The organism is Pseudomonas sp. (assembly GCF_036404235.1).
In the GTDB taxonomy this organism is placed as follows: domain Bacteria; phylum Pseudomonadota; class Gammaproteobacteria; order Pseudomonadales; family Pseudomonadaceae; genus Aquipseudomonas.
In genome coordinates this window covers 1-42661 of the sequence record NZ_DASWOT010000015.1, presented here as the reverse complement: position 1 = coordinate 42661, position 42661 = coordinate 1, and the positions used below count along the sequence as shown (strand labels likewise).

Below are 42661 nucleotides of genomic sequence, written 5' to 3'. Positions count from 1 at the left end.
GCTCGCCTTTTTCGACTTGGTCGACGACCGACAATTTAAAAGTCAGCGTGTAGTCTCGCTGACTACGCCTTTTTGCTGATTCCATTACGCCCTCCTGAAAATAGATCAGAAGGTGTAAACCTTATTCAGGACGGGACAAGCGCAAAAAATAAATCAGTCCCCTAACCTCTAAATCAGTCCCCTGACCTCTAGCCCCTAACCTCTCATCTGGGGCAAGCGCGCATCTGCGTTGGATCAGTTACTGATCGCCAAGATACTCGCCTGATACGCGCCGACGAAGGTGTCAAAATCGACCACTTCCTCGGTTCTCTCAAGCTCCGCCTGTTCTGCCAATGAGGTGCGGGCCAGGGTTTCGAAGTTCGATTGTTCTTCGATACTCAATGGCTGGCTGCGGAAATACGCCGCATGGGCCTGGCTTTGACGGAACGAGAACGCCGTGAAGCCTTCCTTGTGTTCGGTCATGCTTGCCAGCACCTGCGCCGACGGTGTCAGTGAAGCATCAGCCACCTTCGCCCGCTGCGCCGCCAGCGACTTTGCATGCTCATCGATACCGTGACTTTCGTCCAACAACTTGATGATCGGCTCGATTTTGTCCAGCAACTCGTTGGCCCAGACTTTCAAGTCGATGGTGATGTCATTGCGGCTCAATTTCAGGCCCGGACGACGCCCCTCCTTGACCACCGCCAGGAAGTTCGACGAGGCATTACTGCACTCGTTGTCTGCTAACTGTGGGCTTTCATGCAAGGCGCAGAACAGGATGAATGCGTCGATAAAGCGTGCCTGCTGTAAATCAATGCCGGTCGGCAGGAACGGGTTTATGTCCAGGCAGCGGACCTCAACGTACTGCACACCACGAGCCACCAGCGCTTGAATCGGACGTTCGCCTGAATACGTCACGCGCTTGGGGCGAATGGTCGAGTAATACTCGTTTTCGATCTGCAGCACGTTGGTGTTGAGCTGAACCCACTCGCCATCCTTGTGCGTGCCGATCTCGACATACGGCGGGTAAGCCGTTGCAACGGCCTTGCGCAGGCTGTCGGTATAGGCCAGCAGATCGTTGTAGCAAGGCGTCAGGTCAGCCTGTGCATTGCTTTGATAGCCCAGATCGCTCATACGCAGGCTAGTGGCATAGGGCAGGTACAGCGTGTCGGCATCGAATTGTTCAAGCTGATGCGAACGTCCCCGCAGAAAGCTTGCGTCCAAGGCAGGCGATGCGCCGAACAAGTACATCAGCAACCAGCTGTAGCGACGGAAGTTACGAATCAGCCCGATATAGCTGTGGGATTGATAGTCACGGTCGCTGCCTTCGAAATCTTCGGTCTGCTTGAGTACCGGCCAAACCGCTTCCGGCAGCGAGAAATTGTAGTGAATACCGGCAATGCATTGCATTGTCTTGCCATATCGCAAGGCTAAACCCTTGCGATAGACGTACTTGAGCTGGCCGATATTCGACGTGCCGTAATAGGCAATCGGGATGTCTGCTTCTGCTGGCAGCGGACAAGGCATCGACGGGCTCCAGAGGAACTCGGTACCCAGTTTGCTGTAGGCAAAGCGATGGATTTTGTCGAGGCTGGTCAACGTGTCGACCGGATTTTTCAGCGCTGGTGTGATGAACTCCAGCAGTGATTCAGAATAATCGGTGGTGATTAGTTCATTGGTCAGCGCAGCGCCCAGGGCTTCCGGGTGCGGCGTCTGTGCCAGACGGGCATCACCCGTCACACGCAAGCATTCACGCTCGATACCGTGCAAGCACTGCTCCAATAAGGAGAGGTTAGCGCGCTCGCTAAGCAGAGCCAGGCGGCGGTTGAGAATTTCGCTCAAGTTGAATTCCTTCACGCATCAGTCGGCCCTATATGGGGATCGTAATGACGGTCTACAAGGGTGAGGAAAAAAACTGGCGTTGACGCCTCGTTTCGGCCTGAACGCCGGGTTTCCGATAACCAAAGATCCAGCATTGATTTCAGAGTATTTCGACACTGTTACACGGTGCCGAAATTACCTCATAAACATGTCTGACGGCTAGACGATAGCGAACGTGCCTTGCGCTTTCGCGACCAACTTGTCGTCCTGACGTACTTCAGCTTCCACTACCAGGGTTCGTCTGCCAGCGTGCAGGACAGTGCCGATACAGGTCACTTCACCTTCGGCCACGCTGCGCACATAGTTGATTTTGCATTCAACGGTAACGCTGCGCTTGTCGAAACCATGAGAACTGGAACATGCCAGGCCCATGGCGATATCGACCAGACTGAAGATCGCCCCGCCATGCATCACGTTGCCGCGATTGCGCAGATGCGGCTCAAGCGCCAGGGCAACTTCGGCCACGCCCTCGTCCAGGCGCACCACACGGCAGCCGAGTGTTTTGAAATACGCGCTTTGCGTCAGATCATCTGGAATATCCATCAACGTTTCTTCAGTTGTTTGGCATTGGCGAACAGTGAGGCCATGGCGTTGTTGGCGGGCGCTGCGCTCACGGGCTCCTTGCGTGGAGCGCTCTGCTGCTGACGAGGAGCCGAACCTGGACGAGCGCCGCGTGCGCCGTCGATTTTCTCGCCCGGAGTGTCGCCCATGCGCATCGACAAACCGACGCGTTTGCGCGGGATATCAACTTCCATGACTTTCACTTTCACCACGTCGCCCGCTTTAACGGCTTCACGCGGGTCCTTGATGAATTTTTCCGACAGCGCGGAGATATGCACCAGACCATCCTGATGCACGCCGATGTCGACGAACGCACCAAAGTTGGTGACGTTGGTCACGACGCCTTCGAGGATCATGCCCAGTTGCAAATCCTTGAGGTCTTCGACGCCATCCTGGAACTCGGCGGTCTTGAATCCGGGACGCGGGTCGCGGCCAGGCTTTTCCAGTTCCTGCAAAATGTCAGTCACGGTGGGCAGACCGAACGTCTCGTCTGTGAACTTCTTCGGATCAAGTCGCTTGAGGAAGCTGGCGTCGCCGATCAACGAGCGAATATCACGGTCAGTCTCTGCGGCGATGCGCTGTACCAGCGGGTAGGCCTCAGGGTGAACGGCCGAGGAGTCCAGCGGGTTGTCGCCGTTCATTACGCGCAAGAAACCTGCGGCCTGTTCGAAGGTTTTTTCACCCAGGCGAGCGACTTTTTTCAGCGAAGCGCGGGTCTTGAAGGCGCCATGCTCATCGCGGTGGGCAACGATGTTCTGCGCCAGCGTGGTGTTGAGGCCGGAAATACGCGCCAGCAATGCCACCGATGCAGTGTTCACGTCCACGCCCACGGCGTTTACGCAGTCCTCGACCACAGCATCCAGGCCGCGTGCCAGCTTGAGCTGCGATACATCGTGCTGGTACTGGCCAACACCGATGGATTTCGGGTCGATTTTCACCAGTTCTGCCAGCGGATCCTGCAAACGGCGAGCGATGGAAACGGCGCCACGGATCGAAACGTCCAGGTCCGGGAACTCCTTGGCCGCCAGTTCCGATGCCGAATACACTGATGCGCCGGCTTCAGACACCATCACTTTGGTCATTTTCAGACCTGGATATTTTTTGATCAGCTCGGCGGCCAGCTTGTCAGTCTCGCGGCTGGCAGTGCCGTTACCGATGGCGATCAAGTCGACCGCGTGCTTGGCGCACAACGCCGCCAGCACGGCGATGGTCTGATCCCATTGGTTTTTGGGTACGTGTGGGTAAACCGTCGCGTAATCGAGCAGCTTGCCTGTGGCATCGACCACCGCGACCTTGCAGCCAGTGCGCAGACCAGGGTCCAGGCCCAATGTGGCGCGTGGGCCGGCCGGTGCGGCGAGCAACAGGTCGTGCAAGTTGTGAGCGAAAACGTTGATCGCTTCGGTCTCGGCGCCATCGCGCAGCTCGCCCAGCAGATCGGTTTCAAGGTGCGAATACAGTTTGACCTTCCAGGTCCAGCGCACGACTTCGGCCAACCATTTGTCCGCCGCACGATTTTGATTCTGCAAGCCGAAACGCTCGCTGATCATCATTTCGCACGGGTGCATGGTGCCCGGCAGTTCTTCGCCGACTTTCAGGGCTGAGCTGAGAATGCCCTCGTTGCGACCACGGAAAATCGCCAGTGCGCGGTGCGACGGCATGCTTTTCAGGGGTTCGTCATGTTCAAAATAGTCACGAAACTTGGCGCCCTCTTCTTCCTTGCCGGCGACAACACGGGCGCTGAGCACCGCTTCGTGTTTGAGGAAGCTGCGCAGTTTTTCCAGCAGGGTCGCGTCTTCGGCAAAGCGCTCCATGAGGATATATTTGGCGCCTTCCAGAGCGGCTTTGACGTCGGCTACGCCTTTCTCGGCGTCGACGAAACGCGCCGCTTCGGTTTCCGGCGTCAGGGTCGGGTCGTTGAACAGACCGTCCGCCAGTTCGCCCAAACCGGCTTCCAGTGCGATCTGGCCTTTGGTGCGGCGTTTTTGCTTGTAGGGAAGGTACAAGTCTTCAAGGCGGGTTTTGGTCTCGGCGAGCTTGATGTCACGGGCCAGTTCAGGGGTCAGCTTGCCTTGTTCTTCGATGCTGGCAAGGATACTGATGCGACGCTCGTCAAGCTCGCGCAGGTAACGCAGGCGCTCTTCCAGATGACGCAGTTGCGTGTCATCGAGGCTGCCAGTCACTTCTTTACGGTAGCGAGCGATGAACGGCACGGTAGAGCCTTCATCCAGTAGCGCGACGGCCGCTTCGACCTGTTGCGGGCGGACACCGAGTTCTTCGGCGATGCGGCTGTTGATACTGTCCATAAAACCACCTGGCAAATGTGAGGGTGTACAAAAATCCAGCTGCTGGCGAACCGCCTGAAGTGAGCGTTGCCTGACCTTGAGGGCGGCGCATTATACCCAGCCAACCCAGATTAGGGGACCCGCCGATGACCTGTCGCCAAAGGGATCGGCGATTGTCGGATGATCCTGCGCAAACCCGCGGAAAAGAGCGTCAGTGGCGGCTCAGGAAAAATCTGCTAACAATGCACACGGTGCGCATCACAGCAGCTACGCCATAATGCGCGCCGAGATCAAAGGAGCATCCTATGAGCAGCACTGCACAAACGGCTGAAGGCGAGAAAATCCTCATCGTCGATGATGACCCTGGCTTGAGCAGCCTGTTAGAGCGCTTTTTCACCAGCAAAGGCTATCGTGCCCGCGCGGTGGCCAACGTGGAGCAAATGGATCGCTTGTTGGCTCGCGAGGTATTTCACCTTGTTGTGCTGGACCTAATGCTACCCGGCGAAGATGGCCTGTCCGCCTGCCGTCGTCTGCGCGCGGCGAACAATAAGGTACCGATCATCATGCTGACCGCCAAGGGCGATGAGCTGAGCCGAATCAAGGGCCTTGAACTTGGCGCCGACGATTACCTGGCCAAACCTTTCAACCCTGATGAACTGATGGCCCGCGTCAAAGCGGTCCTGCGTCGTCAGTCGGTTCCGGTTCCTGGCGCGCCGGGTACCGAAGACGAATCGGTCACTTTTGGTGAGTACGAACTGTCGCTGGCCACCCGAGAGCTCAAGCGCGGCGACGAAGTCCACATGCTGACCACCGGTGAATTCGCGGTGCTCAAGGCACTGGTTATGCACGCGCGTGAACCACTGACCCGCGACAAACTGATGAACCTGGCCCGTGGTCGGGAATGGGATGCGCTGGAACGCTCCATCGACGTGCAGATTTCCCGTCTGCGTCGCCTGATCGAGCCGGATGCTGCCAAACCTCGTTACATCCAGACCGTTTGGGGTGTGGGTTATGTATTCGTACCCGATGGCATCAGTGATACCAACACCGATAAGTAACCTCTGACCGATTGCTTGTGGGCCGAATTTCAACGCCCCGACAAACTCTCCAGTTACACCGATTCCCCTGATAAGGAAGGGTTTTCGGTGTGGCTGGTTTCGGCGTCTCTCTCGATCCGCCTATCCTGCAAAGTGTGTAGCTGCTGTTATGAAGACACCGCTGTGGTTCCCGCAAAGCTTTTTTTCTCGCACCCTCTGGCTGGTGCTTATCGTCGTTCTGTTTTCCAAAGCATTGACGCTGGTTTATCTATTGATGAACGAAGATGTGCTGGTCGACAGGCAGTACAGCCATGGCGTGGCGCTGACGCTGCGCGCCTATTGGGCAGCGGACGAGAGTGATCGCGAAACCATTGCCGATGCCGCAGGCTTGATCCGCGTTGTGGGCGGCGGGGTGCCCGAGGGCGAGCAGCACTGGCCGTATTCCGAGATCTACCAGCGTCAGATGCAGGCTGAGCTTGGCGCCTACACCGAGGTGCGCTTACGGGTACACGCGCCACCTGCGTTGTGGGTGCGCGCGCCAAGCCTGGGTGACGGCTGGTTGAAAGTCCCGCTGTATCCGCACCCACTGCGGGGGCAGAAAATCTGGAGCGTGCTGGGTTGGTTCCTCGCGATTGGCTTGTTGTCTACCGCGTCTGCATGGATCTTCGTCAGCCAGCTTAACCAGCCATTGAAGCGGCTTGTATTTGCTGCGCGTCAACTGGGCCAGGGGCGCAGTGTGCGCTTGCCGGTCAGCGATACACCCAGCGAGATGACCGAGGTCTATCGCGCCTTTAACCAAATGGCCGAAGACGTTGAGCAGGCTGGGCGCGAGCGAGAGTTGATGCTCGCAGGGGTGTCCCACGATTTGCGCACGCCATTGACCCGCCTGCGCTTGTCTCTTGAGCTGATGCCAGGTGATAACGATCTGACTGCGGGTATGGTCCGCGATATTGAGGACATGGACGCAATCCTCGATCAGTTCCTGGCGTTCATTCGCGACGGGCGTGACGAGGAAGTAGAAGAAGTCGATCTGGGCGATCTGGTCCGCGAAGTCGTCGCGCCTTACAACAGCCCTGAAGAGCAGATTCGCCTGTGCCTGGAACCGATTCCACCGTTCCCGCTTCGGCGGGTCTCTCTAAAACGCTTACTGGCCAACTTGATCGGCAACGCCATGCATCACGCAGGAAATGGCGTCGAAGTAGCTGCCTACGTGTCCGGGGACAGCGGTGCGCCGTATGTTGTGTTGAGCGTGCTGGACCGTGGTGCCGGAATCGATGAATCGGAACTTGAGGGCATCTTCAATCCATTCATTCGCGGCGACCGAGCACGCAGCGGCAAAGGCACGGGCCTTGGGCTGGCAATCGTCAAACGAATCGCGGCGATGCACGGTGGCAATGTTGAATTGCGCAACCGATCAGGCGGTGGGTTAGAAGCGAGGGTCAGGTTACCGCTGGGTCTGATGCTGCCACGGGATGCTGATTGAAGTGGCGTGATCTGTTCAGACTGTGTTGGAGCGAGGGAGGCTTGCCCGCGAATCAATGCCACAAGCTGCATAAGTCCGCGAACCTGAAACATCCCTTCGCGGGCAAGCCTCGCTCCAACAAGGTATTGCAACAGCCGGCAGGCGTATTAGCCTTTGCCTTTGGTCCGCGTCATGTGCGGCCCGCCGTTCTTCTCGATGTACTGAATAATCATCCCGGCCACATCCTTGCTGGTGGTCGTTTCAATGCCTTCAAGGCCTGGCGAGGAGTTAACCTCCATCACCAGCGGGCCGTGATTGGAGCGCAAGATGTCTACCCCGGCAACGCTCAAACCCATGACTTTCGCGGCGCGAATGGCGGTCATGCGCTCTTCCGGGGTGATTTTGATCAGGCTTGCAGTCCCACCCCGGTGCAGGTTTGAGCGGAACTCACCCGCTTTGGCCTGACGCATCATCGACGCGATCACCTTGTCGCCGACCACAAAGCAACGGATATCCGCGCCCCCGGCTTCCTTGATGTATTCCTGCACCATAATGTCTTGCTTGAGGCCCATGAATGCCTCGATCACCGATTCGGCGGCGGTCGCCGTTTCACACAGCACCACGCCAATGCCTTGCGTGCCTTCCAGCACTTTGATCACCAGCGGCGCGCCATTGACCATCTGTATCAAGTCAGGAATATCGTCCGGCGAGTGAGCAAAGCCCGTTACAGGCAGACCGATGCCACGGCGCGACAACAACTGCAATGAACGCAGCTTGTCTCGCGAGCGAGCGATAGCTACAGATTCATTGAGCGGGAATACGCCCATCATTTCAAATTGACGCAATACGGCGCAGCCATAGAACGTGACGGAAGCACCAATGCGCGGAATAACCGCATCGAAGCCCTCCAGCGGCTTGCCTCGATAGTGGATCTGCGGCTTATGACTGGCGATGTTCATATAGGCACGCAGGGTATCGATCACCACCATTTCATGACCACGCTCAATGCCAGCTTCTACCAAACGGCGGGTTGAATACAGACGCGGGTTTCGCGAAAGCACAGCGATCTTCATGCAGCACCTGTGGCAGAGGAATTAGAAGCCGTGAACACCGGCTTGTCCTGAACGTAAGTAATGCCTGGATTGACCACCAGTTGGCCGTCAATCAAGGCGTTGGAACCGAGTAGCAGCCGATAACGCATGGCTTTACGGCAGGCCAGAGTGAATTCGACCGGCCAGACTCGATCACCTAGCGCAAGCGGGGTGCGAATCACATAGCGCACCTGCGCGTGGCCGTTGGAGCTTTTTATGGTCTTCATGGCCACCAATTGAGCTTCGCAGCGGCGATGACGCAGCTGTACGACCGTGCCCAAGTGCGCGTTAAAGCGCACCCATTTCTCACCATCGCGCTCGAAGGGTTCGATTTCCGTGGCGTGCAGACTTGAAGTGCTGGCGCCGGTATCGATTTTCGCCCGTAGGCCCGCGACCCCCAAGTCTGGAAGCGCCACCCATTCGCGAAGGCCAATGACTGTTAAATGATCGAATGTTTTCAATGCGATTCCGTACGTTTCACGCTTTCTGCCAGACATCAGGATCGATCTTGGCCAAGGCTTTGAATGCGGGCTTGGCAAACCAATATCCCTGCATCAGATAAATGCCACAGTCGGCGAGAAAGTCTCGTTCTTCGGCATGCTCGATGCCTTCGGCGATGACTGTAACGCCCAACTCGGTACACATTGTGACAACCCCACGAACAATAGCCTGACGAACACGATCGCGATGAATATCACGTATCAGCGCCATGTCCAATTTGATCAGATCTGGCTGAAAGTCCGCCAGCAAGGTCAAGCCTGAATAACCTGCGCCGAAATCGTCGATGGCGGTCTTGAAGCCGAACTCACGGTACTCCTGCAGGATATGGGTGAGATGGTTGTTGTTATCGAGTCGCTCGCTCTCGATAGTCTCGAAGATCAACCTGTCGAGGGGGAAATTGTGCAACCGTGCAGCCTCCAGAGTGCTGCGAATGCACAACTCTGGACGGTACACGGCATTGGGTAAAAAATTGATAGAAAGATACTCGGTCATACCCAATTGTGCGGCCGTAGCAATCGCTCGGGTTCGGCACAACTGATCGAATCGGTATCGGTTCTGGTCAGTGATTTGGTTAAGCACCGACAATGCACCTTCGCCATTGATACCGCGCACCAGCGCTTCGTGGGCAAAGATCGAGCGATCACGCAAATCCACAATCGGCTGATACGCAAAGGTAAAATCGAAATCCAGTTCGGTGCTGGTTTTGCACCCCACACAGCTGCCGGGTGACGTTAACGAAGTCGGAAAATCTGTCACGTCGTACTCCACAAATGAGGCGCCACTGATCTTGGCGTGCATTTTAATCAAGGGTTGGGATTACTGGGTGATTGGCGTGACGTAGTAAAGTTTCTGACTATGTACTCGATTGGGGAATTCAGATGGCACAAAAGTCAGATGAGGACGAAAAAGTTCGTTTGGACAAATGGCTCTGGGCTGCGCGCTTCTTCAAGACGCGAGCCATGGCAAAAGCGGCGATCGAAAGCGGAAAGGTGCATTGTCGGGGCGAACGTTGCAAGCCTGGCAAGGAGCCACACGTCGGAGATGAGTTTCAGATTCGCGCAGGGTTCGATGAGCGGACCGTGGTGGTACAAGCGCTGTCCATCGTACGGCGTGGAGCGCCACAAGCACAGTTGCTATACACCGAAACCCCCGAAAGCGTATCCAAGCGTGAAAACGCCGCCGCTCAGCGCAAGGCCGGTAGCCTGGGTGTCACCACCGACGGCAAACCGACCAAAAAACAACGCAGACAGCTATTTCACTTTCATTCGGCGGATGACTGACTGAGTTTCTGAGCTGCGCACAACGCTTAAGTATTTAACCAGTGGCACCTTCGCCAGCAGCTTGAAAAGCGGTGCCGTCACCCTTAACAAGAAGCCCGTGCTTCTGGCGACGAACGGTGTGTAACAGCTCCAGCCCAATGCCAGCAGCGCTATCATGACGCCACCGATGTAATCGTCCTGGCCCCAATGGGCGCCAGCGACGAGGCGCGGCATCATGAACAGGAAAGCGAGAACCCAAATAATGACGCGTTGACCAGCGGTGCGACTGAAAACCGTCATGAACATCGCCCAGATCAACAGCACCGACGCATGGTCACCCGGGAAACTTTGACTGGAGCGGTCTTTCAATTGCCACTTGTCCTCCAGTGACGGGAAAATTTCGCTCAGTTTTATCGCGTCAGGGATCATCATAGATGCGCTGTCATGTTGCAGCGAAGTGTGATCGAGTACCTTGGAAAAGACCGTTCGGATGACCAACAGTAGGATCAGCGTCACCACGAAACCAATCAGCGCCGCCCGCGTTTGAGCCGCCTTGAACACCCAGTCGCCTTTGATCAGCAGGATCAGAAGGATGACGCCAACCACCGCGTCGAAGGGACGCATACTGGCGACAGTCCAGATGTATAGCCACACTGTGTTCTGCGCCAGCGGGCGATTGAGCAGATGGAAAAGCCATTCGTCGAACTGAGTGAACAATGCATGGCCTGTCGGCCAGATCCAGACAAGCAGCAGCGCCAGCGCCACAAGATTACATAGAACAAAACGCCTGACATTCCACCTGGGTTGGAACAACGCGGGATAGTCCATAAAATGCCCCTCATCGGCATGGCAGAGCACCACTGGGTGCCAAACCGCGCTTTATAAGCGCTTGTCATCACTTTGTCATTACTTCAGATAATTTCTCCTATGCATGATTTTCCGGATATCGATTACACCCAACGCTTCATTTTCGATGAAAGCGACATTCGCGGCGAAACCGTTGCATTGGAGCGCAGCTACGCCGAAGTATTGGCCAAACACACCTACCCCGAGCCTGTTGCACAACTGCTCGGCGAGATGCTCGCCGCTGCAGCGTTGCTCGTTGGCACCCTGAAATTCGATGGCCTGCTGGTGCTTCAGGCTCGCTCCCTCGGGCCAGTGTCGCTGCTAATGGTCGAATGCTCCAGCGAGCGCGAGATTCGCGGCATCGCCCGTTACGACGAAACCTTGATCAGGGGCGGCGCTACGTTGCAGGAGCTGATGCCAGAAGGCGACCTGACAATGACCGTAGACCCGCGTCAGGGCAAACGCTATCAAGGGATCGTCGGCCTGGAGGGCGTCGACCTCTCGGAGTGCCTGTCCACCTACTTCGTCATGTCCGAACAGTTACCTACGCGCTTCTGGCTCAATGCCGACGGCAAGCGCGCCCGCGGCTTGCTGCTCCAACAATTACCCGCCGCGCGCCTGACCGATCCGCAAGAGCGCGAGGCCAGCTGGCAACACGTGATCACTCTCGCCAGCACGCTGACTGCCGAAGAATTGTTGAGCCTGAATAACGAAACCGTGTTGCATCGCTTGTTTCACGAAGACCCGCTGCGCATGTTCGATGTTCAACCCCTGACCTTCCGTTGCAGTTGCTCGCGTGAACGCTCTGCCAATGCGCTGGTCAGCCTCGGTCTGGAAGATGCCCAACAGTTGGTGATTGAGCACAACGGAGTGGTCGAAATCGACTGCCAGTTTTGCAATCAGCGCTATTTGTTCGATTCCACGGATGTAGCGCAACTGTTCGCAGGTGGTGGGGTGGATTCGCCCTCTGATACTCGCCATTAAGGTAGTGCCAGGGGCATGCTGAATGGTTTGCGCCCGGCTGGGCGGGGCTTTCTTTATGTAGTTCTGACAGGAGGACCCTACCTTTTAGGGGCTTTTCTGGCATAATCCGGCCCACTTTTCGCTGTAGTAGTTGTTGTTTTTTTACTACAAAAACGTTTGGAGGACTCGGCCACCGAGCCGACGGGGACACTCATGACGCAAGCCAATAGCACCGTGTATACCGATCTCAGCATTGACGATCTGGTAAAAGAAGCCCTGAATCGCGGTGAAGGCGAACTGGCCGATACTGGCGCACTCGTTGTGCAAACAGGTCATCGCACTGGTCGCTCGCCGATCGACCGTTACATCGTTGAAGAGCCAACCACCCAGGACGCTATCGCCTGGGGCCCGATCAACCGCAAGTTTGCAGCCGACAAGTTCGACGCCTTGTGGGATCGCGTTACTGCGTACCTGAGCGAGCGCGATCACTTCGTGTCCCACGTACACGTAGGTTCGGACCCGGCTTACTACCTGCCGGTCAAAATGACCACCGAAACGGCATGGCACAACATGTTTGGTCGTTGCCTGTTCATCAATCCTGAACATTACAACGACGGCGCCAAACAAGAGTGGCAAGTGGTGAACGCGCCTTGGTTCGTCTGCGAACCTGAGCGCGACGGCACCCACTCCGACGGCACCGTGATCATCAACTTCGCCGCCAAAAAAGTACTAATCGCTGGCATGCTTTACGCCGGTGAGATGAAAAAAGCTATGTTCTCGGTGCAGAACTTCCTGCTCCCGGCCTACGACGTATTGCCAATGCACTGCGCGGCCAACATGGGCGAAGAAGGCGACGTAACCCTGTTCTTCGGTTTGTCGGGTACCGGCAAAACCACGCTGTCTGCAGACGAGAGTCGCTACCTGATCGGTGACGACGAGCACGGCTGGGGCGAAGGCGTTGTCTTCAACATCGAAGGCGGCTGCTATGCCAAGTGCATCGACCTCTCCGAGAAGAACGAGCCTGTCATCTGGAAAGCCATCCAGCACGGCGCCGTTCTGGAAAACGTCGTACTCGACCCCGTCACCAAGAAAGCCGATTACGCCGACGACAGCCTGACCCAGAACAGCCGCGCAGCTTATCCGCGTGAACTGATCGAAAAACGCGCGCCGAAAAACCTCGGCGGCGAGCCAAACGCTGTGATCTTCCTGACCTGCGACCTGACCGGCGTCCTGCCGCCGGTTTCGATCCTCAGCGAAGAACAAGCGGCCTACCACTTCCTGTCGGGCTATACCGCACTGGTCGGCTCCACCGAAATGGGCTCTGGTCCCGGCATCAAGTCCACCTTCTCCACTTGCTTCGGCGCGCCATTCTTCCCACGTCCGGCCGGTGAATACGCTGAACTGCTGATCAAACGTATCCGTGGCTTCAACTCCAAGGTCTACCTGGTTAACACCGGCTGGACCGGGGGCGGCTACGGTGTCGGCAAGCGCTTCAACATCCCGACCACCCGTGGCGTGATCGCAGCCATCCAAAGCGGTGCGTTGATCGGCGCAGAAACCGAGCATCTGGACACCATCAACCTCGACGTCCCTAAAGTGGTGCCAGGCGTAGATACTGCATTGCTCAAGCCACGCAACACCTGGGCAGACAAAGCAGCCTACGACGAAGCAGCCAAAGCACTGGCCACCTTGTTCACCGAGAACTTCAAGAAGTTCGATGTGAGTGATGCAATCAAGGCAGCGGGTCCGACGTTGTAATCGGATAGCGCTGTAAAAAAACCGCCCTTCAGGGCGGTTTTTTATTGTGTGGGATTTTAGATTATAGGAATTATCTTTTTCTACTGTATGACACTTCCCGAAAGCAAGTACCCCTCTTGCTGATATTGATTTTCAGATTTAGCTTGCTCGGCGTCGTTGCACGCTTGGCGGCCGATGATAAAAGGTCATTCCAGTAGCAGGTCTATCCAACATGTATAAAACCGACGACTTTCGCGTAACGCTTAGCTTTGCTCAAATGGCTGCCATTTTATCTTACGAGTCATTATCGGAAGGAGAAATAAGGTCAAATCGTATATTCGGTAGCTTGCGCCTTGTTGGAGGCATCGTTGAACTTGCCGGTGCGGGCATACTTTGTGCTATTCCTGAACCGACAATGATAAGCAAGGCCGGGTGTGTCGCCATGGACGTGCATGCCAGTGACCAACTCTCGGCTGCATCGACGCAAGTCCTTACCGGCAAGCAGACAGATTCATTCGCTTTTAAAGCCGGGGCGTCTGTCGCTGAATCACTCGGAGCCTCCAGTCAGGCAGGGCAAGTTATCGGTCTGGCGACCGAGTTTGCTGTACCCCTTTCTACGGCTTCGTTGTACAACGCATTCAGAGTGTCCTCGGTAAGGGCTGGGCGCATGACCGTGGTGACGAGTGAAATACCGTTGCATGCACCTAAAAAAATGGGTGGCGGCCATACTATTGCTAAGCATGTAGACAAGGACTTGGCTTTTCTGCAAAAGCGGTTCAGCAAAATAAACTAAAAATTCTAATGTACTCAAAGGTTAAATTCCTCCTCAAGCGGCCGCAGGTTGAATTTGATACTCACCTGGGTAGAGTAATCGGTTGGGGCATCACCAAGCAGCTTCCGAACGACTTTGTTAATATGTTAAAAATCCGAGCGATCATAAAGTTTACCGACTTCAATAATATGCCTTACTTTATTATTACTGCTTTTCCAATTAAGTGAGGGGCCGGCAATGATCTACGGAATTCTAATGGGATTTATGTACGAAGTTGGAACGGGTGTTGGCGAGTTTATATCCGATGAGGAAAGGGATAACTATGTTCAGATGTCGTTACCTGAAATAGTCAGTGAATACTTCGATACCCACGGTATCGTCAGCGCCTTCTTTCTAAAAAGGCAGATAAAAAGCTATATCAAAAGAAATATGACTGCAGACGGATTGGAGTACGCCGAGCCATTTAATCAAGAGCTGCGCTTCCCAGAAGACTACTTTGAAGGCGATCTTTTGGTATTCCTGACAAATGTTTTGTCATTGCTAGACGCAGAGGTGAAATCTCGAATCAAAGGGTATTTCTCTCGCAAGTGAGTGGGCGAGCCTGTCCGCAGTTGATACAAGACGGCTCTGGTCGTCCATCAGAAGACCCATCACCGCTTTCCTTGCCGGGAAATCACCGTTTTTTGGTCAAACCTTGCCCACTGCCGAGTGGTATTTGTTACTACCCCATCGGACTAAACCCGTTGGCCGCGCTGCAATAACGTCGCTCACGGTTGATACGCCCGCGCAGCCTCACAATACTGCTCCTGAGCAAGTTTGCTTTTATCGTCCCGATCCTTGGCAAAGCGTTTGGTCCAGTCGCTGCAGGTGTCTTTGAAAAAAGGCACTGCCGCTCTGCGACATTCACGGTATTCCACCGAGTCGCTGGCGAAGTTCATGCACACACTGCTGGTTTCGATGTGGTTGTTGTAGATGCGATAGCGGGCTTCGTAACGGTTGCGGTCGTCGATGCCGCGAATGAACACGCCCGCGACCTGATATTGCTTGCCGCGTGGTTCGGTCTTAGTTTTGTCAGCGGCGGACTTATAGTCGGCCATGTAGCGGTCTGAAACCATACCCTGAGGGCGACTCGACGTAGAGTCCGTGCGCGGGGCTTCACCAAAACGGCAATTGACGACGTCCTGATCAATAACGTTGCCGTCTTTAAGGCAGTGATCAAGCGATTTGGCCGTGGGCGCCGCCACCTCAAGCTTCGGTGCGATATAGACCACTTGTTCGGTGGTGCGAATCACTTCAGGGGCAGGCGCAGTGGGCGTCGTGTCGTCGGTGGCCGGCATAATCGAAGATTCAAGTGTGGTGGGTTTCGCAACTGATCTTGGCGAGTGAAATAGCTGAGCGAGGAGATACCCGCCAACCCCGAGCAAAATCAGAAAAATAACGACGCGGGTGAGCGACCAACCGCTCTTGCTGTGTACGGCTGCTCGCTTGCCCGGGTGAGAGCCGAGTACCACGTCAATTTGATCAGGCTTCAAGCGCTGCATGACGATGAGTCCGTCGTCCTCGGGCTGTTGACTGGATTGCATTGCCTCTCCCTGGCGACACGTCTGGCGTTACGTGCGGCGATTTATGACACAGCCATGAATGCGGCAAAGATTAAACCGCCGCGATGTTGTTTTGCTAGTACTGCGGACCATCAATGCGATGCATGTATCCTGCCTTCCATTTCTGTAACGGTTTTGGCCTGTGTTGCCTGGACCCACCGCGCTAAGGTTCAAATCCTTTGAAGCGGTCAATGGAGTGGCAGCTAATGCATCAAACCCTTGAACAGGTTTTCGGTTATCGGCAGTTTCGGGCAGGACAGGAGGCTGCGATCAGCGCTGTGTTGGCGGGGCGCTCCGCTGCGGCGATCTTCCCGACAGGTTCTGGCAAGTCGCTTTGTTATCAACTGCCGGCCTTGTTATTGCCGCACCTGACATTGGTGGTGTCACCCCTGTTGGCGCTGATTCAGGATCAACTGGCCTTTCTTAAGCGCCACGGTATTGCAGCGGCGAGCATTGATTCTGCGCAGAATCGCGACGATGTCGCTGACGTCATGGCGCGAGCCCGCAGCGGCGAGCTGAAGATCCTGATGATCTCCGTGGAGCGCCTGAAAAACGAACGCTTTCGGCACTTCATCACGCAGATCCCGATTTCGCTGTTGGTAGTGGATGAAGCGCATTGCATTTCTGAATGGGGGCATAACTTCCGTCCGGATTATCTGAAGCTGCCGGACTACCAGCGCGAGTTCAATATCCCACAAGCGTTGTTGCTGACGGCCACGGCTACACCAGGCGTGATCGCGGATATGCAGAGCAAATTCGCCATCGCACCTGACGACGTAATAGCTACCGGCTTTTACCGCCCCAACCTCAAGTTGCTGGTCGAACCGGTGCCTGGTCGCGATAAGCGTCGCCGGTTGGTGCAGTGGCTCGGTGAGCGGGCGAATCAGCCCACCATTGTTTACGTGACGCTACAGAAGACCGCCGAGTTCGTCGCCGCGCATCTTTCGGAAAATGGCATTGCCGCTTATGCCTATCACGCCGGTTTGGCTCACGATAAACGCGAGTCTATTCAGCGCCAGTTCATGAGCGGCAAACTCAACTGTATCGTCGCCACCATCGCTTTCGGCATGGGTATCGATAAGAGCGACATCCGCAACGTCGTGCATTTCGATCTGCCGAAATCCATCGAGAATTACAGCCAGGAAATCGGCCGGGCCGGGCGGGACGGTGCGCAGTCGCAATGCCTGGTATTGGCCAACCGAGACAGCCTCAACGTGCTGGAAAACTTTGTGTACGGCGACACACCGGAACGCGAAGGCATTCGTCGGGTGCTCGATGATGTGCTCAATGCGCGGGGCGACGGGCAGTGGGAGTTATTGCTGATGCCGCTGTCCGAGATGAGCAACATCCGTCAACTGCCGCTGAAAACCCTGCTGGTCCAACTTGAGCTTCGCGGGATCATTGCCCCGCGCTATTCCTATTTCGCGGAATATCGCTTCAAGTTTTTGCTGGCGCCGGAGCAGATCGTTCAACGTTTCGAGGGCGAGCGGCGGCAGTTTGTGCAAGCGCTGATAGAGACGTCCAGCCGCGCTAGAACCTGGGCCACGGTGAATTTCGACGCGATGTATCAGCAGTATCAAGCAGAGCGTGGACGCGTGGTCAAGGCGCTGGATTTCTTTCAGGAGAAGGGCTGGATCGAGCTGGAGAGCAAGCAGATGACCGAGGTGTACAGCTTGCTCAGAAGCGATTTTGACCCTGAGGCGTTGAGCGCCCAATTGCATGAGCACTTCGTGCATCACGAAACCACGGAGGTGGCGCGGATACACGCAATGCTGGCTCTGTTTAGCAGCCAGGAATGCCTTAGCTACCGGCTGGCGCAGTATTTCGGTGATGAGAAGGCACCGGCGCACTGCGGCCATTGTTCAGTGTGCGAAGGCCGCGTGGCGAGGTTGCCAGCGCCACCCGCACTCACGCCGTTTGAGGATCAGGATTTCCGGGGGCTTTGCGCTGAGTTCATCGCCAGGCATTCGGCCGCCAAGGGGATTACGCCCAGCGCCGAGTGCTTGACCCGGTTTTTGTGTGGTATCAGCGTGCCGCTGTTCACCAAGCTCAAGGCGCGCAGTATTCCCGGCTTTGCGGCGCTGGAAGATTATCCGTATGCAGCGGTGCGCGATTGGGCTGCTCGCCAGTCGGTAAACGCCTGAACCAACTGTGTGAAAACGTGGCGAGCGAAGGCAAGGCAAAAACAACACTGGCCGCTATAGGGCGGCCAGTGTGGCAATGCTAACGACAAACGTCGCAGATTAACGGTGACGCCAATTACGGTTATTTTTGCGATGACCATAGGCGTGACCACGCGGGCCATGACCCTGACGATAATCCCGGCGATCACCGCGATAACTGCGGTTGTCATCGTGACGGCTTTCGTTACCCATGTAGTTGCCCAACGCACCACCCGCGCCACCACCGGCTGCGGCGCCGATCAGGCTGCCGGTGTTGCCGCCGACGCTACGGCCAATCACGTTACCGCCAGCGGCACCCAGGCCGCCACCAATGGCAGCTTCAGTGCGGTTGCGACGATCCGCGCCGACAGCGCCACCTGCCGCACCACCCAGGCCAGCACCAATCGCCGACCCTGTGCTGCCGCCAATTTGCTGACCGACAACAGAACCGAGTACCCCACCTAATGCTCCGCCCACACCTGCTTCGGTGTTCCCGCCCGCTGATGCGAAACCACTGGCAAGCGTGAGTGACAACAACAGAATCGAGGAATACTTCATGTATGGACTCTCGTAGGGATGACGGCGCGATCCTGCAATGCTGTAGGAAATGTCACAATCAAAATCCGACGAGTAACACGACTTGTATACAAAACTCTAAGTTATTGTTTTCTATTAGGAACTTAAGTTGATTTCGACAGTCCTAGACTACTTCACACAGGCCCAAATCAGACGATTCGGGCCTTTTTATTGTGTAGGGTTTATTGCGTGGATTAGGCCGCGAAAAGCGCGCTTTACCCCAAAATCCCGCGCACGATGAAGTACAGCAACGACGGCCCCAGCAGACAACCCAACCCAGTGTGGAAGGTTGCCGTCAACGCGCCATACGGTACCAGCCGCCTATCGGTAGCGGCCAGCCCAGCCGTCACGCCGCTCACCGTCCCGGCGAGACCGCCAAACACCATCGCCGAACGCGGGTTGTCCAGGCCCATCCAGCGTGCAGCCATCGGCGTGCCGACCATCACCAGAATCGCCTTGATCAACCCGGTAGCGATGGATAGCGCCATCACATCCGAGGTCGCGCCCAAGGCTGCACCCGTTACCGGCCCAACGATGTAAGTCACCGCACCCGCGCCAATGGTGGTAATGCTCACCGCGTCGCGGTAGCCAAACGCATACGCCACGCACGACCCGACAATAAAGGGCAGCACGGTGCCCAGAAACAAAGATATTGCGCCAACCAAACCGGCCTTCTTCGCTTCCGTCGCCTGCACCTCAAACGCGGTGGCAACAATGGCGAAGTCACGCAGCATCGCCCCGCCCATCAGGCCAATGCCGGAAAACAGTGCAAGGTCGGCCAGGCCCTTTTGCCCGCCAGTCATCACACCGCCCACCCACGCCAGCACCAAGCCGATGACGATGGCAATAGCCGAGCCATGAATGCGCCCAAACGTCAGGCGCTTGGAGAGCACCACGGAAATCCACATCACCACGCCAACTACCGCAAAGGCAGTCACCAGCCCTTGGCTGATCAAGTCTTTTTGAATGAGATCCCACATATCAGCGGCCTCCCACTGGCGTTACACCGGGGATGATGTCGAGTTCTTCCTTGGGCAGCGGTTCGCCTTTGTTGGTCCGGCTGATCAATGCGATGGTACAGCCGCAGATCACCACGGAGCCAATCGCCGCGATAACCGCAATCGGGCCACCTTTGAGGGCGGTAACGACGTTTTGTTGAGCGGCCATCGCGACCACCACCGGAATGTACATCGCGCCCCAAAAGCCGACGCCCATTTCGCAGCCTTCGCTCATGCCACCGCGTTTTTGCATATAGAGACGCGCGCAGATCAGCAGGATCATCGCGATCCCGACACCGCCCACATTGGATTTGACGCCCAGCAGCACGCCGAGCAGATCACCGAGAATCACCCCCGCGAGGGTGCAAATAGCGAGTAACGCGACACCATAAATAACCATTATCTTTATCCTCAAAGCGCATCGTCGAAGTTGTTGTTGTGTTTGTTCCTTCGAAAGCAGCAGTCGGTTTATGGGTTGCGGTGTTCCTCCTCTCGCGACAGTGCGCTCAGCGTATCCAGCCGAGCGCCCTGGAAGGCGACTGCGGATCCTTGTTCGAAAACCCTGCGCGCCAGGCCCGTCAGAACGGTGCCCGGCGGCAACTCGATTTGCAGCCGCACGCCGCGCTCATAGGCGGTTTGCACGGTACTGCGCCAATCGATGACCCGGCACATATTGAAAGCCAGGTCATCACGCAATTTGTCGGCGCTGGGCACCAGCCTTGCGCTGCTGCCGCTCAGGTAGCGGATACCCGGCGTCTGCACGGTCACTTGACTGAACGCTTCGGCCAGCGCCTTTGCCGGCGCTTCCAGTAGCGCGCAATGGGACGGCACGCTCACCGCCAGGCGCTTGGCCGCAGCAGCACCTTGAGCCTTGGCCAGCGCCGCTACTTGTGCCATCGCGGCATTGCTGCCCGCAATAACGAACTGGTTATCGGCGTTGATGTTGGCCAGATACACCGGCGCTTCGGCACCGTGAACCTCGGCGATCAACTGCTCTACGTGCGCCTGATCCAGACCGATCAACGCGGTCATGCCGTAGCCTTCGGGGTACGCGTCCTGCATCAGCTCGCCACGCAATGCGACTAACCGCACCGCGTCGGCAAACCCCAGCGCGCCTGATATAACGGCGGCCGGATACGCGCCAATCGACAGGCCGCCCACGTAATCCGGGTGGCTGCCTTGCGCCATCAACAGACGCGAACAGGCAACACCCGCAATCAACAAACACAGCTGAACGGCACGCGTGGATTGCAGCGCTTCGGGCGCGTCCAGCAGCAGCACGTCTTCATTGAGCGCATCGCTCGCTTCACGCAAGCACTCGTCGACCAATACCTCGCTCGGCAGGCAATGCAGCATGTTCGGCTGCTGCGCGCCCTGCCCTGGATACACCCAGAAACTGCTCATGCCACGGACTCGAAAGCAGGCCACGGGTTATCCACCAACCGTGCCCCGTCGTCGGCTTTGAGCAATACCTGACGCGACGACCCCGCCCACTCGCGCAACGCCACCGCGCCCATTGGGGTTTGCAATTGCAGGTCTACACGGCAGACCGCATCATCCAGCGCGCCCAGCAAATGTGCGGCAGCTTGGCGATCAAAAAACTGCGGCGTACGCAGGATCAGGTCCAAATCACTGTCCTGATGGAGCGCCGCAATACCACTGGCCAATTCGAAGCCAGCACTTCCAGATACCCCCCACGGCAATTCCAGCACCTCCATCAGCGGACGAACCTGGCGCAAGGCGCGCAACGCCGGCCAGTTGTTGGCGTTGTGTTTGACCGGCCCGACCAGTTGTTCAGGCCGGACCCGACGCCGAATATCAGCCAGTGCCATGACCGTCGCATAACGCTGATCACGCGACCGCCCACGCACGCCCACAGCAACCAGACCAGCAGCGACCCGCTGCCGACGCACCACCACTGGATGGCCGAGGCTGATGGCTTCGATACACCAGTCAGGTGCGTCCTCGGTCAGCGCGAACACCGGCATCCCCCACAACAAATCATGGGGCTGCACAGCCAGGGCGGTGCTCACTTACCACTGCTCCCGCATCAGTTCGCGCACCTTCGAGGAGGCCGCGCGGTTGCGGGCGCCGAGGCGGCTGCTGAGGTCACTGGGCCCGGTCCGTGTGTCCTTGATCGCCGCAACCAGGCAATCGCGAACCCGTGTCAGATCATCCTCAGACGGCTGCTCGATCTGACTCACCGACAATGTTTCCCACAGCAAGCCAAGGCTGGCGTAGCTGTCGATGTCATAGGCCATCGGCGGCACGCTCGCAGCAAGCTTCTCTAGCTCTTCAACGCTTCGCAACGTCACCCGCGCCGCAGAGGCTTTGCCCATTGCGTGAACCATGACGCCTGGATCACGCAGCGCGATCAAGCGATTGGCCTGATAACCGTGAGCCAAAAACGCCCCGGACATCGCCTTGCCCACCAATAAGCCGATCACCGGATGCCCCGCCAAACGTGCGCGAGCATAGCTGTCCACCGCGCCCGCCAATGCCTGGTGAATACCGAGTGCTTCTTCGCGGCGACCGTAGGCCTGACTCGGCACATCGACAATGGCGATCAACGCGCGCTTGTGTTCGCTTTGACGGTCACGCTCAATGGCGGCGTCCACAGCTTTCGCCAGAGCCCAGCCTTCGAGCAGGCCGACTTCGCCGTTTTGCGCGCGAGGGAAACGGTTTTCAGGGTCAGCGACCACGGCCAGAAAACGCACCGTTTGTTCGCCCAGTTGGCCATCTGCCGCTTTCACCGAAGCCGGTAAGCCCACCACTTGCGCTGCGCCAGCACTGAGCGCCTTGAACCAGTTCAGCCCACGGGTTGAATAAGTGCTCATGGTTGCTCTCCCTGATACAGGTTGCGAACGGTGGCGGGATCAATCTGCGGCCCCGTGTCCAGACGCGCCAAGCGTTGCAGAAACCACTCGTACTGACCGCTGCGTTGGGTTTTTGGTATGCCCTGGAGCAGCAGCGTTTGGACCTGTTGCTCAATCGCTTGAATGTCATCGGCGACGAACGCGTCCACCAAACCGCTGGCAAAGCGTTGCTCGCCACCGATCAGGCTCCAGATGAAGGGCCTATCGCGTGAGTCGTACTCCTCGATGCCCGCCTCCTGCTCGATCACTTGCGGGCCGTTCAAACCTAAACGTGCTTCCTGGGTGACCACCAAATAACTGCACAAGCCAGCCGCGATGGACATGCCACCAAAGCACCCGACGCTGCCCGCCACCACGCCGATCACCGGCTGATAACGACGCAGATCGACGATGGCGGCATGAATGTCGGCAATCGCCGCCAGGCCCAGGTTGGCCTCCTGCAAACGTACGCCACCGGTTTCCAGCAGCAGCACCGCTGCGGTCGGGATGCCTTTGCGGTTGTCTTGGGCAGCCAGCTCTAACGCACTGGCCATTTTTGCGCCGCCGACTTCGCCCATGCTGCCGCCCTGAAAACCGCCTTCGATGGCGCAAATAACCACCGGCCTTCCGACAATGGAGCCTTTGGCGATGATCACGCCGTCGTCTGCCTGAGGCACGACGCCTTGCTGCGCCAACCAGGGCGACATCATGCGGGCGAACGGGTCGAGCAGTTCGCGGAAACTACCGTCATCCAACAACGCTTGCGCGCGCTGCCGAGCACCGAGTTCGACGAAGCTGTGCTGCCGCAACAATCGGGCGCTGTCAGTCATGGCCGATCTCCTCGAAACCTTGCTCCAGGCGCAAACGGACGACGCCTGGCGTAGCGCCGAAGTCGTGAATGTCGATACTCATGGCCGGTGGATTTTGGCCATCGAACAGGCGCTCAAACAAATGTTGCCAGCGCGCCGAACTGCCGTTGACCGACGTCACCACCTGGATCGACAGCTTGCCGGGCTGGCCGGGTTCAAGCAGCACTTCCAGATCGCCAGACCCGACGCAGCCCACCAGCGCACGGCCCATAGGGGGCTTGCCAGCGGGAAATTCAAAGGACAAGGTTTGCATGATTAGAAAATCCTCGATTGATCGCCGAGCGCAGGCTCAAGGCAATCGATGAACAGGCAAGCGGCCAGCAAGTCGGCGGCGCCACCGGGCGATGCGTTGAGGCCGAGCAGTTGTTGATCCAGTTCGTGCAGGCAGCGGCGACCGCTGAGGCTGGCACTGCCGCCGACATCCAACACGCGTTGCGCGCCGCTCTGCATCGCCGCCAACCCCTCTGGACCGGCGCGATACAGCACGCAGGTGTCCGAGAGCGTGGTCATGATCGCCAACAGGGCGTCGAGCCGGGCGCTCTGCTCGCCATTGCCAGCAGCGCGGCTGCGATGCAGTTGCGGCAGGCCCCATTGCACGACCGCCGGAAACCCCATTTGCGCCTGCTCCCGAGCGCCCAGTGCGCCATATTTGCGAGCGACCTCGGCGCCATGGCTGCGACTGGGCGCGACCAGGTTGCAGTCGTCGATCAACGCCAGTTTCGCCGCACGCGCGCTCAGACCGTCGGCACTGGGATCATCGGGATTGAGCGCTGCGGCACAGACCAACAAACCCAACGCCCAAATCGCCCCACGATGAGTGTTCACGCCTTGGGTGGTGCGCATCATCGCGGCTTCACCTTCGCGACCGATGCAGCCAACGGCTTCGCGCAATGGCCGACCGATTTCACCCAATTCAATGGCGATTTCTGCCATTGCCTTGTACGCAGGCCACAGCGACAGCGCCGATGCGTGCATCAGGCCCACGTGCAAATCCTGATGCGCGCCGTTGCTACGCCGGTCGACCAGCGCGGGCTTGGGCGACAGATCCGCCTCGTCGATCAGCGCCTCCACCGCCAGATCAGCCAGTTGCTCAGCCAGCGACAGAGTGTGTGGCCTGAGGGGCCGGTGAACGTCGAATACTACGTTGAGGGCGCGCATCACCAGCTCCTGAATTTCGCAGGCGGGTTGTACAAACCACCGGACCACTCCACCAGTTCGGCGATGCTTTTGGCGGCGAGCAATTCGCGGCTGGCGTCGGTGCGACGAATACCCAAATCCTCCGGCAACGCGATCAACCCTTCGCGACGCATGCGCGCCGTGTCTTTGGGGTTATGACGCAGGCCAATTGAGGTGACGCCCGCGACGGCGGCGATCATCTGCTGACGCTCTTCCAGGCTGCGGGCCTTGTACAGATATGCGATGCCTTCTTCGGTGAGCAAGTGAGTGACGTCATCGCCGTAGATCATGATCGGCGCCAACGCCATGCCACTCTTCTTCGCCACGTCCACCGCGTCGAGGGTTTCAACGAAGGTGGGTTTGCCGCCCTCCTGGAACGTCTCGACCATCTGCACGACCAATTTCTTGCCACGCTCAAGGTAAGCGTCGGGGCCATCACCGGTCTGCTGGCGCATGTCGAGCCAGGCGGGCGTGGCGTGGCGACGACCGTGAGGATCGTGGCCCATGTTCGGCGCGCCACCGAAACCGGCGAGCCGACCGCGAGTGACGGTGGATGAATGCCCATCACCATCGACCTGTAACGTCGCGCCGATGAACAGATCCACCGCGTATTGGCCAGCCAGTTGACACATCATTCGGTTGGAGCGCATCGATCCGTCGCGCCCGGTAAAGAACACATCAGGCCGCGCCGCGATGTAGTTCTCCATACCCAATTCAGTGCCGAAGCAATGCACGCTCTGCACCCAGCCGCTTTCGATGGCGGGGATCAATGTGGGGTGCGGGTTGAGCGTCCAGTTGCGGCAGATCTTGCCCTTCAGACCGAGGGACTCGCCGTAGGTCGGTAAAATCAGCTCGATGGCGGCGGTGTTGAAACCGATGCCGTGATTGAGCGACTGCACGTTGTGTTTCTGGTAGATCCCGCGGATCGCCATCATCGCCATCAGCACATGGACCGGCTTGATGTGGCGCGGGTCGCGGGTGAACAACGGCTCGATGTAGAACGGCTTATCGGCCACCACCACGAAATCCACCCATGACGCCGGAATGTCTACCCGAGGCAGGTCGCTGACATCATCCACCAACTCGTTCACTTGCACGATGACGATGCCGTCGCTAAAGGCCGCTGGCTCAATCAGTGCGGGCGTGTCTTCGGTGCTGGCGCCGGTATAGATGTTGCCCGCGCGATCAGCCATGAAACCCGCCGACAGCACGACGTTGGGAATCAAATCCACCAGCAGGCGGGAATAGAGCTCGATGTAGGTATGAATCGCGCCGACTTCCAGCAGGCCATCTTCAAGCAACTGGCTGATGCGCAGACTTTGCGTACCGGCAAACGAGAAATCCAGCTTGCGGGCGATGCCGCGTTCGAACAGGTCCAGGTGCTCGGCGCGACCGACGCTGGGCATGATCATGTGCAGGTCGTGCAGCTTGGCGGGATCAGCCTTGACCAGAGATCGCGAAAGGAAATCCGCCTGCTTCTGGTTGTTGCCCTCCAGCACCACGCGATCACCGGGCGCGACCAACGCCTCCAACGCCGCAACGATCTTATCGGTCGGCAAAACCACGCCATCGGCAAGGGAACGCACCTGTTCGAGCCGCCGCTGCTTTTCGCTGCGACGACGCGACCAGCGCGGGTCGAGTTTCGTTGTTGTTGTCATGCTGACTCCACGAGTTCGCTGTGGAGGTCACCTTAGGAGCGATAGATGGAACGCATCAATCAAGTAAAACGCACAATCGTTACGCCTGGAGTAACGATCAGGTTGGCCAGTTGATTTGATAACGCGTACTGCGACCGCCGCCAGGCAGTTTTTGCAGATAACCCTTCTCCAGTAAATCGGCAAGATGTCGGGTGGCGGTGGCCTTGCTGACCTTAGCGACGGATTGATATTGCGCGGCGCTGATACCGCCCTCGAAACCGGCATCGGGCTTTTCTGAAAGCAGGTCGCCGTCGAGTAACCGATTGAGAACTTTGAGCTGCTCGGTGGACAGTGAATGGTCGCGATGCTGCTGCCAATATCGAGTCTTGGCCAACACCCGATCTATGCGCTGGGTGGCTTTCCCAAAGGTATGCAACAGGGTGTGCAGAAACCAATCCAGCCAGGCCGTGATGTTCAGCCCGCCTTTCTGGGAGCGTTCGAGAATCTGGTAATAGCCCTGGCGGGTAGCAAGAATGCTGGCTGACATGGCGTAGAACCGTATGGACTGGTTTTCGGCCTGCGCCAATGCAAGATCGGTGATGGCTCGGGTCAAGCGACCATTGCCGTCATCGAACGGGTGCAGGGTCACGAACCAGAAGTGCGCGATGCCTGCGCGCAACAGAGGGTCGAGCGTGGCGTCCAATCGGCTATTGTCGAACCAGTAGAAAAAGTCCGACAGCTGCTGCTCAAGCCCTTCACGCGGCGGCGCCTGGAAATGCACCACGGGGCGGTCAAGCCGTCCCGACACCACTTGCATCGGTTCATGCCCGCGTAACTCGCCGACACGCAGGTTTTGACCCAACATCGTTTGCGCAACCGGAAAAAGCAGGCGATGCCAGTGAAGCAGTCGCTCCAGCGTCAGAGGATGTTGATGCTGCTGCGTGGCGTCCAGCATCAACTCGGCCAGACCTTCACTACGGGGGCTGACCCGCTGATCAGCCGCCAGCCCAAGACGCTTTGCCAGCGACGACCTCACCGAGCCCACATTGAGTTGCTCACCTTCAATGGCCGATGAGGTAATGACGTTTTGCAGCAGCGCATCCAATTGCGATTGCGCGCTGGCACCCGCAGCCCCAAGCATGCCCAGCAGACGGCCTTGAGCCTGGGAACAAGCGCGCAGCAATGCGGCCAACTGATCGGCATCCCAGGTAAATGCGGGCCAATTGGGCCGTTGCCATATCCAGTCGTTGGGTGTGTCCACTGAGAGCCTCGGAGCAGCTGAGAGCCGAATAAATGAGCTATTCGGCTCACACAATGAGCCGAATATGGAATTTATTCGGCTCATTGTCCAGAGAACGTGCCCCGCGCATTAATCAGGCGGGAGCGGAAAAACTCAAATCCCCGGCCCTGCCACCTGCACTAACCCCGCATCCACCAGCAACTGCTCCAGCGCCACCAGATTGGGGATCTTCGCCACGGTTTCGCCAACCTGCACAGCGGCCAACTCCAATTCGCCCAATGGAACATCGACATAACTGAGCTGACTGTCGAGCTTGCACGAACGCGGGATGCCTTGGGTCAGCAGCGCGATGAACTTCAGATCCGGGCGACCGCCCAGTGCGTTGAGGATAACGATGCGTGCACGCCCCCCGACAAGTGCGCGGTTGCCGCAGGCGGCTTCGAAACTGAGCAACGGCAAGGTCCGGTGACGCCAGTTGATCGGCCCCATGTACCACTGCGGTGCATCGGGATCGGCAACGCTGTCCTGGTAATCGATCAACTCGGCCACCGCGACGTTGGGCAGCAACAAATCCCGGTCGCTCAACGGCAGCAATAAGCCCGTGAGGGTAGTGAAGCGAGCGGTCTGGCTGGAAGTGTCAGACATGCACATGCCCCCAATACGCGATGCTCTCCAGCAACGCTGCTTCCTGATACGGCTTGCTCATGTAGTCATTCACTCCGACCGCCATCGCGCGGTCGCGGTGTTTCTGGCCGGAGCGCGAAGTGATCATGATGATCGGCAAGTGCTTGAGCGCTTCGTCTGCGCGGATTTTGCTGGCGACTTCGAAGCCGTCCATGCGCGGCATTTCGATATCCAGCAGCATGATGTCCGGCGTGTGCTCTTGTAGCAGCGCCATGGCATCGACGCCGTCTTTGGCGGTCAGCACGTTCATGCCGTTGCGCTCCAGTAAACGGCTGGTGACTTTGCGCACGGTCACCGAATCGTCCACCACCATCACCAGCAGCGGTTTCGCGTGCTCAATCTCCGTGTAGCCAGTCGGTATTTGGCCGCTGGCTTGCAGCGCCAACTGCCGTGCATGAAACCTGCGAATGTGGGCGAACAAATCGAGGATCAACACCACGCGGCCATCGCCGAGAATCGTCGCCCCGGAAATCCCCTGCACACCAGCGAACGGCGCACCCAGGTTTTTCACCACGATCTCGCGCGATCCCGCCAGGGCATCCACTTGCACCGCCAGCCATTGGTCATGTACATGCACCAACAACACGGGCAGCGGTTGAGTCTGACCAATCAGTTTTGGCGGCTGGCTATTGCTGAGCAATTCACCCAGATAACGTAATTCATAGGTGCGATCGCCATAGTGGTAACGCGGCGGACTGATCTGATAATAGGCCTCCAGCTCACCGGGCAGCACGCGCACGATGCCTTCGATACTGTTCAGCGGTATGGCGTACTGTTCTTCGCCGCACTGCACCATCAGCGCCTGATTGACCGACACCGAGAACGGCAGACGAATCTGGAAGCGCGCACCCTCCCCTGATTTCGAATCGATCACCATTGAGCCACCCAGCTCCTGGACCTCTGCGTGGACCACGTCCATGCCGACGCCTCGTCCGGAAATCTGGGTAATGGTTTCAGCCGTGGAGAACCCGGCCTGCAGGATGAATTGCAGCGTGTCGTAGTCGCTCAGCTCGGCATTCGGACCGATCATTCCGCGTTTGACCGCCTTGCGCCGCACCGCGTCAAAGTCGACACCGGCGCCGTCGTCGCTCATGTCGATGACGATATCGCCACCCTCATGGGTCAGGCTCAGCGTTATGTGCCCGGTCTCCGGCTTACCGGCTTCGAGCCGTTTTTCAGTGCTTTCAAGCCCATGATCGATGGCGTTGCGCAGCATGTGCTCCAGCGGCGCGACCATGCGCTCAAGCACGTTGCGGTCCATCTCACCTTCAGCATTGATGACGTCGAACTGCACCTTCTTATTCAGTTCGGCGGACACCTGCCGCACGATGCGACGCAGGCGCGGCAACATACGCTCCAAGGGCACCATGCGCGTACGCATCAGGCTTTCCTGCAGTTCGGTATTGACCCGCGCCTGCTGCTGCAACAGGGTTTGAGCGTCAAGAGCACGCGTGTCGAGGGTTTGTTTCAGGTCCATCAAATCTGACGCGGACTCAAACAGCGCGCGTGACAGTTGCTGCAACTGAGAATGACGGTCCATTTCCAGCGGGTCGAACTCTTCGTAGTCCAGACGCTCCACCTGCGTTTGATCGTGACTGAGGATTCGCCCCTGGGTTTCGATGTCCAGACGCCGCAATTGATCGCGCATCCGTTCGATAGTGGTTTCCATCTCCGCCAGCGTCACCTGCGCATCGCTGACCTGTTGTTCGATACGCCCACGGAAGATCGAAGTTTCGCCCGCCAGATTAACCAGGCCCTCCAACTGCTCGGCCGGGACCTTGACCGTTTCCGGGCCGGATCGCTCGGCATCTGCTTCCGCTGTCAGAGGTTGCGCCGCAAGATCGGTGGGTAACGGCACGACAGTCTGCGCTTGGACCGGCTTATTCACCGCATCATGCACACCCTCGCCAGCCACGTACTGGCGAATGCTCTCGATCAGCAATGCCGGATTGGGCAGCGTCTCATGACTGCGAACAGCATCGAGCATGTCGGCCAGCATGTCGTGACCACTTTGCAGCAGGCCATAGAGCACTGCGCTGTTTTCTTTGAGGCCACCAGCGGCAAGACTTTCGTAAAGCGATTCCAACTCATGAGCCAAGTCGCCAATCGGGGCGACTTCTACCATCCGCGCACCACCTTTGAGGGTGTGCAGGTCACGCAGCAGGTTTTCCACTTCCAGGGTGCTGTGCGGATCGGCCTGCCAGCGCACCAGCGCGGCCCCAGAGCTTTCGATGATGTCGTAGCCTTCTTCGAGAAAGATCTCCAACAACTCGGGATCGCGCTCGTCGAGACGCTGGATCATCGACTCGACATTACGTGCAGGTGGCGCTTGTGCCTCGCTCACCTGCACGTAGCAATTGTTCTGACGAAAACCACGAATGGCTTCGATCAATGACTCAGACGCGGTCAATGGCTTATGGTTTTGCAGTTGCTCAAGCATCAACGCCAGATGAGCGTGACTGCTCAACAGCAGTTCTCCCAGTTGAGGGTTATAGCTGCAACGCCGGTCGATCAGGCATTCATAGAGCAACTCCAGCTCATGACCAAGATCCGCGACGGGCTCGATTTCAGCCATCCGAGCACCGCCCTTGAGCGTGTGCAAGTCACGCTGCAACGAAGACAGCGGCATGGGGTTATCCGGGTCGCACAGCCAACGCTGCAAGGCCTGGCCTGCGCTATCAAGAATGTCCACGGCCTCTTCGAGAAAGATCTCGGCGATTTCCTGGTCCGCGTCGTCTCGCGAATCATGTGCTATCTGCTTTTCTGGCTCAGACTCTACAGCCGCCAGATCAGTGATACTCAGCGTGCCATCGCCCGTAGTTTTGATTACACCCATCGCACCAGGATCAAGCGCCTCATCGAGCAACTCACGCAGGGCGCGAATACGCTCGGGGCAAGGCTCGACTTGCTGATTGGCCGCCACCTGGTCAAGCATATTGATGAGCGCTTCATGAGCGTTTTCTGCCTCGTGAAAGAAGCGCTCGCTAACCCCCAGGCTGCTTTCTTCCACTGCGCCGTACAGGTCCAGCAGGGCCTCGCACAGCTCATCCACTTGCGGCAGGTCAGCCATGTGCGCGCCATGCCCGAGCATGGTCAGTTCATCCAGCAATGCGGTCAGTTCCTGGCGCTCGCCGGGGTGCTGTCGCCAGCGTTTGAGCAGGCTTTCGGCGTCGAGCAGGATGTCCATCCCTTCAGCCAAAAACGTCTCGATCAACTTTGGATCGCGGCGCGCGCGCAAACCGTTGTCGGCGGCGCTCATGGCTGCCGCCATGCGCTCGTCCAGCAATGCGCGCGCGGACTCAATCAACTGCGCGGCACCGGCGATGGGCATCAACGGATCGTCATCCAACTGCGCCAGCCCGGCGCGCAAAAGCGGTTCGCTGGCACGCAGCAGTTCAATTTCGGACTCGGCCACGTCAATCTGATTGGTCTTGAACTCACGCACCAGTTGGTCTAACGGACTGGCCAACTCAGCAATCGGCAACACGCCAGCCATGTAAGCGCTACCTTTGAGCGTGTGCAGGGCGCGCAGCAGTTCATCGCTAAACCTCAGTGAATCGACCTCGTGCGTTGAGTCAAGAAAGCGCCTGAGTGTTTCAAGATGGGTCTGGGCTTCCTGACGAAAAATCTCCAGCAGTTGCGGATCGAAACCTTCTTCTGCCACGTCGCTCGGCGCAGCCTCAATAACGGACTCGTGATCAGCCATCGCGTCCTCGTCCGGCGCCTGCTCGCCCCTGGACAGCGCATGAGCCCGCGCCGCCAATACGTCTACATCGTCACGCTGGCGTTGCACATCTTCGGCGAAATCGCGGATCACGTCCGGCAGCAACACCTGCACGTCGGCCAGTAGCTGCCGCACGCCTGGCCCAGGTTCGACACTGCCTTCCAGCACGCGATTGAGCAGGTTCTCCACCGACCACGCCAGCTCACCAAGAATTAACGCCCGGACCATCCGGCCGCTGCCTTTGAGTGTGTGGAAAGCCCGGCGAATCTCGGTCAGCGCCGGAAGGTCGTCGGTATCGGCGAACCAGCGCGGCAGATACCGGTGCAGCTCGGCGAGCATTTCATCGGTTTCTTCAAGGAATACGTCGCGCAGTTCGTCATCCACCGCCTCCTCGCCTTTGGGTGGCGGCAGCAGGCTGGTCGGAATGTGGCGTGCAGGCGGATTGACTGCCGATACTGGGCGGGCCAGCACTTGGGCGATCGTCTGGGTGGGGCTGACCAAGGCTTGACGCGAGCGCAGCTCAAGCATTTCCTGATCGCTGATGACCTCTTCCAGGACCGGAAGATCGACGGCGCCCGTGGTCGGCAAATAGCCCAGATTCGCCAGGCTTTCCTGAGCCATGTCCAAAGCGCGTTCGCCTGGCGCTTCGGGGTCCTCAGCCATACGTTCGAGGTAATACTCGACGCCAGTGATGGCTTGCGCGAGGCTGTCGAGCTGTTCTTGAGCCGGACGACCTTCTTCGACCAACAGATGCTCAAGAATGTAGTCGTTGCACGCCGAGAGCAAACCGGACGCACGCGCCAGCGGAATCATCGCCAACGCGCCACGCACTTGCAGCAGCAACGCCGACAAGGGCTCCAGCCGCTCACGATCCCATTGGCCGTCGATGTAATCGACGATCACATCCTTGGCTTGCTGCAGCACGACGCGGGCTTCCTTGATCACCAGTTGATGGATCTGGCTCAGGTCTGTGGTCGGCAAGCGGCTTTCTTCGCGGCGGCTCTGGTTGACCGTTCCGGCCATGCCCGCCAGCGTCGCTTCAACGTAAAGTAAGGCACCCGCGACATCCATCAAAGCAGAGTCGCTCGGTTCACGCTGGCCTTGCGCTAACCCTTGCACCACGGCCAGTTGATCGATGATTACTTTGCGCGGCTGACCGAAACCCAACACCGCAAGCGTGTCAGCGATCTGTCGTAACGGCGGTAACAGCGCACTGAGTTCGCTGAGGTGTTGACGGTCGCCGCGCACAAAGACATCCAGCCGCTCTTTGGTTTTTACCAGCTCCTCACACAGCGCAACAATTACCGAACGCATCGCATCGCGATCAGGACCGTCCATTCGCGCGTTCTCTTCATCGACCAACGCGCTGTGCGGCAGGGCTTCGTCGAGCCCGTATTGATCCCTCAGATCAATCATTTTCTGAGCCTGACTGTCGGACTTGGCGATGTAGAACAACAGGCTTTTTAGCAATTCGTCCGGCGCCGGTTGGTTAATGCCGGCAATACCTTGATCAAGCAAGCGCTTGAGCTCTTTGTCAGCGTCCTTGAACAGGCTGCGCAATGCCGGGCTGTTGGCAAAGTTGCCGCTGGCCATGGTTTCCACCAGCGCCGAGGTAATGCGCCACAGCGGCCCAAGAGGGGCGTCTTTGCACAGCAACTCAAGCCGGGCGAACACTTTGGTCATGTAACCCAATTGCTTTTGCAGGTCCTGCTCGCGCAACAGACCGACCAGTGCGGTCTGCAAGGTCTGACGCAACTTGCGCAGTAATCCTGGCAACTCAGGCGTGTCGCGCTGGGCCAATGTATCGGCGTCAAGCTGCGGGACGGTCTGCAATTGCGGGGCAAACAGGCTGGTTTCCGACAGCAGACTTTCGCCCCGGGCGCTGCGCAGGTCATTGAGCAACGGCAGCACCGCCAATGGCAGATCGCGACGCGCAGAATGAATGCGGTCCAGATACACCGGCAGTTGAGTCAACGCCAGGGTCAGCAGTTGGACGGCTTCGGCGTGCTGGCTGACGCGATCCTGTTGCAGTGCCAACGCCAGTTGTTCGATTTCTTCGGCTAACAGCGCTGCGCCGTAGAACTCGATCATTTGCAGGCTGCCATGGACCTGATGAATGGCGTCCAGGCAGTGCTCCATGGCCGTCGAGTCATCCGGGCTTGCGACAAAGGTTTCCAGTGCCTGCCTGGCCTGCATTAGGGTTTCGGCTATCTCGCCCTTGACCCACTCCAGGGCCACATAGTCGTGCCGATCAGCCATGATGATTCCACCCATTACCCAAGGCTTGAATGTTCGGTTCGCACATTGCTGGAGCGATCAATGCTGATCTCGAATCGGCAAGGTGAAACCGGACACCGAGCGACGCATCTCGCTGGCCATCTTCGCCAAATTGCCCATGCTCTGTGCCGTGGCCGCCGTGCCTGACGTGGTTTGCGTGGTGGTTTGCTGGATCACCGTCATGGTTTCGGAGATCTGCTGACCCAATGCGGCCTGCTGTTGTGCAGCGTTGGTGATGCTTTCGATCAAGGCCGCCAGGACCTTGGACACCCCTTCGATTTCTTCCAGGGCAACGCCAGCATCCTGCGCCAATCGGGCGCCGCGCACCACTTCAGTGGTCGTTTGCTCCATGGAAATAACCGCTTCATTGGTGTCGTTCTGAATCGCCCGCACCAAGGTTTCGATCTGTTTGGTCGCCGACGATGAGCGCTCGGCCAACCGCTGTACTTCGTCGGCCACAACAGCAAAACCGCGACCGGCATCGCCGGCCATCGTGGCCTGAATCGCCGCGTTCAGGGCGAGAATGTTGGTTTGGTCGGCAATGTCGTCGATCAGGCTGACAATATCGCCGATTTCTTGAGAAGACTCGCCAAGCCGCTTGATGCGCTTTGAGGTGTCTTGAATCTGCTCGCGAATGTTGTCCATGCCGTTGATGGTGTTATGCACCACCTGATTGCCCTTGTTGGCGATGGCAACGGAGCGCTCGGCCACCGAGGAAGACTCCGACGCATTGACCGACACCTGATCGATGGACGCCGACATATCGTGGATGGCGTTCGACGCGGCGGCGATCTGCAACGCCTGGTGTTCCGATGCGGCGGCCAACTGGGTCGCCGTGGTCTGCGTATCCTTGACTGCGCCGAACACCTGCTCGGCGGTGAGGTTGATGGTCGCCACCAACTCGCGCAACTGGTCGATGGAGTAGTTGATGGAGTCGGCAATCGCGCCGGTGAAGTCTTCGGTCACCGAGGCGGCAACCGTCAGGTCGCCGTCGGCCAGGTCCTCGATTTCATCCAGCAATCGCATGATTGCGGTTTGGTTACGCTCGTTCTTTTCAGCCGTTTCGCGCAGTTCGCGGTTGGTTTCGCGGACCATCACCAGACCAATCAAAATGATCGATGCCAGCGCCAACAGGCCGAGTACGTAGCCGCCGTAACTGTACAGCACGCGCCCGCCGGCCATGTGTTCGAAACTGTTGGCGAGTTCGGATGCTTCGTCGAGCAAGGTTTGCGACAGGTTGAAAATGTTGCTGGCCGCCTCGCGAACCTCAAGCAGTTCCGGCGAGGTCTCCAGAATTTCATCGACCGATCCCGACACGAACTGGAAAAGCTCGGCAATTTCGGCCAGACGTGCTCGTGCTTCGCGGTCCTCGACCTGAGCGATTTTGCCGCTGGCGTTGCCCTCAAGCATGCCGCTCAGCACGCGGCCAAACTGGTTGGCGTCACGGCCAAACGCGTCGGCGGCCTGAACCGCGGTTTCGTCACCGGAAAGCACGGTGTTCACAGCGCCGAGAATGCGCTCGGCAAGCAACGACTGGCGCTGGGCCAGCGCAACCTGACTGGCGGGCGCGCGATTTTGCAGCAGGATATCGACGACCTTCTCGGACTCAATCTGCAACTGCGGAATGGTTTCGGCCAAGGTCGCGGCCACTTGGTGCAGCGACAATACGGTCTGCTCGCGGGACAGGATCACGTCGGTGCTTTTGCGCAGGTTTTCCCAATCGGCCTGTACCGCCTTGAGTTCGCCCCCGATGTTGTCGGGTGCTGCTGGCAGGCCAGTACTCTTGTCGCCTTTCTTCAAATGTTGCCAGCGCAGGTCGAAATCGTTGCGCGCGTCGGCCAGCAATTTGAATGCCTCAGCCTTCCCAGCGGCGGCTTCGCTGGCGTTTTTGGCGATGCGCTGCGACAGCACCCGCAACTCGCCCGCATGGCCGATGTACTGCTTGTCGTAGTTCGACTGCGTACTCAGGTAGGCGAAGTTGACGAACAACAACATGATGAAAATGATCAACGCCACGAACAGCGCAAGGATCTGTGATCGGCTGCGCGCGCCTTCGAGTGATTTGCCGGTCTTACTCATTAATCAGGCCCCCGCCTGGACCCACTGCAATCGAGTGTTGGGAAAATCCGAACACATCATCGACGCGCTGTATCACAGCGCCACATCCATAAAGCCCGGCGATAACACCAATGTTTTGGGACTGAACACCAGCCAGGCCTCTTCACGCAGGAACTGCCCCTGCACGAAAGCTGCGATATTGGCCTCGCAAGTGCCAGGCGTTTCGGGCATCAGGCTACGCTCATTGAAATGCTGCACGCCCAACACTTCATCGACCAGCAACCCGGCGAACACATCCTGGTGCTCGATCACCAAGACGCGACGTTGCTTACGCAGGGGTGACAGTTCATGGCCGAAAAAGGCGCACAGGTCCATGATCGGCAGTAATCGCCCACGCAGGTTAGCGACACCTTTGATCCACGGCTTCACGCCCGGCAAAGCCGCGTAACGAGGCTCATGCAGAATTTCGCCGACTTCTCCCATGGGCGCGACATAAGAATGTGCGCCCATGCGAAAGCCGATGCCGCTCCAACCTTGCTGGCGGGTCTCCTGCAACGGCAGACCCGCCGCAAGTGAGCGGCATCGCTGGTCGATATCGAGCAGCAGTTGAAAGGCGGTTTGTGACTGAGCCATGCGAGCCTGCCAGCGATCAGCCCGCAAGAACTGCGTTCAGGGTTTTTATCAGTGTGTCTTCATCCACCGGCTTGGTCAGGTAATCCCGCGCGCCCTGGCGTTTGCCCCAAACCTTGTCGGTTTCCTGATCCTTGGTGGTGATCATGATCACCGGAATCATGTTGGTGTCAGCGTCTTTGGTCAGCTGGCGAGTGGCCTGAAAGCCATTGAGACCGGGCATGACGATGTCCATCAAGACGGCGTCGGGCTTCTCCTGACGCGCAAGGGCCACACCGTCGGCGCCGTTTTCGGCTTTCAGGACTTCGTGACCGTGCTTCTCGAGCATGCCGGTCAACTTGTACATTTCGGTCGGCGAGTCGTCGACGATCAGAATTCGAGCCATGGTGCTTCCCCATAGGAACAGCCGCCCATTATCAATGGGTCGGTATCAAGATAGTTGTTGTTCTACTGCGACGAAACCTGGCACATGCGCCTTGATCGCGCCCAGCAGTTCTTCCTTGCTAAAAGGCTTGGTCAAAAACTGGTCGGAGCCAACGATTCGGCCCTTCGCTTTATCGAACAATCCGTCCCTGGAGGACAGCATGATCACCGGTGTTGATTTAAAAGCCCGGTTGTTCTTGATCAGTGCACAGGTTTGATACCCGTCCAAACGCGGCATCATGATGTCGACAAAGATGATGCGCGGATGGTTATCGGCGATCTTTGCCAACGCGTCAAAACCGTCGATGGCGGTAATGACCTCGCACCCAACACTCTTGAGCAGCGTCTCGGCGGTACGACGAATCGTGCGCGAATCGTCGATGACCATCACTTTCAATGGGACTGAATGCTGTTCCATGTCTGCTTTACCATCGCCGCGGCGAATCAGGTGGGTCGCGTTGCGCCGGGTGCCTGGTACGGGTCGGGATCGTTAACCCTCCGTATTGACGGGTTAAAGGCAAGAGGCAAGAAGCCAAATGCCGAGCCTTTTTAGCACACTCTCCACATGCAATCCATAAAGCGTGTGCCATGCGCTTGCCCCTTGACCCCGAGCCAGCACAGCGCCACCCTGACGCCTATTTTCAGGCCATAGCGGCCATTACCGACCAGAGGATATTGCCCATGAGCGTTCGCCTAGGGATTGTCATGGACCCCATCGAGCTTATCTCCTATAAAAAGGACAGCTCGCTGGCCATGCTCCTTGCAGCGCAAGCGCGCGGATGGTCGCTGTTCTACATGGAGCAGCACGACCTCTATCAGAACGCCGGCCAAGCCCGCGCGCGGATGAAGCCACTGAAAGTATTTGCCGACCCTGCCCACTGGTTTGAGCTGCAAGCCGAAGTCGACAACGGCCTGGACGATCTGGACGTGATCCTGATGCGTAAGGACCCGCCGTTCGACATGGAGTTCGTTTACTCCACGTACCTGTTGGAACAGGCCGAACGCGCAGGCGTGCTGGTCGTCAACAAACCGCAAAGCCTGCGCGACTGCAACGAAAAGCTGTTCGCCACGTTGTTCCCGCAATGCACGCCGCCGACGCTGGTCAGCCGCCGCGCGGACATCCTGCGCGAATTCGCCGCCACGCACGGCGATGTGATCCTCAAGCCGCTGGACGGCATGGGCGGCGCATCGATCTTCCGTCACCGCGCCGAAGACCCAAACCTGTCGGTGATTCTGGAAACCCTGACCAACCACGGCCATCAGCAAATCATGGCCCAGGCCTATCTGCCTGCAATCAAGGACGGCGACAAGCGCATCCTGATGGTCGATGGCGAACCCGTGCCGTATTGCCTGGCGCGTATTCCTGCCGCCGGCGAAACCCGTGGCAATCTCGCTGCCGGTGGGCGTGGTGAGGCGCGCCCGCTGACGGATCGTGATCGCTGGATCGCCGCTGAAATCGGCCCGACCCTGCGTGAAAAAGGCCTATTGTTCGTAGGTCTTGACGTAATCGGCGAGCATTTGACCGAAATCAACGTCACCAGCCCGACGTGCATCCGCGAGATCGACAACGCGTTCGGCACCGATATCGGTGGGATGTTGATGGATGTGATTCAGAAAAAGCTGGATGCCAGGTAAAACGACAAGCCCTGTCTAGCAGAGGCCTGTCGTCCAGTCGCCGCGTTGTTGCGCGGCAAACTGGACCTTGTTGCAACGAGTTGCCTGCCATGGCGTCAGTTCAGACGCCATGAACCTCAACTGTTGGGCAACAACCGACACGTAATGCTTTTGATATACCGCGTTTCGGCAATCGCCGGGTGAACGGGGTGGTCCGGGCCTTGGCCGCCGCGTTCGAGCAACTGAATGTTGCGGTCCAGGTGGCGAGCGCTGGTGAGCAGGATGTTTTGCAGGTCGTCCTCCGGCAGGTGCATGGAGCACGATGCGCTGATCAGAATGCCGTCTTTGCTGAGCAGGCGCATGGCTTGCTCGTTCAGGCGGCGGTACGCGCCTTCGCCGTTTTTCAGGTCTTTCTTACGTTTGATGAACGCCGGTGGATCAGCCACGATCACGTCGAAACGTTCTTCGCCGGCTTTCAGCTCTTTGAGCGCTTCAAACACATCGCCTTCGATGCACGCGACCTTATCAGTGAAGCCGTTCAGCGCCGCGTTGCGCTCCACGCCGTCCAGCGCGAAGGACGACGCATCGACACAGGTCACGTCGCTGGCGCCAAAGGCCGCAGCTTGCACGCCCCAGCCGCCGATATAACTGAAGAGATCCAGCACGCGCTTGCCTTTGACGTACGGCGCCAGACGCGCGCGGTTCATGCGGTGGTCGTAGAACCAGCCGGTCTTTTGGCCTTCCATGACCGGCGCTTCGAACTTCACGCCGTTCTCTTCCAGCGCAACCCACTCCGGAACCAGACCAAACGCGGTTTCAACGTAGCGGTTCAGGCCTTCGGCATCGCGCGCGGCTGAGTCATTTTTGAGCAGGATGCCACTGGGCTTGAGTACCTGAATCAGTGCCGCCAGAACCTCGTCCTTGTGCTGTTCCATGGTCGCGGAGGCCAGTTGCACCACCAGAATATCGCCGAAACGATCGACCACCAGCCCCGGCAGCAAGTCGGAGTCGCCAAAGACAAGGCGATAAAACGGCTTGTCGAACAGACGATCACGCAGGGACAGCGCGACGTTCAGGCGATGAACCAGCAGTGATTTATCCAGCGGCAACTTGATGTCGCGCGACAGCAGGCGGGCGCAGATCAGATTGTTGGGGCTCAGGGCGACGATGCCCAACGGCTTGCCGCCAGCGGCTTCCAGAATGGCCTGAGCGCCCGGAGCAAAGCCATTGAGTGGCGTGGCGGCAACGTCGATTTCGTTGCTGTAGATCCACAGGTGACCGGCGCGCAGGCGACGGTCGGCGTTGGCTTTGAGGCGCAAGCTGGGCAGGGACATGACGTCGCTCCGGAAAAAAGAGCGGGATTATAGCGCGTGATCCCGGCTCGGGGCCGTGATCAATTGAATTAAACGGCTAGCGGTCGATTGTCCTAAGCTGAGGGTCAGGTGAAGTCTCAGCGCTGTCCTTCAGCGGTTGTCGAAGCATGGGCGGTAGAGGTTAGAATCGCCCCCTGACCTTGAGTGTGCATTTATGTCCCAAGAACTAACTTCCGAGCAGATCCAGCAAGCGTTGCAAGGCATTAGCGTTCCGCCCCAACCGCAAATCATGGTGGATTTGCAGATGGAACAGTACATGCCCGATCCTGATCTGGGAGTCATCGCCAGGTTGATCGCGCAGGACCCTGGTCTTTCCGGGGCGCTGCTGAAGATCGTCAACTCAGCTCATTACGGCTTGGCCAACAAGATCGCCTCGATCCAACGCGCCGTGAATCTATTGGGCAGCCGGTCGGTCATCAACCTGATTAACGCGCAGTCGATCAAAAGCGAGATGAGCGACGAAACCATCGTCGTGCTCAACCGTTTCTGGGATAACGCTCAGGACGTGGCAATGACCAGTCTGACGCTGGCCAAGCGCGTCGGCTCGCAAACTGTAGACGAATCCTACGCGCTGGGTCTGTTCCACGACTGCGGTATTCCGCTGATGCTCAAGCGTTTTCCGGAGTACATGAGTGTGCTGGAAGAGGCATATGCCAAGGCCAGTCCAGATACCCGGGTTGTCGACACCGAGAACCGGATGCTGAACACCAATCACGCGGTTGTTGGTTATTTCACTGCCAAATCGTGGCGCTTACCTGAACATGTCAGCAATGCCATTGCCAACCACCATAACGCGCTGGTGATCTTTCAGGATGAGTCGGGCCGCAACGCACCACTGAAGAACCTGCTGGCGATCTTGAAAATGGCCGAGCATATTTGCTCGTCCCATCGTGTGTTGGGCAACCAGACTATCGATCATGAGTGGAACAGCATTGGTCATCTGATTCTGGATTACGTCGGTCTGTCTGATTACGATTTCGAAAATCTTAAAGAAAGCGTTCGCGAGCTGAGCGCGCACTGATCCTGCTTGCCATTTCGCCTCCATCGAGCTGCCCATGCCTGAGTTACCTGAAGTCGAAACCACGCGCCGCGGCATTGCACCGCATCTGGAAGGCCAGCGCGTCAGCCGGGTGATCGTGCGCGAACGCCGTCTGCGTTGGCCGATCCCCGAAGATCTGGATGCGCGCTTGTCTGGGCAGAAGATCGTGGTGGTGGAACGGCGCGCCAAATACCTGCTGATCCAGGCGCAAGTCGGGACCCTGATCAGCCATTTAGGCATGTCCGGTAATTTGCGCATGGTGGAGGCCGGGCTGCCGGCGCTCAAACATGAGCACGTGGACATCGAGCTGGAGTCGGGCCTGGCGCTGCGCTACACCGACCCTCGGCGATTTGGCGCGATGCTCTGGAGCCTTGACCCGCACAACCATGAATTATTGCTGCGTCTGGGCCCGGAGCCGTTGACCGAGCTGTTCGACGGCCTGCGCTTGTATAAGCTGTCACGCGGGCGCTCCATGGCCGTCAAGCCATTCATCATGGACAACGCTGTGGTGGTCGGGGTGGGTAACATCTACGCAACCGAAGCGCTGTTCGCGGCGGGCATTGACCCCAGGCGCGAGGCGAAAAGCATCTCAAAGGCGCGCTATTTGAAGCTTGCCGTTGAAATCAAGCGCATCCTGGCTGCCGCCATCGAACGCGGCGGCACCACGTTGCGCGACTTCATCGGCGGCGATGGACAACCCGGGTATTTCCAGCAGGAACTGTTTGCCTACGGACGAGGCGGTCAGCCGTGCAAGGTCTGCGGCACGGAGTTGCGGGAGGTCAAGCTGGGGCAGCGGGCAAGTGTTTATTGCCCCAAGTGTCAGAAGTGATACTGGATAGACAGGCGAATAATCTGGTCTGTCTCTTCTGCACGAGATTGCCGCCGTTTCCTGCACTGTTCTCTACTTGCACAAGCCCAATCCCTGTTTATAGTGAGCAACATCACTTTCCGCCGAGCCTGAAGGATCACGCCATGAGCCCGTTTCGTATTCTCGCTGCCACACTGGCGTTGTTTTTCGGCTTGCAGATGACGCCAGCCTTCGCGCAAACCGAAGCCACGGGAAGTGGCGATCCGGTGTACCAGATACAGAACCCGCCTGCTTTTGCCATGATTGGTGACCTGATCGTCGCCCGGCCTCTTCTTATCGCAGCAACCATCATCGGTGCAGGCCTGTTCGTCATCGCATCGCCCTTCGCGGCTGCGGGCGGCAATCTCGGGGCCACTGGCAAAGCGTTAGTTGTCGACCCCGGAAAGGCCGCTTTCGTTCGATGCCTGGGCTGCACGACAAGCGGTTACGGCAAACAGGACTAACCTGCCTGGTTGTGCTCAGCGCACATCAGGCCGAAACACCGTT

The 42661-nt window shown here is 58.1% G+C and carries 39 protein-coding genes; 13 read left to right on the top strand and 26 right to left on the bottom strand.

Annotation, left to right across the window (positions count from 1 at the left end):
* Window positions 1-234: 234 nt before the first annotated feature.
* The 3 genes from gshA to VGC62_RS01890 form a co-directional block, all read right to left on the bottom strand.
* The gene (gene gshA / locus VGC62_RS01900) at window positions 235-1821 is read right to left on the bottom strand and encodes a glutamate--cysteine ligase (RefSeq protein WP_331185413.1); all 1587 of its coding nucleotides are present in this window, start codon (window positions 1819-1821) and stop codon (window positions 235-237) included.
* Window positions 1822-2019: 198 nt separating this feature from the next.
* Entirely contained in the window at window positions 2020-2403 is a 384-nt protein-coding gene (locus tag VGC62_RS01895) for a PaaI family thioesterase (RefSeq protein ID WP_331185412.1), read from the bottom strand.
* Window positions 2403-4724: a Tex family protein gene (locus VGC62_RS01890; protein WP_331185411.1), complete on the bottom strand. Its 2322-nt coding sequence runs from the start codon at window positions 4722-4724 to the stop codon at window positions 2403-2405. The genes VGC62_RS01895 and VGC62_RS01890 overlap by 1 nt, the downstream gene beginning before the upstream one ends.
* Before the next feature lie 284 nt (window positions 4725-5008).
* On the opposite strand from VGC62_RS01890, the gene ompR reads away from it, so the two are divergent.
* Both ompR and VGC62_RS01880 read left to right on the top strand, forming a co-directional pair.
* Window positions 5009-5761, top strand: a complete 753-nt coding sequence (gene ompR / locus VGC62_RS01885) for a two-component system response regulator OmpR (protein ID WP_331185410.1) — start codon at window positions 5009-5011, stop codon at window positions 5759-5761.
* A 148-nt stretch (window positions 5762-5909) separates the two neighbouring features.
* Window positions 5910-7223 (top strand): ATP-binding protein, encoded by a 1314-nt coding sequence (locus VGC62_RS01880; RefSeq protein WP_331185409.1) that lies wholly within the window; start codon window positions 5910-5912, stop codon window positions 7221-7223.
* A gap of 146 nt (window positions 7224-7369) precedes the next feature.
* Here VGC62_RS01880 and rimK read toward each other — a convergent pair whose 3' ends face one another.
* The 3 genes from rimK to VGC62_RS01865 are packed head-to-tail and all read right to left on the bottom strand — an operon-like array spanning window position 7370 to window position 9550.
* Window positions 7370-8275, bottom strand: coding sequence for a 30S ribosomal protein S6--L-glutamate ligase (rimK, locus tag VGC62_RS01875; RefSeq protein ID WP_331185408.1), 906 nt, complete (start codon window positions 8273-8275; stop codon window positions 7370-7372).
* Window positions 8272-8754, bottom strand: a complete 483-nt coding sequence (locus tag VGC62_RS01870; protein WP_331185407.1) for an ATP-dependent zinc protease — start codon at window positions 8752-8754, stop codon at window positions 8272-8274. The genes rimK and VGC62_RS01870 overlap by 4 nt, the downstream gene beginning before the upstream one ends.
* 16 nt (window positions 8755-8770) lie before the next feature.
* A complete protein-coding gene (locus tag VGC62_RS01865; RefSeq protein WP_331185406.1) occupies window positions 8771-9550 on the bottom strand; it encodes an EAL domain-containing protein in 780 nt (259 codons plus the stop codon).
* Window positions 9551-9672: 122 nt separating this feature from the next.
* On the opposite strand from VGC62_RS01865, the gene VGC62_RS01860 reads away from it, so the two are divergent.
* Window positions 9673-10074, top strand: a complete 402-nt coding sequence (locus tag VGC62_RS01860; protein WP_331185405.1) for an RNA-binding S4 domain-containing protein — start codon at window positions 9673-9675, stop codon at window positions 10072-10074.
* Here VGC62_RS01860 and VGC62_RS01855 read toward each other — a convergent pair.
* Entirely contained in the window at window positions 10045-10881 is an 837-nt protein-coding gene (locus VGC62_RS01855; RefSeq protein ID WP_331185404.1) for a phosphatase PAP2 family protein, read from the bottom strand. The two genes, VGC62_RS01860 and VGC62_RS01855, sit on opposite strands and share 30 nt — an antisense overlap.
* A gap of 99 nt (window positions 10882-10980) precedes the next feature.
* On the opposite strand from VGC62_RS01855, the gene hslO reads away from it, so the two are divergent.
* The 5 genes from hslO (at window position 10981) to VGC62_RS01830 (ending at window position 14962) form a co-directional block, all read left to right on the top strand.
* Window positions 10981-11883, top strand: a complete 903-nt coding sequence (gene hslO, locus VGC62_RS01850; protein WP_331185403.1) for an Hsp33 family molecular chaperone HslO — start codon at window positions 10981-10983, stop codon at window positions 11881-11883.
* Window positions 11884-12075: 192 nt separating this feature from the next.
* Window positions 12076-13620, top strand: coding sequence for a phosphoenolpyruvate carboxykinase (locus tag VGC62_RS01845; RefSeq protein ID WP_331185402.1), 1545 nt, complete (start codon window positions 12076-12078; stop codon window positions 13618-13620).
* Window positions 13621-13831: 211 nt separating this feature from the next.
* Window positions 13832-14392, top strand: coding sequence for a hypothetical protein (locus VGC62_RS01840; RefSeq protein WP_331185401.1), 561 nt, complete (start codon window positions 13832-13834; stop codon window positions 14390-14392).
* A gap of 8 nt (window positions 14393-14400) precedes the next feature.
* A complete protein-coding gene (locus VGC62_RS01835; protein ID WP_331185400.1) occupies window positions 14401-14598 on the top strand; it encodes an RNase A-like domain-containing protein in 198 nt (65 codons plus the stop codon).
* 10 nt (window positions 14599-14608) lie between these two features.
* Window positions 14609-14962, top strand: coding sequence for a hypothetical protein (locus VGC62_RS01830; RefSeq protein WP_331185399.1), 354 nt, complete (start codon window positions 14609-14611; stop codon window positions 14960-14962).
* A 176-nt stretch (window positions 14963-15138) separates the two neighbouring features.
* On the opposite strand, the gene VGC62_RS01825 is transcribed toward VGC62_RS01830, so the two are convergent.
* Window positions 15139-15954, bottom strand: coding sequence for a hypothetical protein (locus VGC62_RS01825; RefSeq protein ID WP_331185398.1), 816 nt, complete (start codon window positions 15952-15954; stop codon window positions 15139-15141).
* Between the two features lie 224 nt (window positions 15955-16178).
* On the opposite strand from VGC62_RS01825, the gene VGC62_RS01820 reads away from it, so the two are divergent.
* Window positions 16179-18116, top strand: a complete 1938-nt coding sequence (locus tag VGC62_RS01820) for a RecQ family ATP-dependent DNA helicase (protein ID WP_331185397.1) — start codon at window positions 16179-16181, stop codon at window positions 18114-18116.
* Between the two features lie 99 nt (window positions 18117-18215).
* Here the strand turns inward: VGC62_RS01820 and VGC62_RS01815 are convergent, their stop codons facing one another.
* From VGC62_RS01815 to pilG, 17 genes are all read right to left on the bottom strand, one after another.
* Window positions 18216-18692 (bottom strand): YMGG-like glycine zipper-containing protein, encoded by a 477-nt coding sequence (locus VGC62_RS01815; protein WP_331185396.1) that lies wholly within the window; start codon window positions 18690-18692, stop codon window positions 18216-18218.
* A 233-nt stretch (window positions 18693-18925) separates the two neighbouring features.
* On the bottom strand, window positions 18926-19690 hold the full coding sequence (gene madM / locus VGC62_RS01810) for a malonate transporter subunit MadM (RefSeq protein ID WP_331185395.1): 765 nt from the start codon (window positions 19688-19690) through the stop codon (window positions 18926-18928).
* A gap of 1 nt (window position 19691) precedes the next feature.
* Window positions 19692-20108 (bottom strand): malonate transporter subunit MadL, encoded by a 417-nt coding sequence (gene madL / locus VGC62_RS01805; RefSeq protein WP_331185394.1) that lies wholly within the window; start codon window positions 20106-20108, stop codon window positions 19692-19694.
* Window positions 20109-20176: 68 nt separating this feature from the next.
* Window positions 20177-21112, bottom strand: a complete 936-nt coding sequence (gene mdcH, locus VGC62_RS01800) for a malonate decarboxylase subunit epsilon (protein ID WP_331185393.1) — start codon at window positions 21110-21112, stop codon at window positions 20177-20179.
* Window positions 21109-21741 carry a malonate decarboxylase holo-ACP synthase gene (locus VGC62_RS01795; RefSeq protein WP_331185392.1) on the bottom strand — a complete coding sequence of 211 codons (633 nt, stop codon included), beginning with the start codon at window positions 21739-21741 and terminating at the stop codon, window positions 21109-21111. The genes mdcH and VGC62_RS01795 overlap by 4 nt, the downstream gene beginning before the upstream one ends.
* Window positions 21742-22545, bottom strand: coding sequence for a biotin-independent malonate decarboxylase subunit gamma (gene mdcE / locus VGC62_RS01790; protein ID WP_331185391.1), 804 nt, complete (start codon window positions 22543-22545; stop codon window positions 21742-21744).
* Window positions 22542-23393, bottom strand: coding sequence for a biotin-independent malonate decarboxylase subunit beta (locus VGC62_RS01785; RefSeq protein WP_331185390.1), 852 nt, complete (start codon window positions 23391-23393; stop codon window positions 22542-22544). The genes mdcE and VGC62_RS01785 overlap by 4 nt, the downstream gene beginning before the upstream one ends.
* Window positions 23386-23685 (bottom strand): malonate decarboxylase subunit delta, encoded by a 300-nt coding sequence (locus tag VGC62_RS01780; protein WP_331185389.1) that lies wholly within the window; start codon window positions 23683-23685, stop codon window positions 23386-23388. The genes VGC62_RS01785 and VGC62_RS01780 overlap by 8 nt, the downstream gene beginning before the upstream one ends.
* A gap of 2 nt (window positions 23686-23687) precedes the next feature.
* Window positions 23688-24590 (bottom strand): triphosphoribosyl-dephospho-CoA synthase, encoded by a 903-nt coding sequence (locus VGC62_RS01775; protein WP_331185388.1) that lies wholly within the window; start codon window positions 24588-24590, stop codon window positions 23688-23690.
* Window positions 24590-26266, bottom strand: coding sequence for a malonate decarboxylase subunit alpha (mdcA, locus tag VGC62_RS01770; RefSeq protein ID WP_331185387.1), 1677 nt, complete (start codon window positions 26264-26266; stop codon window positions 24590-24592). The genes VGC62_RS01775 and mdcA overlap by 1 nt, the downstream gene beginning before the upstream one ends.
* A gap of 97 nt (window positions 26267-26363) precedes the next feature.
* Window positions 26364-27506: a Fic family protein gene (locus VGC62_RS01765; RefSeq protein ID WP_331185386.1), complete on the bottom strand. Its 1143-nt coding sequence runs from the start codon at window positions 27504-27506 to the stop codon at window positions 26364-26366.
* Window positions 27507-27638: 132 nt separating this feature from the next.
* Window positions 27639-28130 (bottom strand): chemotaxis protein CheW, encoded by a 492-nt coding sequence (locus VGC62_RS01760; RefSeq protein WP_331185385.1) that lies wholly within the window; start codon window positions 28128-28130, stop codon window positions 27639-27641.
* Window positions 28123-34152, bottom strand: a complete 6030-nt coding sequence (locus VGC62_RS01755) for an Hpt domain-containing protein (protein WP_331185384.1) — start codon at window positions 34150-34152, stop codon at window positions 28123-28125. Before VGC62_RS01755 ends, VGC62_RS01760 begins: the two co-directional genes overlap by 8 nt.
* Window positions 34153-34209: 57 nt before the next feature.
* The gene (locus VGC62_RS01750) at window positions 34210-36249 is read right to left on the bottom strand and encodes a methyl-accepting chemotaxis protein (RefSeq protein ID WP_331185383.1); all 2040 of its coding nucleotides are present in this window, start codon (window positions 36247-36249) and stop codon (window positions 34210-34212) included.
* Window positions 36250-36321: 72 nt separating this feature from the next.
* The gene (locus VGC62_RS01745; RefSeq protein WP_331185382.1) at window positions 36322-36861 is read right to left on the bottom strand and encodes a chemotaxis protein CheW; all 540 of its coding nucleotides are present in this window, start codon (window positions 36859-36861) and stop codon (window positions 36322-36324) included.
* A 16-nt stretch (window positions 36862-36877) separates the two neighbouring features.
* Window positions 36878-37243, bottom strand: a complete 366-nt coding sequence (pilH, locus tag VGC62_RS01740; RefSeq protein ID WP_331185381.1) for a twitching motility response regulator PilH — start codon at window positions 37241-37243, stop codon at window positions 36878-36880.
* A 45-nt stretch (window positions 37244-37288) separates the two neighbouring features.
* On the bottom strand, window positions 37289-37699 hold the full coding sequence (gene pilG / locus VGC62_RS01735; protein ID WP_331185380.1) for a twitching motility response regulator PilG: 411 nt from the start codon (window positions 37697-37699) through the stop codon (window positions 37289-37291).
* Between the two features lie 263 nt (window positions 37700-37962).
* Between pilG and gshB the strand changes: the two genes are divergently transcribed.
* The gene (gene gshB, locus VGC62_RS01730) at window positions 37963-38916 is read left to right on the top strand and encodes a glutathione synthase (protein WP_331185379.1); all 954 of its coding nucleotides are present in this window, start codon (window positions 37963-37965) and stop codon (window positions 38914-38916) included.
* A 116-nt stretch (window positions 38917-39032) separates the two neighbouring features.
* Here gshB and VGC62_RS01725 read toward each other — a convergent pair whose 3' ends face one another.
* Window positions 39033-40229, bottom strand: a complete 1197-nt coding sequence (locus VGC62_RS01725; protein ID WP_331185378.1) for a class I SAM-dependent rRNA methyltransferase — start codon at window positions 40227-40229, stop codon at window positions 39033-39035.
* A gap of 193 nt (window positions 40230-40422) precedes the next feature.
* Here VGC62_RS01725 and VGC62_RS01720 point away from each other — a divergent pair, with 193 nt between their 5' ends.
* The 3 genes from VGC62_RS01720 (at window position 40423) to VGC62_RS01710 (ending at window position 42618) form a co-directional block, all read left to right on the top strand.
* Window positions 40423-41289 carry an HDOD domain-containing protein gene (locus VGC62_RS01720; protein WP_331185377.1) on the top strand — a complete coding sequence of 289 codons (867 nt, stop codon included), beginning with the start codon at window positions 40423-40425 and terminating at the stop codon, window positions 41287-41289.
* A 34-nt stretch (window positions 41290-41323) separates the two neighbouring features.
* Complete coding sequence (gene mutM / locus VGC62_RS01715) at window positions 41324-42136, top strand: bifunctional DNA-formamidopyrimidine glycosylase/DNA-(apurinic or apyrimidinic site) lyase (RefSeq protein ID WP_331185376.1); 813 nt, start codon at window positions 41324-41326, stop codon at window positions 42134-42136.
* A gap of 143 nt (window positions 42137-42279) precedes the next feature.
* On the top strand, window positions 42280-42618 hold the full coding sequence (locus tag VGC62_RS01710) for a multidrug transporter (RefSeq protein WP_331185375.1): 339 nt from the start codon (window positions 42280-42282) through the stop codon (window positions 42616-42618).
* Window positions 42619-42661: the final 43 nt, after the last annotated feature.

Bases quoted from the DNA above. Each gene is read 5' to 3' on its own strand.
- VGC62_RS01895 (WP_331185412.1), bottom strand. From the start codon at position 2,403: ATGGATATTCCAGATGATCTGACGCAAAGCGCGTATTTCAAAACACTC.
- VGC62_RS01890 (WP_331185411.1), bottom strand. From the start codon at position 4,724: ATGGACAGTATCAACAGCCGCATCGCCGAAGAACTCGGTGTCCGCCCG.
- ompR (WP_331185410.1), top strand. From the start codon at position 5,009: ATGAGCAGCACTGCACAAACGGCTGAAGGCGAGAAAATCCTCATCGTC.
- VGC62_RS01880 (WP_331185409.1), top strand. From the start codon at position 5,910: ATGAAGACACCGCTGTGGTTCCCGCAAAGCTTTTTTTCTCGCACCCTC.
- rimK (WP_331185408.1), bottom strand. From the start codon at position 8,275: ATGAAGATCGCTGTGCTTTCGCGAAACCCGCGTCTGTATTCAACCCGC.
- VGC62_RS01860 (WP_331185405.1), top strand. From the start codon at position 9,673: ATGGCACAAAAGTCAGATGAGGACGAAAAAGTTCGTTTGGACAAATGG.
- VGC62_RS01855 (WP_331185404.1), bottom strand. From the start codon at position 10,881: ATGGACTATCCCGCGTTGTTCCAACCCAGGTGGAATGTCAGGCGTTTT.
- hslO (WP_331185403.1), top strand. From the start codon at position 10,981: ATGCATGATTTTCCGGATATCGATTACACCCAACGCTTCATTTTCGAT.
- VGC62_RS01845 (WP_331185402.1), top strand. From the start codon at position 12,076: ATGACGCAAGCCAATAGCACCGTGTATACCGATCTCAGCATTGACGAT.
- VGC62_RS01840 (WP_331185401.1), top strand. From the start codon at position 13,832: ATGTATAAAACCGACGACTTTCGCGTAACGCTTAGCTTTGCTCAAATG.
- VGC62_RS01835 (WP_331185400.1), top strand. From the start codon at position 14,401: ATGTACTCAAAGGTTAAATTCCTCCTCAAGCGGCCGCAGGTTGAATTT.
- VGC62_RS01830 (WP_331185399.1), top strand. From the start codon at position 14,609: ATGATCTACGGAATTCTAATGGGATTTATGTACGAAGTTGGAACGGGT.
- VGC62_RS01825 (WP_331185398.1), bottom strand. From the start codon at position 15,954: ATGCAATCCAGTCAACAGCCCGAGGACGACGGACTCATCGTCATGCAG.
- VGC62_RS01820 (WP_331185397.1), top strand. From the start codon at position 16,179: ATGCATCAAACCCTTGAACAGGTTTTCGGTTATCGGCAGTTTCGGGCA.
- VGC62_RS01815 (WP_331185396.1), bottom strand. From the start codon at position 18,692: ATGAAGTATTCCTCGATTCTGTTGTTGTCACTCACGCTTGCCAGTGGT.
- madM (WP_331185395.1), bottom strand. From the start codon at position 19,690: ATGTGGGATCTCATTCAAAAAGACTTGATCAGCCAAGGGCTGGTGACT.
- madL (WP_331185394.1), bottom strand. From the start codon at position 20,108: ATGGTTATTTATGGTGTCGCGTTACTCGCTATTTGCACCCTCGCGGGG.
- mdcH (WP_331185393.1), bottom strand. From the start codon at position 21,112: ATGAGCAGTTTCTGGGTGTATCCAGGGCAGGGCGCGCAGCAGCCGAAC.
- mdcE (WP_331185391.1), bottom strand. From the start codon at position 22,545: ATGAGCACTTATTCAACCCGTGGGCTGAACTGGTTCAAGGCGCTCAGT.
- VGC62_RS01785 (WP_331185390.1), bottom strand. From the start codon at position 23,393: ATGACTGACAGCGCCCGATTGTTGCGGCAGCACAGCTTCGTCGAACTC.
- VGC62_RS01780 (WP_331185389.1), bottom strand. From the start codon at position 23,685: ATGCAAACCTTGTCCTTTGAATTTCCCGCTGGCAAGCCCCCTATGGGC.
- VGC62_RS01775 (WP_331185388.1), bottom strand. From the start codon at position 24,590: ATGCGCGCCCTCAACGTAGTATTCGACGTTCACCGGCCCCTCAGGCCA.
- mdcA (WP_331185387.1), bottom strand. From the start codon at position 26,266: ATGACAACAACAACGAAACTCGACCCGCGCTGGTCGCGTCGTCGCAGC.
- VGC62_RS01760 (WP_331185385.1), bottom strand. From the start codon at position 28,130: ATGTCTGACACTTCCAGCCAGACCGCTCGCTTCACTACCCTCACGGGC.
- VGC62_RS01755 (WP_331185384.1), bottom strand. From the start codon at position 34,152: ATGGCTGATCGGCACGACTATGTGGCCCTGGAGTGGGTCAAGGGCGAG.
- VGC62_RS01750 (WP_331185383.1), bottom strand. From the start codon at position 36,249: ATGAGTAAGACCGGCAAATCACTCGAAGGCGCGCGCAGCCGATCACAG.
- VGC62_RS01745 (WP_331185382.1), bottom strand. From the start codon at position 36,861: ATGGCTCAGTCACAAACCGCCTTTCAACTGCTGCTCGATATCGACCAG.
- pilH (WP_331185381.1), bottom strand. From the start codon at position 37,243: ATGGCTCGAATTCTGATCGTCGACGACTCGCCGACCGAAATGTACAAG.
- pilG (WP_331185380.1), bottom strand. From the start codon at position 37,699: ATGGAACAGCATTCAGTCCCATTGAAAGTGATGGTCATCGACGATTCG.
- gshB (WP_331185379.1), top strand. From the start codon at position 37,963: ATGAGCGTTCGCCTAGGGATTGTCATGGACCCCATCGAGCTTATCTCC.
- VGC62_RS01725 (WP_331185378.1), bottom strand. From the start codon at position 40,229: ATGTCCCTGCCCAGCTTGCGCCTCAAAGCCAACGCCGACCGTCGCCTG.
- VGC62_RS01720 (WP_331185377.1), top strand. From the start codon at position 40,423: ATGTCCCAAGAACTAACTTCCGAGCAGATCCAGCAAGCGTTGCAAGGC.
- mutM (WP_331185376.1), top strand. From the start codon at position 41,324: ATGCCTGAGTTACCTGAAGTCGAAACCACGCGCCGCGGCATTGCACCG.
- VGC62_RS01710 (WP_331185375.1), top strand. From the start codon at position 42,280: ATGAGCCCGTTTCGTATTCTCGCTGCCACACTGGCGTTGTTTTTCGGC.